55 protein-coding genes, 1 tRNA gene and 3 pseudogenes are annotated in these 57,671 nt (G+C 40.6%); 30 read left to right on the plus strand and 29 right to left on the minus strand.

Annotated elements, in window-relative coordinates; all coding sequences use genetic code 11:
• Nucleotides 1–289 precede the first annotated feature (289 nt).
• From PSE83_RS13565 to PSE83_RS13585, 5 genes are all read left to right on the plus strand, one after another.
• Nucleotides 290–1,261, plus strand: coding sequence for an HlyD family secretion protein (locus PSE83_RS13565; RefSeq protein WP_272660916.1), 972 nt, complete (start codon nt 290–292; stop codon nt 1,259–1,261).
• Nucleotides 1,262–1,272: 11 nt separating this feature from the next.
• The gene (locus PSE83_RS13570) at nt 1,273–2,418 is read left to right on the plus strand and encodes an ABC transporter permease (RefSeq protein ID WP_004905879.1); all 1,146 of its coding nucleotides are present in this window, start codon (nt 1,273–1,275) and stop codon (nt 2,416–2,418) included.
• Nucleotides 2,418–3,572, plus strand: a complete 1,155-nt coding sequence (locus tag PSE83_RS13575; protein ID WP_004905877.1) for an ABC transporter permease — start codon at nt 2,418–2,420, stop codon at nt 3,570–3,572. Before PSE83_RS13570 ends, PSE83_RS13575 begins: the two co-directional genes overlap by 1 nt.
• Before the next feature lie 130 nt (nt 3,573–3,702).
• Entirely contained in the window at nt 3,703–3,990 is a 288-nt protein-coding gene (locus PSE83_RS13580) for a type II toxin-antitoxin system RelB/DinJ family antitoxin (protein ID WP_172767478.1), read from the plus strand.
• Complete coding sequence (locus tag PSE83_RS13585; RefSeq protein ID WP_110591061.1) at nt 3,971–4,288, plus strand: type II toxin-antitoxin system YafQ family toxin; 318 nt, start codon at nt 3,971–3,973, stop codon at nt 4,286–4,288. Before PSE83_RS13580 ends, PSE83_RS13585 begins: the two co-directional genes overlap by 20 nt.
• A 39-nt stretch (nt 4,289–4,327) precedes the next feature.
• Here the strand turns inward: PSE83_RS13585 and PSE83_RS13590 are convergent, their stop codons facing one another.
• Nucleotides 4,328–5,203: a U32 family peptidase gene (locus tag PSE83_RS13590; RefSeq protein WP_164565609.1), complete on the minus strand. Its 876-nt coding sequence runs from the start codon at nt 5,201–5,203 to the stop codon at nt 4,328–4,330.
• Nucleotides 5,204–5,220: 17 nt separating this feature from the next.
• Nucleotides 5,221–6,216, minus strand: coding sequence for a ubiquinone anaerobic biosynthesis protein UbiU (gene ubiU, locus PSE83_RS13595; RefSeq protein WP_094961644.1), 996 nt, complete (start codon nt 6,214–6,216; stop codon nt 5,221–5,223).
• A 514-nt stretch (nt 6,217–6,730) separates the two neighbouring features.
• Here ubiU and ubiT point away from each other — a divergent pair.
• Nucleotides 6,731–7,255, plus strand: coding sequence for a ubiquinone anaerobic biosynthesis accessory factor UbiT (gene ubiT, locus PSE83_RS13600; protein ID WP_004905868.1), 525 nt, complete (start codon nt 6,731–6,733; stop codon nt 7,253–7,255).
• Nucleotides 7,249–7,752: a GNAT family N-acetyltransferase gene (locus PSE83_RS13605; protein ID WP_004905865.1), complete on the plus strand. Its 504-nt coding sequence runs from the start codon at nt 7,249–7,251 to the stop codon at nt 7,750–7,752. The genes ubiT and PSE83_RS13605 overlap by 7 nt, the downstream gene beginning before the upstream one ends.
• Here PSE83_RS13605 and PSE83_RS13610 read toward each other — a convergent pair.
• The gene (locus tag PSE83_RS13610) at nt 7,725–8,063 is read right to left on the minus strand and encodes a GIY-YIG nuclease family protein (protein WP_004905864.1); all 339 of its coding nucleotides are present in this window, start codon (nt 8,061–8,063) and stop codon (nt 7,725–7,727) included. The two genes, PSE83_RS13605 and PSE83_RS13610, sit on opposite strands and share 28 nt — an antisense overlap.
• Before the next feature lie 270 nt (nt 8,064–8,333).
• On the opposite strand from PSE83_RS13610, the gene bhsA reads away from it, so the two are divergent.
• Together bhsA and PSE83_RS13620 are read left to right on the plus strand one after the other, a co-directional pair.
• Entirely contained in the window at nt 8,334–8,585 is a 252-nt protein-coding gene (bhsA, locus tag PSE83_RS13615) for a multiple stress resistance protein BhsA (protein ID WP_172767476.1), read from the plus strand.
• 319 nt (nt 8,586–8,904) lie between these two features.
• Nucleotides 8,905–9,342: a YhbP family protein gene (locus PSE83_RS13620; RefSeq protein ID WP_232806430.1), complete on the plus strand. Its 438-nt coding sequence runs from the start codon at nt 8,905–8,907 to the stop codon at nt 9,340–9,342.
• Here the strand turns inward: PSE83_RS13620 and nrdG are convergent.
• From nrdG to pyrB, 5 genes are all read right to left on the minus strand, one after another.
• Nucleotides 9,339–9,803 (minus strand): anaerobic ribonucleoside-triphosphate reductase-activating protein, encoded by a 465-nt coding sequence (gene nrdG, locus PSE83_RS13625; protein ID WP_164565608.1) that lies wholly within the window; start codon nt 9,801–9,803, stop codon nt 9,339–9,341. The genes PSE83_RS13620 and nrdG overlap by 4 nt on opposite strands.
• Before the next feature lie 4 nt (nt 9,804–9,807).
• Nucleotides 9,808–11,946 (minus strand): anaerobic ribonucleoside-triphosphate reductase, encoded by a 2,139-nt coding sequence (gene nrdD / locus PSE83_RS13630; protein ID WP_272660917.1) that lies wholly within the window; start codon nt 11,944–11,946, stop codon nt 9,808–9,810.
• Between the two features lie 401 nt (nt 11,947–12,347).
• Entirely contained in the window at nt 12,348–12,734 is a 387-nt protein-coding gene (ridA, locus tag PSE83_RS13635; protein WP_004905855.1) for a 2-iminobutanoate/2-iminopropanoate deaminase, read from the minus strand.
• Nucleotides 12,735–12,896: 162 nt separating this feature from the next.
• The gene (gene pyrI / locus PSE83_RS13640) at nt 12,897–13,361 is read right to left on the minus strand and encodes an aspartate carbamoyltransferase regulatory subunit (RefSeq protein ID WP_004905852.1); all 465 of its coding nucleotides are present in this window, start codon (nt 13,359–13,361) and stop codon (nt 12,897–12,899) included.
• A 12-nt stretch (nt 13,362–13,373) separates the two neighbouring features.
• On the minus strand, nt 13,374–14,309 hold the full coding sequence (gene pyrB / locus PSE83_RS13645; protein WP_004905850.1) for an aspartate carbamoyltransferase: 936 nt from the start codon (nt 14,307–14,309) through the stop codon (nt 13,374–13,376).
• A gap of 443 nt (nt 14,310–14,752) precedes the next feature.
• Between pyrB and PSE83_RS13650 the strand changes: the two genes are divergently transcribed.
• Nucleotides 14,753–15,109: a hypothetical protein gene (locus tag PSE83_RS13650; protein ID WP_036958764.1), complete on the plus strand. Its 357-nt coding sequence runs from the start codon at nt 14,753–14,755 to the stop codon at nt 15,107–15,109.
• Between the two features lie 61 nt (nt 15,110–15,170).
• On the opposite strand, the gene phnV is transcribed toward PSE83_RS13650, so the two are convergent.
• The 5 genes from phnV to phnR form a co-directional block, all read right to left on the minus strand.
• Entirely contained in the window at nt 15,171–15,968 is a 798-nt protein-coding gene (gene phnV, locus PSE83_RS13655) for a 2-aminoethylphosphonate ABC transport system, membrane component PhnV (protein ID WP_094961639.1), read from the minus strand.
• Nucleotides 15,969–15,970: 2 nt separating this feature from the next.
• The gene (gene phnU, locus PSE83_RS13660; protein WP_004905842.1) at nt 15,971–16,831 is read right to left on the minus strand and encodes a 2-aminoethylphosphonate ABC transporter permease subunit; all 861 of its coding nucleotides are present in this window, start codon (nt 16,829–16,831) and stop codon (nt 15,971–15,973) included.
• 1 nt (nt 16,832) lies between these two features.
• Nucleotides 16,833–17,942, minus strand: a complete 1,110-nt coding sequence (gene phnT / locus PSE83_RS13665; RefSeq protein ID WP_036958761.1) for a 2-aminoethylphosphonate ABC transport system ATP-binding subunit PhnT — start codon at nt 17,940–17,942, stop codon at nt 16,833–16,835.
• A gap of 6 nt (nt 17,943–17,948) precedes the next feature.
• The gene (locus tag PSE83_RS13670; protein WP_004905840.1) at nt 17,949–18,962 is read right to left on the minus strand and encodes a 2-aminoethylphosphonate ABC transporter substrate-binding protein; all 1,014 of its coding nucleotides are present in this window, start codon (nt 18,960–18,962) and stop codon (nt 17,949–17,951) included.
• A 127-nt stretch (nt 18,963–19,089) separates the two neighbouring features.
• Nucleotides 19,090–19,809 carry a phosphonate utilization transcriptional regulator PhnR gene (gene phnR, locus PSE83_RS13675; RefSeq protein ID WP_004905839.1) on the minus strand — a complete coding sequence of 240 codons (720 nt, stop codon included), beginning with the start codon at nt 19,807–19,809 and terminating at the stop codon, nt 19,090–19,092.
• 139 nt (nt 19,810–19,948) lie between these two features.
• Here phnR and phnW point away from each other — a divergent pair, with 139 nt between their 5' ends.
• Together phnW and phnX are read left to right on the plus strand one after the other, a co-directional pair.
• Complete coding sequence (gene phnW, locus PSE83_RS13680) at nt 19,949–21,052, plus strand: 2-aminoethylphosphonate--pyruvate transaminase (RefSeq protein WP_272660918.1); 1,104 nt, start codon at nt 19,949–19,951, stop codon at nt 21,050–21,052.
• A gap of 9 nt (nt 21,053–21,061) precedes the next feature.
• A complete protein-coding gene (phnX, locus tag PSE83_RS13685) occupies nt 21,062–21,871 on the plus strand; it encodes a phosphonoacetaldehyde hydrolase (RefSeq protein ID WP_004264342.1) in 810 nt (269 codons plus the stop codon).
• Between the two features lie 44 nt (nt 21,872–21,915).
• Here phnX and argF read toward each other — a convergent pair whose 3' ends face one another.
• Nucleotides 21,916–22,941, minus strand: coding sequence for an ornithine carbamoyltransferase (gene argF, locus PSE83_RS13690; RefSeq protein ID WP_004264341.1), 1,026 nt, complete (start codon nt 22,939–22,941; stop codon nt 21,916–21,918).
• Nucleotides 22,942–23,110: 169 nt separating this feature from the next.
• On the opposite strand from argF, the gene rraB reads away from it, so the two are divergent.
• Nucleotides 23,111–23,524, plus strand: coding sequence for a ribonuclease E inhibitor RraB (gene rraB, locus PSE83_RS13695; RefSeq protein ID WP_004907524.1), 414 nt, complete (start codon nt 23,111–23,113; stop codon nt 23,522–23,524).
• Between the two features lie 68 nt (nt 23,525–23,592).
• On the opposite strand, the gene PSE83_RS13700 is transcribed toward rraB, so the two are convergent.
• The 4 genes from PSE83_RS13700 to pepA all read right to left on the minus strand — a co-directional run bounded on the left by PSE83_RS13700 (nt 23,593) and on the right by pepA (nt 29,585).
• Complete coding sequence (locus PSE83_RS13700; protein ID WP_164565606.1) at nt 23,593–24,087, minus strand: GNAT family N-acetyltransferase; 495 nt, start codon at nt 24,085–24,087, stop codon at nt 23,593–23,595.
• A gap of 158 nt (nt 24,088–24,245) precedes the next feature.
• Complete coding sequence (locus PSE83_RS13705; RefSeq protein ID WP_197932690.1) at nt 24,246–27,116, minus strand: valine--tRNA ligase; 2,871 nt, start codon at nt 27,114–27,116, stop codon at nt 24,246–24,248.
• A 37-nt stretch (nt 27,117–27,153) separates the two neighbouring features.
• A complete protein-coding gene (locus PSE83_RS13710; RefSeq protein ID WP_036958827.1) occupies nt 27,154–27,603 on the minus strand; it encodes a DNA polymerase III subunit chi in 450 nt (149 codons plus the stop codon).
• Nucleotides 27,604–28,073: 470 nt separating this feature from the next.
• Complete coding sequence (gene pepA / locus PSE83_RS13715) at nt 28,074–29,585, minus strand: leucyl aminopeptidase (protein WP_004264329.1); 1,512 nt, start codon at nt 29,583–29,585, stop codon at nt 28,074–28,076.
• A gap of 339 nt (nt 29,586–29,924) precedes the next feature.
• Here pepA and lptF point away from each other — a divergent pair, with 339 nt between their 5' ends.
• Nucleotides 29,925–31,022, plus strand: a complete 1,098-nt coding sequence (gene lptF / locus PSE83_RS13720) for an LPS export ABC transporter permease LptF (RefSeq protein WP_036958756.1) — start codon at nt 29,925–29,927, stop codon at nt 31,020–31,022.
• The gene (gene lptG, locus PSE83_RS13725) at nt 31,022–32,098 is read left to right on the plus strand and encodes an LPS export ABC transporter permease LptG (protein WP_004264322.1); all 1,077 of its coding nucleotides are present in this window, start codon (nt 31,022–31,024) and stop codon (nt 32,096–32,098) included. The genes lptF and lptG overlap by 1 nt, the downstream gene beginning before the upstream one ends.
• A 56-nt stretch (nt 32,099–32,154) precedes the next feature.
• On the opposite strand, the gene PSE83_RS13730 is transcribed toward lptG, so the two are convergent.
• The 3 genes from PSE83_RS13730 to ampH all read right to left on the minus strand — a co-directional run bounded on the left by PSE83_RS13730 (nt 32,155) and on the right by ampH (nt 34,711).
• The gene (locus tag PSE83_RS13730) at nt 32,155–32,658 is read right to left on the minus strand and encodes a hypothetical protein (protein ID WP_004264319.1); all 504 of its coding nucleotides are present in this window, start codon (nt 32,656–32,658) and stop codon (nt 32,155–32,157) included.
• 182 nt (nt 32,659–32,840) lie between these two features.
• Nucleotides 32,841–33,284: a hypothetical protein gene (locus tag PSE83_RS13735; protein ID WP_272660919.1), complete on the minus strand. Its 444-nt coding sequence runs from the start codon at nt 33,282–33,284 to the stop codon at nt 32,841–32,843.
• Nucleotides 33,285–33,487: 203 nt separating this feature from the next.
• Nucleotides 33,488–34,711 (minus strand): D-alanyl-D-alanine-carboxypeptidase/endopeptidase AmpH, encoded by a 1,224-nt coding sequence (gene ampH, locus PSE83_RS13740; protein ID WP_272660920.1) that lies wholly within the window; start codon nt 34,709–34,711, stop codon nt 33,488–33,490.
• A 414-nt stretch (nt 34,712–35,125) separates the two neighbouring features.
• On the opposite strand from ampH, the gene PSE83_RS13745 reads away from it, so the two are divergent.
• Nucleotides 35,126–35,210, plus strand: a tRNA-Leu gene (locus PSE83_RS13745).
• A 316-nt stretch (nt 35,211–35,526) separates the two neighbouring features.
• The gene (locus PSE83_RS13750; RefSeq protein ID WP_272660921.1) at nt 35,527–36,786 is read left to right on the plus strand and encodes a tyrosine-type recombinase/integrase; all 1,260 of its coding nucleotides are present in this window, start codon (nt 35,527–35,529) and stop codon (nt 36,784–36,786) included.
• Between the two features lie 68 nt (nt 36,787–36,854).
• Here the strand turns inward: PSE83_RS13750 and PSE83_RS13755 are convergent.
• Nucleotides 36,855–38,072, minus strand: a pseudogene (locus PSE83_RS13755) (IS3 family transposase).
• A 372-nt stretch (nt 38,073–38,444) separates the two neighbouring features.
• On the opposite strand from PSE83_RS13755, the gene PSE83_RS13760 reads away from it, so the two are divergent.
• Together PSE83_RS13760 and PSE83_RS13765 are read left to right on the plus strand one after the other, a co-directional pair.
• A complete protein-coding gene (locus PSE83_RS13760; RefSeq protein WP_272660922.1) occupies nt 38,445–40,526 on the plus strand; it encodes a DNA sulfur modification protein DndB in 2,082 nt (693 codons plus the stop codon).
• A 10-nt stretch (nt 40,527–40,536) separates the two neighbouring features.
• On the plus strand, nt 40,537–41,757 hold the full coding sequence (locus tag PSE83_RS13765) for a hypothetical protein (RefSeq protein ID WP_272660923.1): 1,221 nt from the start codon (nt 40,537–40,539) through the stop codon (nt 41,755–41,757).
• Nucleotides 41,758–41,800: 43 nt separating this feature from the next.
• Here PSE83_RS13765 and dndE read toward each other — a convergent pair whose 3' ends face one another.
• The 6 genes from dndE to PSE83_RS13795 form a co-directional block, all read right to left on the minus strand.
• Nucleotides 41,801–42,154, minus strand: coding sequence for a DNA sulfur modification protein DndE (gene dndE / locus PSE83_RS13770; RefSeq protein ID WP_272660924.1), 354 nt, complete (start codon nt 42,152–42,154; stop codon nt 41,801–41,803).
• Nucleotides 42,141–44,141 (minus strand): DNA sulfur modification protein DndD, encoded by a 2,001-nt coding sequence (gene dndD / locus PSE83_RS13775; RefSeq protein WP_272660936.1) that lies wholly within the window; start codon nt 44,139–44,141, stop codon nt 42,141–42,143. The genes dndE and dndD overlap by 14 nt, the downstream gene beginning before the upstream one ends.
• Nucleotides 44,131–45,765 (minus strand): DNA phosphorothioation system sulfurtransferase DndC, encoded by a 1,635-nt coding sequence (dndC, locus tag PSE83_RS13780; RefSeq protein ID WP_272660925.1) that lies wholly within the window; start codon nt 45,763–45,765, stop codon nt 44,131–44,133. Before dndC ends, dndD begins: the two co-directional genes overlap by 11 nt.
• Complete coding sequence (gene dndB / locus PSE83_RS13785; protein ID WP_272660926.1) at nt 45,762–46,847, minus strand: DNA sulfur modification protein DndB; 1,086 nt, start codon at nt 46,845–46,847, stop codon at nt 45,762–45,764. Before dndB ends, dndC begins: the two co-directional genes overlap by 4 nt.
• A 572-nt stretch (nt 46,848–47,419) precedes the next feature.
• The gene (locus tag PSE83_RS13790) at nt 47,420–47,635 is read right to left on the minus strand and encodes a helix-turn-helix transcriptional regulator (protein WP_442960080.1); all 216 of its coding nucleotides are present in this window, start codon (nt 47,633–47,635) and stop codon (nt 47,420–47,422) included.
• Between the two features lie 199 nt (nt 47,636–47,834).
• Nucleotides 47,835–48,404: an inovirus-type Gp2 protein gene (locus tag PSE83_RS13795; RefSeq protein WP_272660927.1), complete on the minus strand. Its 570-nt coding sequence runs from the start codon at nt 48,402–48,404 to the stop codon at nt 47,835–47,837.
• A gap of 85 nt (nt 48,405–48,489) precedes the next feature.
• On the opposite strand from PSE83_RS13795, the gene PSE83_RS13800 reads away from it, so the two are divergent.
• The 7 genes from PSE83_RS13800 to PSE83_RS13830 all read left to right on the plus strand — a co-directional run bounded on the left by PSE83_RS13800 (nt 48,490) and on the right by PSE83_RS13830 (nt 53,834).
• Nucleotides 48,490–48,732, plus strand: coding sequence for a hypothetical protein (locus PSE83_RS13800; protein ID WP_272660928.1), 243 nt, complete (start codon nt 48,490–48,492; stop codon nt 48,730–48,732).
• A gap of 502 nt (nt 48,733–49,234) precedes the next feature.
• Nucleotides 49,235–50,155: a hypothetical protein gene (locus tag PSE83_RS13805; protein WP_272660929.1), complete on the plus strand. Its 921-nt coding sequence runs from the start codon at nt 49,235–49,237 to the stop codon at nt 50,153–50,155.
• A 95-nt stretch (nt 50,156–50,250) separates the two neighbouring features.
• Nucleotides 50,251–51,138, plus strand: coding sequence for a GTPase family protein (locus PSE83_RS13810; RefSeq protein ID WP_272660930.1), 888 nt, complete (start codon nt 50,251–50,253; stop codon nt 51,136–51,138).
• 303 nt (nt 51,139–51,441) lie between these two features.
• Nucleotides 51,442–51,906 (plus strand): hypothetical protein, encoded by a 465-nt coding sequence (locus tag PSE83_RS13815; RefSeq protein WP_154638035.1) that lies wholly within the window; start codon nt 51,442–51,444, stop codon nt 51,904–51,906.
• Nucleotides 51,907–51,935: 29 nt separating this feature from the next.
• Nucleotides 51,936–52,340, plus strand: coding sequence for a hypothetical protein (locus tag PSE83_RS13820; RefSeq protein WP_272660931.1), 405 nt, complete (start codon nt 51,936–51,938; stop codon nt 52,338–52,340).
• Nucleotides 52,341–52,511: 171 nt separating this feature from the next.
• Nucleotides 52,512–52,952: an antirestriction protein gene (locus PSE83_RS13825; protein WP_272660932.1), complete on the plus strand. Its 441-nt coding sequence runs from the start codon at nt 52,512–52,514 to the stop codon at nt 52,950–52,952.
• 60 nt (nt 52,953–53,012) lie between these two features.
• Nucleotides 53,013–53,834: a DUF932 domain-containing protein gene (locus PSE83_RS13830; RefSeq protein WP_272660933.1), complete on the plus strand. Its 822-nt coding sequence runs from the start codon at nt 53,013–53,015 to the stop codon at nt 53,832–53,834.
• 101 nt (nt 53,835–53,935) lie between these two features.
• On the opposite strand, the gene PSE83_RS13835 is transcribed toward PSE83_RS13830, so the two are convergent.
• Complete coding sequence (locus PSE83_RS13835) at nt 53,936–55,285, minus strand: phospholipase D family protein (protein WP_272660934.1); 1,350 nt, start codon at nt 55,283–55,285, stop codon at nt 53,936–53,938.
• Nucleotides 55,286–55,688: 403 nt separating this feature from the next.
• Here PSE83_RS13835 and PSE83_RS13840 point away from each other — a divergent pair.
• From PSE83_RS13840 to PSE83_RS13855, 4 genes and pseudogenes are all read left to right on the plus strand, one after another.
• A pseudogene (locus tag PSE83_RS13840) lies at nt 55,689–55,910 on the plus strand (Arm DNA-binding domain-containing protein); the annotation flags it as partial.
• Nucleotides 55,897–56,118 (plus strand): annotated as a pseudogene (locus tag PSE83_RS13845) (DUF932 domain-containing protein); the annotation flags it as partial. The pseudogenes PSE83_RS13840 and PSE83_RS13845, both read left to right, overlap by 14 nt.
• A gap of 142 nt (nt 56,119–56,260) precedes the next feature.
• On the plus strand, nt 56,261–56,734 hold the full coding sequence (locus tag PSE83_RS13850) for an Hcp family type VI secretion system effector (RefSeq protein ID WP_004264233.1): 474 nt from the start codon (nt 56,261–56,263) through the stop codon (nt 56,732–56,734).
• A 14-nt stretch (nt 56,735–56,748) separates the two neighbouring features.
• Complete coding sequence (locus tag PSE83_RS13855) at nt 56,749–57,342, plus strand: hypothetical protein (RefSeq protein ID WP_004264232.1); 594 nt, start codon at nt 56,749–56,751, stop codon at nt 57,340–57,342.
• Nucleotides 57,343–57,671 lie beyond the last annotated feature (329 nt).

Here is a 57,671-nt window from a genome sequence, read left to right on the forward strand (position 1 = left end):
CATGATACGTTGTGGGATTTTTATTTTGTGGCGGAATTATTTATTCTTGCTATCTATTCGTGGTCTTTATTCGGCTTGAAATTATATCGTAAGTCACTGGTTAAGTAATCGACATTTGAGAAAAGTACACTCATCAATATTTGACATAAGGCTGAAACCGCTTCAATATTAGTCAATGACCTACCTTTTCGTGATCTTGCGCACGAATTTATTAACGCTGTATTTAACTTTCTTGTCATACTCTAGGGATGGTAGTTTCCCCCGTTATTATTTAAGGTTCACATAAATAATGAAAAAAAGAACAATAGCACTGATTTTGCTGATGCTTATCTTAATAGCAGCAGCGGCACTTTTTCATTCCCATAACCAATACTTATTGTTACAGGGGGAAGTCGATGCACCTGAAGTTATCGTAACCTCGAAAGCAAAAGGGCGGGTGATTGGGCGCCATATTGAGCGTGGTGATGATGTAAAACAAGGGCAACTTCTCTTAACATTAGAAAGCCCTGAGCTACAGGCGCAGTATGCAGCATCAAAAGCGGCAAGAGACCAAGCAAAGGCGCAGCTAGAACTCTCTATTAATGGTACTCGCGAAGAAACTATTCGTGATCTTCAAGCCACCTTGGCACAAGCCAACTCTCAATATCAAAATGCCTCTCGTGAATATGCTCGTTTAAGTAATTTAAAAAACAAAGGGTATGTTTCAGCGAATGAGTTAGATAACGCACGTAAGGCCAAAGAAGTGGCATTTTCGCAAGTTCAAGGGGCAAAAGCACGGTTAGAAGAAGGTTTACATGGTGACCGTATTGAATTACGTCAGCAATATGAGGCGGCGCTTGACCAAGCAGAACAAAAATTGGCTGAATTGCAAGTTCAGGTGGATGATTTGCAAGTTAAAGCCCCGGTTGATGGGGAAGTAGGACCTATCCCCGCTGAAATTGGCGAACTATTTAATGCAGGAAGCCCTTTGGTCTCATTAATACGCCTGCCGCAAGCTTATTTTGTCTATAACTTGCGTGAAGATATTTTAGTTGATGTGAAAAAAGGCGATAAAGTACAGCTGGATATCCCAGCGTTGGGTAATAAGGTGGTTGAAGCTGAAATTCGTTATATTGCACCAAAAGGTGACTATGCTACTAAGCGAGCAACACGTGCAACGGGTGACTTCGATTTAAAAACATTTGAAATTCGCTTATATCCTGTAGAGCCGATCGAAGGGTTAAGGCCTGGCATGAGTGTGTTATGGCACTGGGATAAGTAAAAGGTGTTGCCATGAAATTTAAGTTCGCTTGGCACGGTTTTGAGCACGCCTTTAGCCGTGAAACCCAAATGGCTATTCGTAGCCCTGTTTTTCATTGGTTAAGTTGGCTGTTTCCATTAATGCTGTTTACGTTAGTTAGCGCTAACTTTTCAGAGGGGACATTAATGGATTTACCCGTTTCTGTGGTGGATGACAACCATAGCCCCGTGTCTCGGCAAATTATTCGTGACCTTAACGCAGGCCCGCACGCTGATGTAAAAACGATTGATGATAATTTGAGTACGTCATTAAAAAGACTCGGTAGTTCAAAAGATTACGCGTTATTGTATATTCCTCATAACTTTGAAGAAGATGTCTTACGGGGGCGTCAGCCTGAGCTGCGGATGTATTATAATGCGCTCTTTTATGCATCAGGTAGTTATGCGATTCAAGATTTTAGTGGGCTAGTGGCAGAGCTGAATGCGAAGTATCGCCAAGAAATGGCTAAGTCCATGGGAAAGGCATTGCCGCCATTAGCTCAAGTCACACTTTCTTATGACAGTTTGTTCAACCCGAGCGGTAGTTATATTTATTATCAACAGTTTGCTGCAACTATTCATATGCTACAGCTATTTGTTGTTACCGCAACAATCTACACCATGTCACGAGGTTCTACCTTACAAAGTGTTAAACCGTTTGTCATGGCGTTACTTGGGAAGTTAGCTCCTTACACCTTATTTTTCAGTATATTGCTCGCCGTAGAGATTGCGGCGCTAGTCACTATTTTTGATGCTAAAGTGGTAGGGAACCCGTTATATATGATTGTATTAGGGTTTTTCTATGTGATAGCAGCGCAAAGTATCGGTTTATTGCTGTTTAGTTTTACCTCAAGTGCCATCATGGCGTATAGCTTGATAGGGATGCTGGTGAGTATCGCCTTAGCCTTTTCGGGTATGGCTGTGCCTGAGCTATCAATGATATTGCCTGCACAGATTATTTCTAATATTGAACCACTTACACATACATTGAATGCTATGTTTGATATTTTCTTGCGGGAGATTTCTTTTACTCGCATCGTTCAAGTGTGTCTATTTTTATTGATTTACCCATTTGTGATTGGCTTTTTAATCCGTAAGCGACTAGTAAAACGGTTAGAAAACCAAGGAGGGGTTGTCTAATGGCTATCTATTTTGCAACCTTTCGTAAAGTGCTGCTGGGGATGTTGGAAAAACCGATGTGGCTGTTATTATTGGTTTCTCTGTGCGTTATGAGCTTAGTTTATGCCAAGCCTGTTCTTTGGGACTTACCTGTTGCCGTTATTGATATGGACCACAGCACAGCAAGTCGTGAGTTAATCCGTGATCTTGATGCGACGCCGAAGGTGCAATTGCAGAGTTATGATAACCTTGCTCAAGCTCGTCAGGATATGATTGCGAGAAAGTTATTTGCGATAATTATCATTCCAACAGATTTTCAACAACACTTATTGAGTGGTAAAAATATCACTGTGCCAGTGTATGGTGATGGCACCAACCGGCTAGCAAGTGGGCAAATTCAGCAAGAGTTATCAAAAGCCTACCAAACACTGCTCAATGCCTATAACACCCAGTTACTCACTAAAGCAGGCTATAGCCAAGAGCAAGCGAAAGTGATTATTACCCCTATTCGCAGTGAAACTGAGCCACTGTATAACCCAGGGATCAGCTTCGCAGCAATCGTTTTTCCTGGCTTGTTAGTGATGTTATTACAGCACTCCCTGTTGATTGCCTGTGTGCGAGTCAGTATCGCGGTCCGTTCTACGCCGAAAGGAAAACCGCCATTAGCCGTTTATTTAGGGGCGCTATCTGCTTTAATTCCGATTTGGTTATTTTTATCTACCGTATTTTTTGCCCTTTGGCCGTGGGTATTGGGTTACCGGCAAGAAGCGCCATTGTATGTGATTTGGATGTTCACGTTCCCATTCCTCTTGGCTGTTCTGGGGCTTGGCAAGTTAGTGACGGAATGTTTGCGCAGTGTCGAAATGATTTATTTAACTTTGGCATTTATTACGACCCCTGTGTTTTATATGTCAGGTACGATTTGGCCACTGCAAGCGATGCCTGATTGGGTTCGTATGATTGCATCAGCACTACCATCAACATGGGCCACAAACGCTATGGCAGGTCTTAACCAAATGGGACTACCGTTTAGCGATGTCCTGATGGATATCGTGATGATGCTGATTTTAGGGGTTATTTATACGGTCATTGGGGTATTTATTGGTATGCTCCGAGATGGCGAACTGCGTCATATTAGCCATATGTTTAACCGCTGGCGCAGGCATCGGCATTAATATTTAATCGTGTTTATGGTCTATTAGAAAAGGCGGCCTAAAGAAATAATGACTAATTAATCGACAAATGCTAAACTCAACCACAATGTAGTCACAATGTAGCTACGTTTGATATGTGTAGGGGGATGATATGTCAACACTATTGAAAACAACAGATGTTCGTAGTCGAATTGATGAACAATTAAAAGCGGAAGCCACGAGTGTATTACAAGATTGTGGTTTGACTATTAGCGCAGCTATTCGTTTGTTTTTAGAACAAGTAGTTCAAGAGCAAAGAGTTCCCTTTGAAATCAAACGTAAGCAACCTTCGCTGAAAACTACACTAGCGTTGAAAGAAGCTAAAGCTATTGAGCAGTACTACGATTCAATTAACGAAATGATGGTGGAGTTAAGCAAAGTTGACTCAGAAGCCAAGTAATAAGCGAGCTAAGCAACCAAGGCAGGTTGCTTATACACCAACGTTTAAGGAGTCATGGGAACGATATAACCGAGCGGGCCGTAGGGATATGAATGCGGCTGTTCTCGTTATGGAAATACTGTTTTCTCAAAAAATAATACCAAAAGAATATCTTGACCATGAATTAGAAGGTCATGAATGGCAAGGAGCTAGGGAGCTTCATATTGGTGGTGATTTCTTACTGGTTTATCGCTTGTCAGATAAAGGTAATTTAATCACTTTCGTTGATATTGGTTCGCACAGTGAATTATTTGGTTAAGGTAATGAGCTATAGTTCGAGCTCATTACCTATTGTATATCAAGGCACTAGCAACAACCCTGCAATTTGCCGCCAATAGCCATTGCAGTTTTGATTTACGATATTTAGCGGAATATCCCCACTTTCATTGGCTTTAAACTGTTTTATTATCTCAAGGGATTCTATACTTTCAGGGGAAATGCGTACAATATCTACAAGGTCATGCATTGAATGCAGGTCATTGCCAAGGTTATAGCAAGCACCACTGAGCGTTTGAATGCCATTCAATGTAAACACCTGTTGATGTTCTTGGGAAAGCACCTTGCGCCCTTGTGGGTAGTTTATACAGCAAGTTTCACACTCGTCTTTTTGCTTATTTTCAGAGCGCGCAGTAAAACAGCGTGCGGAATAGGCAAGTGGTAAGTGACCGTAGCTCATCACTTCAACATCAAATTTGCCACGAATACCGATATCATCACATTGGTGAAGTAAATTGACTAGCCAATCACGAGAAAGCTCTACAGGCATACACCAGCGCACCATGCCTTGGCGTAAGAGAATATTTAAGGTTTGTGCGTTATAGCAATTCAAACCGTGGCCCGCGACAAAAGGAAGTCCTCTCTCGGCTAACATGTTGACCACACCAAAATCATGCGCTTCAACGAGAAACTCGCCATTATCAACTAACTTGCTGATCTCTTTAAGTTCTGAAGGTGCTTGAAGGAGAGCAAGGGTGCTCAGCACAATCTGTTTACCACTTTTCGCGAGTTGTTGTGCGAGTTCTATCCAATCATTGGGCTTCATTTCTCGACGTTTACTGCACACAGTCTCACCGAGATAGATAATATCGGCGTCACTTTGAACGGCGTGTTGATAAAAATCTTCCAGCGTTTGCTTTGGCCAGTAATAAAGAATAGATCCTAACGAGTACTGCATGATATTTACCTTTTAAATTACTGCCATTTACGATGATAGGCACCCAATGTAGTTTGGCTTCCTTCAGAAAGCCCACCTAATGCTTTTAGCCATTTAGGATCGGTGACAAAGTTATTCGGGTTGGATTTGTAACGGTCGATGGCTTGGCGCCAAATACGGGTCACTTCAGTCACGTAAGCAGGGCTGCGCTGGCGGCCTTCAATTTTGACAGAGGCAATATTCGCTGCCATTAATTCAGGTAATAATTCAATGGTGTTGAGGCTGGTGGGCTCTTCAAGGACATGATATTTCTGTTCATCGACAAGATAACGTCCTTTACATAGTGTTGGGTAACCGGCATTTTCATCTTTTTGGTAACGGTCTATCAACACATTATTAAGGCGTGATTCCATTCCTTCCTCAGTTTGTTGCCAACGAACAAAACGGGCTGGAGAGCAGGCTCCTACGGTATTTGGCGACTCACCCGTGAGATAAGAAGACAGATAGCAGCGGCCTTCAGCCATGATGCATAAACTACCAAAAGCAAACACTTCAAGCGGTACAGGGCTATTTTTGGCTAATTGTTTCACTTGGTGAATAGATAGCACGCGCGGCAGGACGACACGATGGACTTGAAAATTACGTTCATAGAAGCGTATGGCTTCAGTATTGGTCGCAGAGGCTTGAACAGAAACATGCCTTTCAATATGCGGGTATTTATTTGCCGCGTACTCTAACATTGCGATATCGGCTAAGATCAAGGCATCGGCACCGAGATCCGCAGCAAGATCGACAGAGTTTTGCCAACGTTCGTAACCGTTAGGGTGCGCAAATGTATTAATCGCAATATGTAATTTTCGTTTACGGTTATGGATATAGCGCTCAGCTTCGTGCAGTTTTTTTTCAGTAAAATTGAGTCCTGCGAAATGGCGCGCATTGGTATCATTTTTTAATCCAATATAAACGGCATCAGCACCGTTATCGACAGCCGCTTTTAACGCGGGCAAATTCCCTGCGGGGCAGAGTAATTCCATTGTCCTATCCCTGTATAAAATTTAATAGCTGCCATTCTAGTCAACAGAACTGTTATAGATTTTGATTTAGAGCAGAGAAATTGTTAATGGATATCAGTATTCGTTAATTAAGGTTGTTAGGGAAATAAGGGGACTGGTGGGTAATAAAGAAACTGTATCAAATAGTAGAGAATAAGTTTATTAAATAGGGAAAATAAATCATTTTTGACTAAATTTTGAACGTTAATTGGATAGTATCGGTAATTAGAGATAGTTTTTTATCAATGGAAAGTGAGAAATAAATATTGGCGGGATGGGCAAAAATTGATATAGGATCAAACCAATAATGTCATTTTTTGGCAAGATAACTTATCGTGAGTCAAATGTTAGGTTAATGACTTCAATAAATGGGGTTATTAGCGTTGAAAATTTAATCATCTAAATATGCAATATGTTACCCTAAATAATTCGAGCTGCTACTGCGGTTAAGTAGTTACACGAAAACGGGCAGACAATTACTACGGGAGTCAGTACTGTGTTAGGTAAAATTCGTTCTCAACTCATCACAAAAGGCCCTTCATTTTTGAAACTGCCTTTAAAAGTGACCCCATTCGCATTACAGCGTCAGGTTCTCGAGCAGTTGCTAAGTTGGCAATTTCGTGAATCAGTAAAAGAAGGGGAACTTGATTTTCTCGAAGACAAATGGCTAAAAGTTGAAGTTCGTGACTTAGCATTAGTCTGGTTTATCAGTTTGCAAGATGGTCAATTGTCTGTAAAACAGCATGCCGAGGCTGATGTTAGTGTGAGTGGTAATGCGAATGATCTAGTACTGATCGCCGCGCGCAAAGAAGACCCCGATACGCTCTTTTTCCAACGTAGATTGGTGATTGAAGGGGACACTGAGCTCGGACTCTATGTGAAGAATTTAATGGATGCTTTCGAACTCGAAAACATGCCAGCACCGCTGCGTTTTGCTCTATTACAATTAGCCGATGTGATTAAAACCGTGCATGAAGCTGAGGACGCAGAGCATAAATCGCCTGCGTTAACTTCATGCTAATTCGAGTTGAAATCCCTGTCGATGCAATGGGTATTGATAAATTATTGCGTGAAACGTTTCCAACTGAAGCGGAAGCTAACCTTGTTCAACATTTGCGTGAGGATGGTTTGTTAACTCTCGGGGTTGTGGCAACAAATGATGATGGTGAAGTGATTGGCTATGTTGGCTTCACACCCGTTGATGTTAACGACGAAGACGTACAATGGGTAGGTCTTGCGCCATTAGCGGTAAGTAAAGCGCATCAAGGCCAAGGGATCGCAGAAAAACTGGTCTACGAAGGGTTAGATAGCCTTAATGAGTTTGGTTATGGTGCTGTCGTTGTACTGGGAGATGAACGCTACTATTCGCGTTTTGGTTTTGAACCGGCTTCAAGCCACGGCGTAAGCTGCCAATGGCCTGAACAACAGGCTCATTTTTTGGTTTGTGGCTTAGAAAATGGCGAAATCGGGGAACACCAAGGTTTGGTGACTTACTCTTCACACTTCAATAATTTATAGTTAGCTAAGTAGTCAGTTAAATCATCAGGCTGGTCAATGACCAGCCTTTCTTTTATCTTTTTATTCAGTTGCTTAACTTGATATTCTATTTTTGACGCGGCTGAGCGAGAACCAATAAAACAAGAAAATACCAGTTCTAGTGGCATTTTTCCTTTCAATGCTTTTGCCCCTGTTCCTGCCTTATGTTGCTCAAAACGACGTTGTACATCGGTGGTGATACCACAATACAAGGCGTTATTTTTCTCTCTTACTAAGTAAAGATACCAATCACTTTGTTTTGATTGTTTTTTTTCTAGGGTTGTTTTTATCATTCTGTGCTGATTTATAAGAAGAAAACATTAGGTTAACAACGAATATATTCGTTAAGTAAGATATTTATAACACATTAAAATTTAAATAAAAAATGATATAAAACTGTCACAAAGTTGTAACCTCAACCTAAGTTAATATTCAAATTATTTGAATAACTATAGCAAAATTAGCTAATTTTCTTTTCAAAATAAAGCGCATAATATGATCCATATCACAGAGGGACAGTAAAAATCCCAACTAAAAATCAATTTTACAAGAAGGTATATACAATGAAAAAATCAACATTATTAGCTGCTGCTTTAACTTTAGGTGCCGTTTCATTTGGCTCAATGGCTGCTGAAGAAGTTCAACATACTAGTCAGCCAGCAGCTGGTTATGTCTCAGTAACGGGTGCTGTGAGTGTAAATGACCTGACCGCACAATTGGCCAAAAAAGCTGATGAAGCTGGCGCAACCTCATTCCGTGTGATTTCTGCTGGCGGTGAGAATAGCATGAGTGGTACTGCGGCTATTTATAAGTAACTCTATTCGTCATATTTACTCGTCATACTTCGAGCCGTAGCGTTGTTGGCCGCGTTCATTCGCACTAGTCACATACTTATGTATGCTCCTAGCGTCTCGTTCACTTGCCGCCTAGCTACAACTCGAATTATTTAGAGTAAAGGCTTGGGGGATATAGTGTAAAAACCCAAGTTAATTAGAGTGATAAAACTAATTAGAACCATTTTTTAATTAGTTAGGCTATAGTAATAGCGAATTTTATGCCTACGTTCAGAACAGTTTAAGCAAGCTTAGGGGTAACCCGAAAGCTTGTTCTGAACGGGTTTATATGGAAACCGCTATGACGCCTGAACAAACTTTAAAACACATCCAACGCTATATTGCTCGCCAACACGTTTTTTCCCTTTTTGCTCATCACAACAATGATATCTGGCCTGCCAGTTGTTACTATGCATTTGATGCGAAAAAGATGTGCCTGATTTTAATGACTGATTCAAGCTCAAAACATGGGCAGCTAATGGTGGCTAACCCGCACGTGGCTGGCACAATATCGGCGCAAACCAAAGCCGTGAATACAATACAAGGCATTCAATTTACAGGTGAAATTAAAATATTAGAAAGTGAGGAAGCACAGTTCGCTCGCAGTTTCTACTGCCGCCGTTTCCCTGTGGCAATAGTAGCGAAACTGCCTGTTTGGCAGCTTCACTTGCAGAATATCAAAATGGTGGATAATAAATTAGGTTTTGGCACCAAGCTATATTGGGAATGCCAAATTTAACGAAGCCTATGGATCACCTGATTTGAGCTACCGCGCCAAATTAAGCGCGGGTCATGTAAATCCTGCTCAAATTTACCGTCAATCACGGTATTGACAAAACTCACCACTTTTTGCTGTTCAAGCGTAAAATCACCCAATGTGTATCCTGTCCATAACCAGATGTCTTTATCTGGGCAAACGGCTTTAACGCGTTTTACCAACTTGAGCACCGCAGGTAAATTGGCTGGGTGTAGCGGATCTCCGCCAGAGAGGGAAAGCCCTTGCCGACGAATACGCGTATCCTGCAAATCTTGGATAATCTGGTCTTCCATTTCTTGGGTGAATGGTATGCCTGAATCCACTCGCCATGTACTTTGGTTGTAGCAACCACGGCATTGATGAACGCAGCCTGCGACAAACAGCGTACAGCGAGTTCCTGGACCATTGACCACATCAACAGGATAATATTGGTGATAATTCATGGCATTAACCTATTTGGCCGTTACCTAAATGTTTAATACGACGTTTGACTTCCTCTTGTTTTCCTGCATTAAATGGCCTTGCATCTGGGCTGCCTAAATAGCCACAGACACGGCGGATAACTGAAACTCGGTTAGTGTCATGATTACCACAAGCCGGGCAGGTAAAACCTTTGCTGGTGCAGGAAAATTCACCGGAGAAACCGCATTCATAACACTCATCAATGGGGGTGTTAGTCCCATAATAAGGCACATGTTGATAGCTGTAGTCCCACACGTCTTCTAAGGCTCTAACATTATGTTGTAAGTTTGGGTATTCGCCATAACAGATAAAACCGCCATTCGCGAGCGCAGGGTAAGGCGCTTCAAAATCAATTTTATCGTAAGGATTCACCTGTTTTTCAACATCTAAGTGGAAGCTGTTTGTGTAGTAGCCTTTGTCGGTAACACCTTGTATCACACCAAATTCAGCGGTGTCGATACGGCAAAAACGGTCACACAAGTTTTCACTTGGTGTGCTGTATAAACTGAAACCATAGCCTGTTTGGGCTTTCCACACATCAGTGGCTTGGCGTAAGTGGCTGACAATTTCGACGGCTTTTTCACGCAATTTTTCATTATCATAGACATGAGTCTGTGTGCCAAAAAGTGCATTGATGGTTTCATGCAACCCAATGTAACCTAAAGAAATAGATGCACGACCATTTTTGAAGATCTCAGCGACGTTATCATCCGCTTTTAAGCGAACTCCACAAGCGCCTTCCATATATAAAATTGGCGCAACGCGAGCTTTTACGGTTTCTAAACGGGCAATGCGAGTCATTAAGGCTTTTTTGGCAATAGCTAAGCGATCATCCAGTAATGCCCAAAATGCATCTTCATTGCCTTGAGCTTCGATAGCAATACGAGGCAAATTGAGGCTGATAACCCCTAAATTGTTGCGCCCATCATGAATTTGTTGCCCATTTTCTTCATAGGTACCAAGGAAACTGCGGCAGCCCATTGGCGTTTTAAATGACCCAGTAACATCAACGACGCGGTCGTAATTAAGAATGTCAGGATACATACGCTTACTGGCACACTCTAAAGCGAGTTGTTTGATATCGTAATTAGGGTCGCCTAGCTTATGGTTTAGGCCATCTTTAATTGCAAATACGAGCTTAGGGAAAACGGCCGTTTTACGGTTTTTACCAAGTCCCGCAATGCGGTTTTTCAGAATAGATTGCTGAATTAATCGTGCTTCTTTAGAGGTTCCGAGACCAAAACCAAAGGTGACAAACGGGGTTTGGCCATTTGCGGTGTGAAGCGTATTGACTTCATACTCTAAGGATTGAAAGGCGTCGTAACACTCTTTATCGGTGCGGCTGTGTGCATAACCTTCTGCGTCTGCTATTCCCCATTCTTTGGCGACTTTTAGGTGCTTTTCGTAGCTGATAGCGACATATGGCGCTAAAATTTCGTCAATACGGTTAATGGTTGTGCCTCCATAAATATGGCTCGCAACCTGTGCAATAATTTGTGCTGTAACAGCTGTTGCGGTTGAAATAGACTTTGGTGGCTCTATTTCTGCATTTCCCATTTTAAACCCGTTAGTTAACATGCCTTCAAGGTCAATTAACATACAGTTAAACATCGGGAAGAACGGCGCATAGTCGAGATCATGATAGTGAATTTCACCACGTTCGTGTGCGATAACGACATCTCTCGGCAAAATATGTTGTTTTGCATAGTGTTTAGCGACAATACCAGCGAGTAAATCGCGTTGTGTCGGGATCACTTTACTGTCTTTATTGGCATTTTCATTGAGTAAAGAGACATTACTTTGTTCGATTAGCCCACGAATGTCATGTGTCAATTGGCTGCGTTTTTCACGTTCGCTGTCTCTGTCGTGGCGATATTCAATATAAGCACGGGCTAAGTCTTTATAAGGCCCTGCCATCAATTGGTTTTCGACAGCATCTTGAATGTCAGCGATATCCACTCGGTCACGGCTGCAAAGTTGCTCTGTAACAACAGAAGCAACCTGAAGACAATAATCGTCATCCTTAACATTCACAGCAGCCGCTGCACGTTTAACGGCTTCCTGAATTCGTGGAAGGTCAAAACCGACCTGACAACCATCTCTTTTTATAACAACCGTTACCACGGGCATTCTCCTTGTTAAGTTATCCACAATACGACCTCAGCTATTCGCCATGTTTACTACGGGGACTAATCTGTGGATAAAATGTGAATAAATACTATATGTTGTGTTGGTTGGTGTAATTAAAGCACAATATGTGGGGTTTTGCTTTTATTTAGATCGCCAACATTTGATTTAAAACAAAGAAAAAAATAATTTGTATGAAGATCAAAAGCGCAGAGGAAATAAATCTTTTCAGTTGCCAGTATTCATTTCAGTGAGCTAAATAAAAAAAGAGATGTGATTTTCTTTATTTGTAAACCATGAAAATGACCATTGTGGCGGGGAGTTTATTCTGTATCGGAGGTAGACAGTAATGAAAGACACCCCACCCAAAGCATGGGGTGTTTGGCTCGAATTAATCGTTATTTACGTACTGCGATTGCTTCGATTTCAATTTTCACGTCTTTTGGCAGACGAGCAACCTCAACGCAAGAGCGCGCTGGGAATGGTGCATTATGTTGTTTGAAAAATTCTTCGTAGGTTGCATTCACTGTCGCAAAGTCATTTAAATCTTTTACAAATACCGTTGTTTTCACGATATTAGCCGCACTTAAGCCAGCTTTTTCTAAAATTGCTTTTACGTTAGCCAGTGATTGGCGAGTTTGTGCTGCGATATCTTCAGGCACTTCACCCGTTTTAGGGTTAACAGGGATTTGCCCTGATGTGATAACCATACTACCCAAATCTACGCCTTGAACGTAAGGACCGATCGCTGCTGGTGCGTTTTCTGTATTGATTTCGTATGACATAACTACTCCGTTTCATCACGTAAAGAAAAAATACTCGTCATATGGTAAGCCACAGCGGTGTTTGTGGCTTAGTGTGACTTTGAGTATAACTTTATGGGGTGTTAGGCGCCATTATAAACATGGATTGCACCTACACAACACCGCAGTCTACGCAAAAACAACCTATTGGTTATTGATCACAGCGTCTCTATCGAACTCTTTTTCGCAGAATTTGCACGTCAGTGCGACTTCTTTGCCGATTTTTTTCACACGGAAACTGCTTGATACAGGTTCATTATGGCTAATACAGTTGCTGTTTGGGCAAATTAACACATTGTCGATATACTGAGGCAGTGTGAGTTCAAGCTTTTCTACCACCTGGTAATCTTCAATACGGTTAACGGTGGCTTCAGGGGCATACATGGCTAATTGGTTAGCTTGCTCTGGGGTTAAAAAGGTATTTTCGATTTTGATAATGTCTTTTTTACCTAGATTGCTTGATGGCAAATTTAAACCAATTGTGATGCGTTCATCTGTTTTTGTTAGTTTAAATAACTTTAGTAATTTGAAACCAATTTGAGCAGGAATGTGGTCAATAACGGTACCGTGGCTGATTGCTTCAACTTGTAATTTATGATCTTGTGTCATGGTATGTCCTCCTCAGATAGCTAATTCTTTATTTAAAACTAGAGATAACAATGCCTGCCTTGCATAAATCCCATTTCCTGCTTGTTGGAAATAGTAAGCATAAGGTGTGCTATCCACATCAACTGCGATTTCATCAACCCGTGGTAGTGGGTGTAAGACTTTTAAATTTGGTTTTGCACAATGCAGGTCAGCCGCACTTAAAATAAATTGTGCTTTCACATTCGCGTATTCAGAGGGGTCGAGGCGCTCTTTTTGTACACGGGTCATATACAGAATGTCGAGTTCTGGCATCACTTCATCAATATTATTATGCAGGCTGTAGGTTGCGCCTTTTTCTTCTAAGATGTGCAGAATATGGTTTGGCATTGAAAGCGCTTCAGGGGCAATAAAGTAGAAGTGATTGCCAACAAATTTAGACAGTGCTTGGGTTAAGGAATGTACGGTTCTGCCATATTTTAGGTCACCGACCATGGCAATTTGTAGGTTTTCTAAACGGTCTTGGGTCTCTTGGATAGTAAACAAGTCGAGTAATGTTTGTGTGGGATGTTGGTTTGAACCATCGCCTGCATTAATGACAGGAATGTGGCCTGCAAACTGGCTTGCAAGGCGAGCGGCACCTTCTTGCGGATGGCGCATGACAATAGCATCGACATATTGGCTGATGACAGAAATGGTATCGGCCAATGTTTCCCCTTTTTTACCAAGAGATGTGTTGGTGCTATCAGAGAAACCAACAACGGAAGCGCCTAAACGATGAATAGCTGTTTCAAATGACAAGCGTGTGCGTGTAGAGGCCTCAAAAAAACAACTTGCGATGACTTTATGTTTTAGAAACTCAGGTTGCGGCTGTTTTTTTAATGAAGCAGCGACATTAAGTACGAGTTCAAGGTCTGAACGATCTAAATCATTAATCGAGATGATATCGCGGTGGTATAAAGGGTTCGGCATTGTTGTTCTCCTGTGTCAGCAAGACATGTTAGGTCTATAGGCCAAAAAAAAGCCCCTCAATTGAGGGGCTTTTCTGTAAATAAGAAGGGGAAAAACAGGCTGTCCAGACCGCCAGAAGGCAGTGCAGTGGAGGTGTTCTCTGTAAAAAATAGAGCAGCAGCGTTCATGGTTTCTCCCGGCAAATTGTGGCGCATTATACGCATCTCATTCCATGACGCAAGCGTTTGCATAAAGAAAAATACATTTTTTTTATTTTTGCGTTTTGGTGAATATTTGAACTAACTGAAAAATGGGAGAAATAGTATCTCTCAATAGGGAATGTGCTGAGCATTGGTGTTTTTTAAACCAAAATTAAATCACATGATTGAATATACAGTACATTTATTTACACACATTTTATGTACGAGTAAGATATTTTTTCTTTTTAATTAAATATGATCATTATGAAATCACGACTTTTTATTCTATTGGCATTCCTTCTTTCTGGCTGTTCATCTGTTTGGGTACCTGTTTCCGGTGGCTCAAAATTCACTCAAGCTGAGGCGAATGCAGTTTGTAAACCTGAAGCCCTTCATTTGTACCCAATCAAAAATGAAGTTGCGCAGCGCTCTGTTATGTCTTATGTCGAAAAAAAATGCAAAAAAGATGATGATTGTGGCAAAGACAAAACTTATAAAGAACAAACACCAGTTATGGAAAGCTATGTGATTGATGTCAATGAAGATACCCGTAATAATTATTACTTGGAATGTATGGTATCCAAAGGCTGGACAAAAAAAGATAAGTATATGTGGGAATAGTATACAGGCCGCTAAATAGCCCAGTAGGTAGAGGTTACTTGGCTATTTAGCGTGATAACTTTTATTTTTGCCCAAGCCTTTTTGCTACTTTCTCTAATTTCATCATTAGTAATAATGTAATCGAAACTAATACAATCGTTAGTGCCGAACCATCAGCAATATTGCCTCTATCGGTTAAACTGAAAATGGAAACAGGTAATGTCGCCCAGCCCGGGGGATATAACATCATCGTGGCGCCAAGTTCCCCTAAGGACAGTGATAGGCTTAATGCTAATGCTGAAATCATCCATGGCATCAATAGTGGTAGGGTGACATGGCATAAACGATACCAAGGAGAAGCGCCTAAGCTAAAAGCTACATTTTCAATATCGGGAGAAATACGGGTTAACCCAGTGGAAACATTGCTAAACGTAAAAGCAGAAATCAACACAAAATGAGCACTAAATACAATCCAAAAAGTGCCGTTCATCTGTAAATAGCCTTGGCTGAATGCTACAAGGATCCCAAGCCCAATAGACACAGAAGGAATAGCGCTGGGGAGATAAAATGCAATACTCAGCCACTTTTGTATTTTCCCACTGTGTCTTCTTAGTGCTAACGCAGCCCAAAGCCCACAAAACAGCGCAAATAGACTGGCACTAAAACCAACCACTAGGCTGGATAAAATGGCATCCCAAGCTGGCCCACTAAACGCATTCACAAAATGTTCAAAAGTAAAGCCTGAAGGTAAAATGCCATTCCATTGGCGGCTGAAACTCGACATTAAAATCATTACTAAAGGCAGTAAAAACAATAAACCAAATAAGCTGATGGCAATGATAGTGGCAGTGGCTCGTCCTTTTTTAGACCAAATCAACATAATTAATTCCTTACCCCAAGGCGAGTGGTCGCCATTCTGTATAGGAAAAATAACCCGAGTGAAAGCAAGATGTTAATTAAGGCAATCATGCATGCCACGGTATAATCTGACTCTAATATTGCCTTGCTGTATACCATCATCGGCAAGGTATTGACGCCTTTCGCCCCGATAAACAGTACGATGCCAAATTCATTGGTGGTTAACAGCAGGCACAGGCTACCCCCTGCTAATAAAGCGGGAAGCGCCGCAGGGAAAATAACTTGCGCGATAACCCGTGCAGGGTGTGCGCCTAAAATACTTGCCGCTTCTAACTGGCTTTTGTCGATTTGCCGCAGTGCCGCCATAAGGGGACGCATGACTAACGGGGTAAAAACGGTAATTTCTGCCAAAATCACCCCATGGATAGAATAAAGAAACTCAACGGGGGGGAATTCTAAATCAAACAATGCCATCAAGGTGCCATTGAGTAGCCCTGCAGAACCATAAATGAAGGTAAAAGCTAGGGTAATCAAAAAGGTCGGTAGAGCAATAAAAGTATCAATCACTTGCGTGATAAAACGGCTTCCCGGAAAAGGAATAAACACTAAGATCAGTGACAATACACTGCCTATCACAAGGCAACCTAAGGTGGCCAAAATGGCAATGTAGAGTGTATTCCATAACCCATTAATAAAGCGTTTTGACTCAATAAGTTGCCAAAATGCATCCAACCCCCATCTACCCGCCTCATTTTGTAGTGCTTGTTGGGCTATCAACAATAAGGGATAAAAAAACAACGTAACTAACACCAGTAGTGGCGGCAATATCCAATAAATGGGCTTTATCGTTATTGATGAACCTTTTGGCACGCTAATATGTGACATGTTATTCCTCAATTAAAACGGTATCCGCAGGTGAAAACCATAAAGTGAGTTTGTCGCCTATTTTAGGCGGTGAGGCCAAATGGGTGATGGCAACACTCACGGTTTCACCAGCAACATCACAAATTAAATGCGTTAAATCCCCCTGCCAGCGAATAGACGTCAATGTGGCCTGTAATTGATTGGTGGCATTGGAATTTGGTACTAGCGTGATGTGCTGTGGGCGGATACACACCCATTTGTGAGTGCCTGCTCGCATGCCTAATGTATGAGCCTCCAACAATGTTCCACCACAACTGACATTCACTTTTCCAGGGCTTGTTGAAAAACCAAGCGCAGTAGCGGCTAGAATATTGGCTCGGCCTAAAAACTCAGCAGCAAAACGGTTGGGTGGGCGGTGATATAAGGCATTTTTCTCACCATGTGCGACTAAGTAGCCATCTTTCATAATGCCAATTTTATCACCAAGTGCGAGAGCTTCAGTTTGGTCATGAGTCACATAAAGAATAGTTAAATCGGGCAGTTCGCGGTGTAAACGGGCAATTTCTTCAACCATATTATGACGAATTTGCGCATCTAGTGCGGAAAGCGGTTCGTCGAGTAACAGAACACGAGGCCTTACGGCTATCGCTCTAGCAATCGCAACTCGCTGTTGCTGCCCCCCTGAAAGTTGGTGAGGGTAGCGGGTTGCGTAATCCGTCATTCCGACGATTTTAAGGGCTTCAATGACTCGCTCGTTAATGAGTGTTTTAGGTTGTTTCTGAGCTCGTAAGCCAAATGCGACATTCTCTTCCACTTTCATATGGGGAAATAGCGCATAATTTTGTACAACCATACCGAGTCCGCGTTGGTATGGGGGAAGGTGGGTGATATCCATATCACCTAATAAGATGCGCCCGCTGTCAGGTTGAGCAAACCCCGCAATGGCTCGCAATACCGTGGTTTTTCCTGAACCAGACGGGCCAATCAACACCAATATTTCCCCAGAGTCGATGGTTAAATCTAAAGGTTTTAGCACGACATTATTATGATATGAGACACGTAAAGACTCTAATGTGATCCCAGAGTGCTCGGTTTGCTGCATTGCAGTAGTGGCTTTTCGTTTCATCAACATCACAAGTTACTCACCATCAGTGACTTTTTGCCAACGGGAAATATCATCGGATAGGGAAACTTCAACTTCATCCCAATTAGGCTGCCAAGTTTTCACACCTTCTAACATTTGGACAGCGCTCTGGTATTGCTTATCAGATGGTGTGATATCTGAACGAACAGGCATACCCCATGAAAGCTCACTAACACGGCTTTGTGATGGTTTATCCAGCAGGAAATTAATGAGTTTTTTACCGTTTTCGGTTTCAGGGGCATTGTTAACTAAGCCGACAACATAAGGTAAAACCAGTGTACTACGTTCCCCATTGGCATCTTTTGGCCAGAAAATTTGGACATTAGGGTTACGTACCATTTGGGATAAATTCATTTGTAAGTCGCCATTAGCGACATAGAGCTCCCCTTTATTCACGAGGGCGGTAAGCTTACCTGTCGAGGCGGATGGGCCAACGTTATTAGCCTGCAACTTACCGAGATAATCAAACCCTGCGTCTTTGCCATTAAAACTGTGGAAAACTTGTAACATCACTGCAGTACCATCCCCAGCTTGTCCCGGTGTTGAATATTGAAGTTTATTTTTAAAGCGAGAATCGAGTAGGGAGTCCCAATTTTCAGGAGGAGACTTAAGCAGCTTAGCGTTATAGATAAAGGTCAGGTAATTATTGACCAACGGCGTGTAAAAGTGATTTGAATTAGGAATATTTGCTGCATTTTCTGGCGTAAATTCAGCTAATAACTGGTTTTTTGCGGCACGTTGGATAAAAGGCGGAACGGTAATAAGCACATCGGCTTGTGGATTGGTGCGTTCTTTAGCGAGCCTTTCAACGATCGCCCCTGAGCCACTTTCGACATATTGTACTTTAATGCCTGTTTGTTTGGTAAACGCCTCGAACTGATTTTTATACCAACTGTTGTTGCCATCGTGCAGGCCATCAGCGGAGTAAACAGTCACAACATCAGCGGCAAAAACAGAGGTAGAGCAAAGGGTTGCCATTAATAGACCAGCTAAGTAGGTGCGTTTCATGGTTATCTCCTGTTAAGGTAAAATGTATTCTGGTATATACCAGATGTTTTTTACGCTAACGGGTTTATATGACAGAAAGATGAAATGCAGCTAAATAGATAAAATTATTTTCTATAAATAGAAATAATCACAAAGTATCGACTTCGATGCGCAAGCTATCGTGGCGCCAGTATTCAACATCATAATCTAAAATTCGCCCATGTTGGTCATAGTTTAAGCGTTGCAACAATAAGGCTGGACGGCCAACCGTAACCCCCAGTGCTTGTGCTGCTTGGGCAGGCATTGCCGTTGGGTAGAAAGACAAATGCATACTGGTATAGATTAAATTGAAATGAGCTTCGTACACTTCCGTTAAACTGCCGTTGAGGTCGTGGCGTAGCAGTTCAGGAACGCGAGCAGGTAAACAATGGTTCTCACAGTAACAAACGGGCCTGTCATCAGCAAAACGTAGGCGGGTGAGTAAATAAATTTGTTCAAATGATTGAAGTTTTAACGGCTCCATAGCTTCGAGAGGAACGGTAATAACTTTTCCATCCAGTAAAACTGTCTTCGGTTGGCGACCTTGTTCGAGGCAAAGTTTATGGAAATTAGTATTTTGGGTTGGGTCTAACCAAAGGCGCTCAGGTGTGACAAACCAACCACGACGTTCAGACCGGTAAATTGCCCCACTGGATTCTAGCTGTGCCAAACTTTCGCGAATAGTGACACGAGTGGTATTGAAAATGGCACAAAGTTCGCGTTCCGAGGGGAGTTTATCACCACATTTTAGCGAGCCATTTTGAATCTTTTCCTGTAATTGGGCTTTGATAAGCAGATATTGCGGGGCTTCATCCGCTGATAATTTCATGGTTATTTCCTGTCATTGTTTCAGTCATATTATACATAGTTATATGAATTTTTTGTTTCACGAGCACTTTTCCTTTGACCTTTTGAGCAGCCTACGACCATTATAATGGAAATCTGGTATAGACCAATAGGTAAATTGAATGACAAACAATAATTATTTGCTATTAACACCGGGGCCGCTTACGACGTCTAAAACGGTGAAAGAAGCCATGCTGTTTGATAGCTGTACATGGGATGATGATTATAATTTAGGCGTTGTACAAAATATTCGTCAACAATTAGTGGCACTGGCAACGGCCAAAGCAGGGTGTTCTTCGGTCCTGCTTCAAGGAAGTGGAAGCTATGCGGTTGAAGCGGTTTTAGGTAGTGCAATCGGTGATAAAGAGAAAGTTTTGATTATCAGTAATGGCGCTTACGGTGCTCGAATGGCTGAAATGGCTCAGCGATTGGGTGTGGCTCATTGTGTTTATGATTGCGGTGAAGTGTCGTTGCCAGATGTGCAACAGATTGAACAGTTATTGCGACAAGATAGCCAAATCACTCATATTGCGGTGGTGCACTGTGAAACTACGACAGGGATTTTAAACCCGATAGAAAAAGTCGCGAAATTAGCGAAGCAGTATCAAAAACGCTATATCGTGGATGCAATGAGCAGTTTTGGTGGGGTCCCTATGGATGTTGCTGAGCTTAACATTGATTTTTTAATTAGTTCTGCGAATAAATGTATTCAAGGGGTTCCGGGGTTTGCTTTTGTTATCGCCCGTACCGAGGCGCTTGAACGTTGTAAGGGGCGCTCTCGTTCATTATCGCTAGATTTATACGCACAGTGGCGCTGTATGGAAGATTTCCAAGGTAAATGGCGATTTACTTCTCCAACTCATACTGTATTAGCATTTGCCCAAGCACTCAAGGAGTTAGCTAAAGAAGGTGGCGTAGCCGCTCGCTTTCAACGTTATCAAGGGAATCAATACAAGTTGGTGTCCGGTATGCGTAAATTAGGTTTTACCACGTTGTTAGAAGATAGCCTTCATTCGCCAATTATCACCGCATTTTACTCACCAAATTCATCTGATTACCAATTTAAGCAATTTTATCAGAGTTTAAAATCTCAGGGTTTTGTCATTTATCCGGGCAAGGTCTCGCAAAGTGATTGTTTCCGTATTGGAAATATTGGTGAAGTTTATGAAAAAGACATTGATGCATTGTTGTTAGCAATAAAAAAAGCCATTTATTGGGAAAAATAAGGAAAAGAAATGGACCGTATTGAAGCCGTTATTCTTGACTGGGCGGGTACTACTGTAGATTTTGGCTCTTTTGCCCCTACTCAGATTTTCATCGAAGCATTTAAATCTGTGTTTGATATAAATATTACATTGGCTCAAGCGCGCATTCCTATGGGACTAGGAAAATGGCAACATATTGAAGCACTGGGTAAATTGCCTGAAGTAGACGCTTTATGGAACGCAAAGTTTGGCCGCTCAATGAGTAGTGAGGATATCGATAAAATCTACGCGGCCTTTATGCCATTGCAAATTGCTAAAGTTGTCGATTTTGCTGCGCCAATCACCGGAGTTGTCGACACAATCGCTACATTACGCAACCAAAATATTAAAATTGGCTCTTGTTCAGGTTACCCTCGTGCCGTGATGGAAAAGTTAGTTCCAGCAGCAAAGGCATTGGGCTACCAACCCGACTACTGGATAGCAAGTGATGATCTACTTGCTGGTGGGCGTCCGGGACCTTGGATGGCATTACAGAACGTCATTGAGCTAGGTGTTGGTTCCGTATCCGCTTGTATCAAAGTGGATGATGCCGTTCCCGGAATTGAAGAAGGGCGCAATGCGGGAATGTGGAGCGTTGGGTTAGCGGTTTCGGGTAATGAATTTGGTAAAACATGGGATGAATATCAAGGGATGCCAATTGATGAAGTTAACGCGTTGAAACAACAAGCCACAGAGAAGCTATATGCTGCTGGCGCTCATTATGTGATTGATACTTTAGCTGATTTGCCATCAGTTATTGATTGTATCAATGAGCGTTTGGTAAAAGGTGAATGTCCATAATGATAGGTTCCCTCAACTCATTTGCTTGAGTTGAGGGGGGCAATCTAAAATATATTAACAGGCAATTCTGGCGCTAATGTCGCCACCATCACCGCTTTGATAGTATGTAAACGGTTTTCTGCTTGGTCAAAGACAATGCTATAAGGCGATTCAAAGACTTCTTCCGTGACTTCTAAGCCACCAAACATATTGAATTCTTTAGCTAATTGTGCGCCCAATGTGGTGTCTTCATTATGAAAGGCAGGCAAACAATGTAGGAACTTCACATTTGGGTTGCCAGTGAGCTTAATCACATTCATATTCACTTGGTATGGTTTTAATAAATTAATGCGCTGTGCCCATACTTCTTTGGCTTCTCCCATCGATACCCACACATCGGTATAGATAAAATCAGCATCTTTAACGCCTTCGGCGACATCTTCCGTGAGCGTGATTTTCGCACCCGTTTTTTGAGCTAGTGCTTGGCAAGTGTTCACTAAGTCTTCCTCCGGCCAGCAACTTTTTGGCGCAACAAGGCGTAAATCTAAACCTGTGAGAGCAGCAGCTTCTAACATCGAGTTGCCCATGTTGTTACGCGCATCGCCTAAATAGGCAAATTTAATTTCTGAGAATGGCGTATTTGGTCGGTGCTCTTGAATGGTCAGCAGATCGGCTAATAACTGTGTGGGATGGAATTCGTTAGTTAATCCATTCCATACAGGCACTCCCGAATGCGCGGCTAAGAGTTCTACCGTGTTTTGGGCGAATCCACGGTACTGGATACCGTCATACATCCGACCCAACACTCTAGCGGTGTCTTTCATGGTTTCTTTATGGCCGATTTGGCTACCAGAAGGCCCTAAATAAGTGACTCTAGCACCTTGGTCAAATGCTCCAACTTCAAATGCACAGCGTGTCCGTGTTGAGTCTTTCTCAAAAATAAGGGCAAAGTTTTTCCCTGAAAGGAGGGGCTGCTCTGTGCCCGCTTTTTTTTCTGATTTTAACCAAGAAGAGAGTTTTAAAAGTGAATGAATTTCGCTAGAAGTAAAATCAAGTAACCTTAAAAAAGGTTTATTATATAGGGGATTCATAATTGGTAGCCTTTTTGATTTGAATTAATATTCAATTTATATTCATAAAAATTCAAAATCAACCCCCAATGTAAAAGAAATTATCTTTAAATATATGGTTTCACTGTCAACCGTGTGGGAGAATGGCGCAAAGAAAGATGAGCGACAAAGAAACAAAAGGGGTGTGGATATGGTAGATAAAGCTGAACTCGATGCGCAGTATGAAGAAACTCGCTTGATCATCGAGGAATTACTGGAAGATGGTAGCGATCCTGATGCATTGTATGCGATTGAGCATCACTTCTCTGCGGACAACTTTGCTCTGTTAGAGAAAGCAGCCGTTGAAGCTTTTAAACTAGGCTATGAAGTCACGGATGCAGAAGAGCTCGAAATTGAAACGGGTGAAACCCTGATGTGTTGCGATGTAATCAGTGAAAGTGCTTTAAATGCAGAGCTGATTGACGCACAGGTTGAGCAATTAATGAAGTTGGCTGAAAAAATGGGCATCAACTATGATGGTTGGGGCACGTATTTTGAAGACCCAGATGCAGAGTATGACGACGAAGATGGTGATGATATAGACCCTGAAGATCGCGTGCATTAATTATTAGTCGCATCATATAATTACTTAAAAGGATAGCTAAAAACTATCCTTTTTCGTTTAGCGTAGAATTATAATGCCTTTAACATACGAATTTCACAGTCACTATGACCCGTATTTCCTAACGGTTCATCAATAAATTCAAACCCTAATTTTTCATATAACTTAATAGCAGCTTGAAGTTCTTTGGTCGTTTCTAAATAGCAACGAGTGTAGCCTTGCGCTTTAGCAAATTCCAGTGACATCAGTACGATTTGTTTTGCTAAGCCTTTGCCACGTAGCACGGAAGATAAATACATTTTCTGTAATTCTGCCGTATCGTTATCACCTCCCGCGACTTGTGAAACACCGCCACCGCCAACAATTTCGCCATCCATTTCCACCACCCAGTAAGCACTGCGCGGTTTGCTATAAACCTCAAATAAGGTATCTAAAATAGGGTCAGCAACAGCAAAGCCTTTGTCTGCGGTTAAGCCATGCTCAGCAGAAACTTCGCGGATCACCACGGCAATACCTGCGTTATCTTGTTGTTCGATAGGACGAATTTTGTAGTTTTGTGTTGTCATGTGAAACTCTTGATTATTATTATGTACAACTCAGTGTAGAGAGAACCAGAAGGGAACTTCAATCTGAGAACTGCGAACGCAGTCATTTGATGATACTCGAATAAAAAGCCCTTATCAACGAATCGATAAGGGCTTAAAAATGATTAGCTAATTAATAATTACAAAGAGGCGATGGTCACTTTTTGCGCTTCAATTTTAGCTTTTGCTTCAATATTGGCAGTTAAGCGTTCACGTTCTTTTTCAACAACGGCAGCAGGCGCACGGCTCACAAAACCTTCGTTAGCTAATTTACTTTCAATAGTTTCGATTTCTTTCACCACTTTTTCCAGCTCTTTATCTAAACGAGCCAGTTCTGCGTCTTTATCGACTAAGCCAGCCATTGGGATCAGCAGCTCTGCACCGCCAACGAGTTTAGTGACGGAAACCGGTGCTTCTTCACCATCAGCCAGTACGCGAATGCTTTCTAAACGTGCCATTGATTTGATAAAGCTTTGGTTTTCTTCAACGCGACGTTTAGCATCAGCAGAAGCGCCACGCAGCATCACATCCAGTGGCTTACCTGGGGAGATGTTCATTTCTGCACGAATATTACGTACAGCAATAATGGCTTCTTTGATCCACTCAAGGTCGCTCAGCGCAAGTTCATCCACTTTAGCCGCATCGAACTCAGGGAACGCTTGCAACATAATGGTATCGGCATCAATACCTTTAACCACTTTGACGCGCTGCCAGATGGTTTCAGTGATAAATGGAATGATTGGGTGAGCAAGGCGCAGTAAGCCTTCTAAGACCTCAATTAAGGTGAAGCGAGCCGCACGTACTTGTGCTTCGTTACCTTTATGAACAGCAGGTTTAGACAGCTCTAAGTACCAGTCACAGAATTCATTCCATGTGAAGTCATACAAAATACCCGCTGCGATATCGTAACGGTGAGTATCTAACGCTTCACGGTAAGCTTTCACGGTCTGATTAAATTGCGCCATGATCCAGCGGTCAGCCAATGAGAAGCTCATTTCGCCGCCGTTTTGACCACAATCTTGGCCTTCAGTATTCATCAGAACGAAACGGCTCGCATTCCATAATTTATTACAGAAGTTGCGATAGCCGGACAGGCGTTTCATATCCCAGTTGATATCACGGCCTGTTGACGCTAATGCCGCCAAAGTGAAGCGTAGTGCATCAGTACCATGGGCTTCGATCCCTTCTGGATACTCTTTACGAGTACGTTTAGCAATTTTTTCAGCCAATTGTGGCTGCATCATGTTGCCAGTACGTTTTTCAAGTAAATCTTCCAAAGAGATACCGTCAATCATATCTAATGGGTCGATAACGTTCCCTTTGGATTTTGACATTTTTTGGCCTTCTTCATCACGGATCAGGCCTGTCATATAAACGGTTTTGAATGGCACTTGTGGCTCGCCGTTTTCATCTTTGATGAAATGCATGGTCATCATGATCATACGGGCAATCCAGAAGAAAATAATATCGAAGCCACTGACTAATACATCTGTTGGATGGAATGTTTTCAGTGCGTCGGTATTTTCAGGCCAGCCGAGAGTAGAGAATGTCCACAGACCGGAAGAGAACCACGTATCCAGTACGTCGTCGTCTTGGCGCAGAGCAATATCCGCACCTAAGTTGTTTTCACGACGAACTTCGTCTTCATCGCGACCCACGTAGACATTGCCTTTTTCGTCATACCATGCAGGAATGCGGTGGCCCCACCACAGTTGGCGAGAAATACACCAGTCTTGAATATCACGCATCCAAGAGAAATACATGTTTTCGTACTGACGAGGAACGAACTGAATACGGCCATCTTCAACGGCTTTAATGGCATCACGAGCTAAAGGCTCGGTACGCACGTACCATTGGTCGGTTAGCATAGGCTCAATAACCACACCACCACGGTCACCGTAAGGCACCGTCAGGTCATGGGGTTTCACTTCAACTAACAGGCCAAGTTGTTCGAATTCTGCGACGATAGCTTTACGCGCTGCAAAACGTTCCATTCCACGGTAAGCTTCTGGGATTTCGCAGCTATAAGCGGTAGATGGGTTACCGTTGGTATCGAAAATTTCCGCTTCGTTACGAACGTTGCCGTCTAAGTCCATCATGTTAATCATTGTTAACTGATGGCGTTTACCGACTTCATAGTCATTAAAGTCATGAGCTGGAGTGATTTTCACACAGCCAGTACCTTTTTCCATGTCAGCGTGTTCATCACCAACAATTGGAATACGGCGGTTAACGATTGGCAAAATAATTTCTTTACCAATTAAATCTTTATAACGTGGATCTTCAGGGTTAACGGCGACACCGGTATCCCCTAACATGGTCTCAGGACGGGTAGTCGCGACCACTAAATAGTCTTTGCCTTCAGCCGTTTTTACGCCATCAGCCAATGGATAACGCAGGTGCCACATAGACCCTTTGATTTCACGGTTTTCAACTTCTAAGTCAGAAATTGCCGTGTGAAGTTTTGGGTCCCAGTTAACTAAGCGCTTACCACGATAAATCAAGTTTTCTTTATAAAGGCGAACGAACGCTTCTTTAACGGCTTTAGATAAGCCTTCATCCATAGTAAAACGCTCGCGATCCCAATCAACAGAGTCGCCTAAACGGCGCATTTGTTGTGAAATTGTACCGCCGGATTCCGCTTTCCACTCCCAGATTTTGTCAATGAACGCATCGCGGCCGTAGTCGTGACGGTTTTTACCTTCTTCTGCTGCAATTTTACGCTCAACAACCATCTGAGTTGCGATACCTGCATGGTCAGTTCCCGTTTGCCATAAGGTATTTTTACCTTGCATACGTTGATAGCGGATCATCGTATCCATGATGGTTTGTTGGAAGGCATGCCCCATGTGCAGGCTACCAGTGACATTCGGCGGTGGAATGACAACACAGAAGCTGTCTTGGGTGGTATCCCCATTAGGTTTAAAATAACCGCTTTTCTCCCAGTGAGCATATAGAGATTGCTCAATTTCTGCGGGGTTATACGTTTTATCGAGCGAAGGCTCATTCATTGGGCTATCTGGTTTCTTTTCCATTATCTTTTTGTATTCAGTAAGTTGGCGGCGCCGCCATAGTCAAATTGAAGCCGACGCTACGGTAAGTTTTATACCGCTCACGCGCCAACTGTTTTAAAGTTTCATCAATAGGTACGAAGTCTACCACTTCATGGAAAGCCGTGGCAAAATCTGCGAACTGATTTTGTAAATTAATCAGGACATCGCGTGGGGTATTTCCCCGTTTAGCAGGCCAACAAATTTCAATCGGTGCACCATAACGCGGCCCTTCACCCGCCAAATTATGCGGGACAAACTGGTGTGGATCGCGTTGCCACAAGGCCTCATCAATCTTTTCAGCTTGTTGCTGTGTTTCGCAAGCAACTAAAACACGCTTTCCACTGCGCCACATTTGTGCGGCAAGCTCACAAGCTAGCCATTCATGGGCTTCAAGTTCAGGATGTGGTGATGCCTGTTTTAGTTGGTAAAATGTACCTTTTTTCATATACCCGTCATACTTCAATTTGTAGGGGTGTTGGCTGCGCACTTTCGCCTTAGTCACATACTTTTGTATGCTCCTAAGGTCTCAATTGCTTGCCGCCTACCTACAAACTGAATTATTTAGGGTATAGCGTAAATTGCCATCCTTCAATTTGTAGGGGTGTTGGCTACGCACTTTCGCCTTAGTCACATACTTTTGTATGCTCCTAAGGTCTCAATTGCTTGCCGCCTACCTACAAACTGAATTATTTAGGGTATAGCTTAAATTGCCATCCTTCAATTTGTAGGGGGGTTGGCTACACGTTTTTGGTAACTAAGCGCAGAATTATGTCTATGTTGAATTATAACCTTTTTTATAGCTGCCTCAAAATGGCTTTCTTGGTGTATCAAAAAACCAAAAATAATATCCCGAGTCGCATAAATGCTCATCGGGATATTTTTACGAGTGATGTACAGCTAAAGCGTTAAATGAGATTACTCATCACCATTAAGGCCTGCACGGTTCAATAAGAACTGCGCTAGCATGGAGACAGGGCGACCAGTAGCGCCTTTTGCTGCACCTGAACGCCAAGCAGTCCCTGCGATATCAAGGTGTGCCCAGTTATATTTCGTCGCAAAACGAGACAAGAAACAACCCGCGGTGATAGCACCAGCAGGACGGCCACCCGTATTGGCTAAATCAGCAAAATTAGGCGTGATTTGGTCAAAATACTCATCAGCTAGAGGTAGACGCCATGCACGGTCACCCGCTTGCTCTGACGCGTTTAATAACTCATGAGCCAATGGGTTGTGGTTTGACATCAACCCAGTGTAGTGACTGCCTAATGCAATGACACAAGCCCCTGTTAAGGTCGCGATATCAATAACCAGCTCAGGTTCAAAACGCTCAACATAGGTGAGTGCATCACACAGAACTAAACGGCCTTCGGCATCCGTATTGAGGACTTCAACGGTTTGCCCAGACATGGTAGTAAGAATATCACCCGGACGATAAGCTCGCCCACCAGGCATGTTTTCACAGCCGGCTAATACCCCAATGACATTAATTGGCAACTGCAATTCAGTGATGAAGCGCATTACACCGTAAACAGAAGCGGCGCCGCACATATCGTATTTCATTTCATCCATGCCTTCGGATGGTTTGATTGAAATACCGCCAGAGTCAAAGGTTAACCCTTTACCTACGAGTACGATAGGTTTGCAGTCGGGATCTGGATTGCCTTTATATTCCATGATGGACATCAGCGATTCATTTTGTGAACCTTGACCCACCGCGAGATAGGCGTTCATTCCTAACTCTTTCATTTGCTCTTCACCAATGACTCGAGTGGTGAGTTTGCTGTCTGAAATATCTGCTAATTGACGTGCTTGAGACGCTAAATAACCTGCGTTACAGATATTTGGTGGCATATTACTTAAATCTTTTGCTGCTTTAACACCTGAAGCAATCGCTAAACCATGGGAAATAGCACGTTCACCACTGGTCAATTCACGGCGAGTTGGCACGTTGAAAACCAGTTTACGCAGTGGACGACGATGTTCTGTTTTATTACTTTTCAGTTGATCAAACACATACAGTGATTCTTTGGCTGTTTCGACAGCTTGGCGCACTTTCCAGTAATTATTGCGGCCTTTAACGTGTAATTCAGTTAAGAAGCAGACGGCTTCCATTGAACCAGTTTCATTTAACGTGCTGATTGTTTTCTGAATAATTTGTTTAAATTGGCGCTCATCTAATTCGCGTTCTTTACCGCAACCGATAAGTAGAATGCGTTCAGACAGAACGTTGGGTACATGATGGAGTAGCAGGGATTGCCCCACTTTACCCTCAAGTTCGCCGCGGCGCAGCAGGGCGCTGATATATCCGTCACTGATTTTGTCCAGTTGTTCAGCAATTGGGGACAGACGGCGTGGTTCAAAGACTCCGACAACAATACAAGCGCTGCGTTGTTTTTCCGGGCTACCACTTTTTACACTAAACTCCATGCGTTCTCCTGAATCTTAAAGACAAAGGCCGATGCTCCCGCTAAAATTAGCGTTTCGCATGATCTACCTCATAGAGAATGAACTCTTTATGTTAAACTAACCATCTATACGCGAAATAGCTCACGTTGTATGCTGCTAATTGCGATACACCATGAAGTATGGCGGGTATATCTGGTTTCTCGAATATTAAGCATGTTCTGATATTTCAACCAGTATAGAGAATGCTTTTATATCATTGTAGCCATACAATAAACTAGAGTATATGTTAGTAAATGGCAGACATCGAACGAACTTAGCCATTTTCTTCCCAAAAGACAAGTTTTCACAGGCGTAATAAGCGTGATCATTATTAGATATTTGGTACGGGAAACCCTGAAAAGTCAGTTAGCCATACTTTTTGTATTGATGCTAATCTTTTTTAGCCAGAAGTCGATAGATATTCTTGGCGCTGCGGTTCAGGGCAACATTCCCTCAAACTTAGTACTTCCTTTACTGGGGTTAGGTGTGCCTGAAATGGCGCAGCTTATCTTACCTTTGAGCCTATTCCTTGGGCTTTTGATGACCTACAGTAAACTTTACACTGAAAGTGAAATCACGGTAATGCATGCCTGCGGTTTAGGTAAAAGTGTTTTAGTAAAAGCCGCGTTAGTCCTAGCGGTCATTACCGCGATGGTTGCGGTGGCTAATATCACGTGGATGTTGCCGTGGTCATCTCAATATCAAGAGCAAGTATTGGCTGATGCGAAAGCGAACCCTGGGCTAGCAGCGATGGTGGAAGGGCAATTTAAAACCACTAAAGATGGCAATTATGTCCTGTACATTGGTGATGTAAAAGGTAGTAACTTCAAGAACGTATTTCTTGCACAGCTACGCGCTGCAAATGAACAACGGCCTTCAGTTGTAGTGGCTGATAGCGGTTATATGAAAGAAGACCCCGATGGCCGACAAGTCGTTGTTTTAAACGAAGGTACTCGCTATGAAGGAACCGCGTTACTGCGAGATTTTCGAATAACTGACTTTGTTAATTACCAAGCTATTGTTGACCACCAAACCGCAGAAACGCGTAGTGACCGAGTCGAGCAAAAAAATATGCTACAACTGTGGTCTGAAAATACTCCTGAAGTGAACGCGGAGTTCCATTGGCGTTTAACGATTGTATTCTCCGTTGTCGTTATGGCCTTGATGGTCGTGCCATTAAGCGAGGTTAATCCACGTCAAGGACGGGTATTAAGTATGCTTCCAGCGATGCTGCTATACCTCATTTTCTTTTTATTACAAAGTACATTGCGTAATAGTGCCGATAAGGGTGACCTTGACCCAAGGTATACTATGTGGGCGGTGAATGTGGGGTATTTGATATTAGCGATAGTCCTAAATGCGTGGAATACCGTCCCAATGCGACGTATGCGTCTTAAATTGAGTAAAGGGGTTGCCTGATGTTTGGTGTTTTAGATAGGTATATCGGTCGGACCATTTTAAATTCGATTTTAGTGACGCTATTTCTGCTCGTTTCACTGGCAGGGATCATTAAATTTGTCGAGCAGCTTCGCAAAGTGGGGGATGGTGACTATACGGCATTGAGCGCAGGTGTATTCACTTTATTAACTGTCCCAAAAGATATTGATATCTTCTTTCCAATGGCAGCATTGTTGGGAGCACTCATGGGGTTAGGGGCACTGGCTTCACGTAGTGAGCTAGTCGTCATGCAAGCTTCCGGTTTTACCCGCTTACAAATCGCATTATCGGTGATGAAAACAGCAGTTCCATTGGTCATTGTCGCAATGTTTATTGGTGAGTGGATCGCACCTGCGGGAGAACAGTGGGCAAGAAATTATCGCGCAGAAAAAATCGTGGGTAACTCATTAGTTGTGACAGATGAAGGTATGTGGGCAAAAGATGCCAATGATTTTATTCATATTCAGCGGATTAATAATGCGACATCGATTCAAGATGTGTCGATTTATCGTTTTGATGACCAACGTAAATTGAAGTCGGTGATGTTTGCTGCGAATGGTGAGTACGACTCGACAAATCAGCTTTGGGTGTTATCTCAAGTGGATGAGTCAATTCTAAGTAGCGAGAAAAAAATCACAGGTTCACAGCGATTGACGGTGGATTGGAAGACCAACCTAACCCCGGAAAAACTAGGAATAGTTTCACTGAATGCTGATTCGCTATCAATCCGCGGCCTGTATCAATATGTCTCATATTTAAAAGAAAGTGGCCAAGTGGCTGCGGTTTATGAGCTGAGCATGTGGAAAAAAATCCTCGCACCACTTTCTGCGGCAGTTATGATGCTAATGGCAGTTTCATTTATTTTTGGGCCGTTACGTACCGTTCCTATGGGCGTTCGTGTTATTTCAGGTATTGTGGGGGGATTCCTCTTTTACGTACTTAACCAAGGGTTCGGTAATTGGAGCTTAGTGTATTCGGTGCCACCGATTATTGCAGCAGCATTGCCAAGCGTCCTATTCCTGATAGTAAGTATCACATTGTTAGTTAAACGAAAATAACCGTTTATAGGCAAATAAAGGGCTGTGAGTCTTCGGGGTTCACAGCCCTTTTCTTTTTAGCATTGCTGACTTAGCAGGACATTACCTAAGTGACTAATAATCCCTAACAGTTTGTTTTGAGGGCGAAACATAATATATTGCAGCTTGTTTCCCTCTAATGCAGGGACATATTCACCTTTAACACCAATGACATTGCAACGGCTTTTGTTAGCTAATTGTTGGGCGTAAGAAAACATTCCACCGTTAGCGGTATATGACTGACGAAGAGGGTAGGCGTAATTCCATACTTTTTCGGTAAATTCATTTTGTGCTTTTTGGCGAGTGTTATCGACTAACTGTTTATATTCAGCGGTTTTTTCTAACTCTTTTTGATTGTTTCCCAGTTTGAGATAATTAAGCTGGCTAAGATCGATTTCTATCTGAGTAGGCTGCTGGGGAGTGGGGTAAGCTGTGTGGTGATTATAGATTTTTCTGAGCTGTAAAACTAATTCAGATGCTCTACCTTGTTTAATCGTGGAAGGGCGCAGTATATGGTGTGAGAAAAGTGAAGATATGTTCATCTGACTTCCTATTTTAACAAAATGAGAGAGAAAATAATCCTAGCTTTTCGGCAGGTAAAAACATTGTATAAAGCGACATTGAGGGTGAAATAATAGCTTGAAGGGCCAAGCTATTATATTTATCAGGTAACGACATGGTTTCGCTAACTATTTTGGCGTTTATAACTCAGCGTTTTTTACTGTTAGCTAAAAAGTGTATAACCGAGTGCGCTGATAAAGGCGATAAATGGCGGTTGTGGCCGAAATAATTTTCTTTTGGGGAGGGCTGCGTGAGGCTGGGGATCCATCGCTAAAATATTTTCACCGCTTTTATTAGCCAGTTGTTGAGCTAAAGAAAAAATGCCTCGTTTCATCCCATTAGGTGTTTTGAATTTGAAAGCAGCAGAACATTCTTCTCGATAAATACGCCGCTCTTCTTGTCGACAGGCTTTAATCGCTAGCATTTCAAGATCACCAGAATAGCTTTTGGGGATTGAGATAGTTATCGATCTTGCTTTTAACTCTTTTGGGCTGCTAATACAGTGGTTTTTAATATCATTCAGAATGTTATTAAACTCGATTGGGCTAATTTTACGTTGTGGTTCGGAATGATAGTTCAATATTGTTGAGGAGTTCTTGGTTCTCATTATGGACTCTTATAAGTAAATGACATTACTAAAATATTATCGAGAACCTAATAAAATTGATTATAAAAAAGGCTAAGAAAATTATCAAAAACAGCCTGAATATCTCAGGCTGTTGTCGCAATTAATGTAATAACGCGGGTAAATCCACGTTTTAAGGTTGGGGTGTAACTCGCCATTGCTTGTAACGCTTCGGCGGTACTCCTTCAATGTTTCCCATACGCATGGTTAGCAGACAGTGAAGCGAGCAGTTCGTTAACTCCAATTGTTAATTTACTGAATTTACTGTTATCTTTGCGGGTCATCACCACAAATACCCCAATATTTTGCTGTGGGATCATCGCCATATAGGTATTAAACCCACCGCCACCGCCAGTTTTTTGATAAATTCCCGGAGTGCCGTTTTTAGGCTTCATATACACCCACCCAAGGCCGAGTCCATCAGCATGCCCTGCAACATCCATCCCTTTAATTTCCAAAAGCTTTTCACGTGGAAAATAGATGCCTTGTTCACGGGCAGCGGTGACTTTTCTTAAGTTACTGTCTGTCGATAAAAATTGCTGCATCCATTTTTGCATATCTGCAGGGGTAGAATACACGCCACCACTTCCTGCTGCCGCGAGTGTGTTATGGCAAGGGCTTGGTTTTGTTCCTTCCATTAACCGTGCGCACTGCGCATTGTTAGGGGTATAAGTGGTATTCGTCATTTTGGCGGGAGATGCCACATAGTGGTTAAATAATTGGGGATAAGAGACTCCCGAAGCTTTAACCATCGCATCAGCCAATAAGTCATATGCTAAGTTGGAATAAGAAGCTTCTGTGCCTGGTGTAGCATCTAACTTACCTGTTTTTAGCCATGTCCAACGGTTATCTTGAGTTGGCCAAATAAAAACAGGGCGGCCCCATTTTCCACCGGGTTGTTCTCGAGGTAATCCACTGGTATGGCTCGCTAAATGATATAAGCGAATAGGCTGCCCGCTGGCATTATCAGGCACATTAACGCCGTGGTAGGCATACTGCTGTAACGGATCAGTAATTAACAGCTTCTTATCCTGTTCGAGCTTAATTAATATTTCGCTTGTCATTAATTTGGTAATTGATGCAATGCGAATTAATGAATTTGGACCGGGTTTTTTACCATTGCCAGGTGCGGTTTCACCATAATAGCGTGATAACGCCTGATTATTATCGATAACAATGATTGCCATGCCCCGTGCATTGCTTTCATTAAAAATGCGGTTAGCATACAAATCGACAATCTTAGCGACGCGCTCGTAAGTCCTTCTATCTCCCTCAAAAACCTGCCAATCTGAGGATTCAATATCATTACTTTGCAGAAACTTTGGTGCTTTTTCTGTCTTACTTGAGCACGCCATTAACACCAAAGACAATGCAGATACAGACAGAATTTTTAGAAATGATTTCTTCATGTTGGAAGCCAGCCGATATGATTGTTTGCAAATGACCTTTCAGCCAATATTATTTTTTCTTAGCGAAAATCTTCATTACGACACCAATTAAGATGCCAATAAAGATACCTGTTGCTATCCACCCAACAAAACCCATGATTAAACCTTAAATATTGACATTAGATTGCAGATAAACTAACAAAAATAATGACCTGCCGCCAGCCACAGAGCCTTGCGATAAGAAAAATAATTTGGGAGAAGTTAACATACTCATTAATAGATATATAAACAAAAGAAGCTTTCCCAGTGATTTAATCAGATCTAAGGAATATGCTTTTTTTTTAATCGAACAAACTGTAACTTCACGAATAAGTGTTGCCAGTAGACACAAGGCAAGTATAATGGCAGCGTTTTCCAAGAAACACATCACTTCGTGCCGGAGTGGCGGAATTGGTAGACGCAGTTGATTCAAAATCAACCGCCTTCGGGTGTGCCGGTTCGAGTCCGGCCTTCGGCACCATAAGAACATCAAGAGACGTCAACCGACGTCTTTTTTTGTATCTAAAATCCAGTGTTTGCAAGGCTTCCCCCGCGTTTTCAGTCAATGCATGTCAACTTAACTCAACCCACATCAACCTCCGAGTGAGTATACATCTGAGTATATCTTCGCTTCGATAATGTTTGTATACTCATTGTATCTCGAATTACCGATGCTAAAGCAATGCAGGCGCAGCCTGTGGCGTAGACACTTAGTTGGCTATGTAACTTGAAATCATCAACAGTAATCTGAGATATCTCGTTTATATACTCACTCTGGGGTGAAGAGGACAAAGAATATGGCATTAACCGATACGAAAGTTCGTGCAGCTAAACCAGACGAGAAAGCTTATACACTGACAGATAGTGATGGCTTGTTTCTTTATATTCACCCCAATGGCTCTAAATATTGGCGTTTCCGTTTTCGCTTTGGCGGTAAACAACATTTGATGGCTTTCGGTGTATACCCTGAAATCTCCTTAGCGGATGCAAGAGAAAGAAGGGACGCTGCCAGAAAGCAAGTTGCTTTAGGTATCGATCCTCGTGAGCTCAAGAAAGAATTAAAGGAAGAACAGCAAAAGGAATTTAATACCTTTGAGAAGGTAGCTCGCGATTGGCACGCAACCAATAAAAAGTGGTCAGAAGTCCATAGCCATCGAGTCCTCAAAAGCCTTGAGGACAATATCTTTGCCGCTATTGGTAAACGTAATATTGCTGAACTAAAAACTCGGGATCTTCTTGAACCCATTAAAGCCGTAGAGATGTCTGGACGTCTTGAAGTGGCGGCACGTTTACAACAGCGTGTAACTGGCATTATGCGTTATGCGGTACAAAGTGGTTTAATCGACTATAACCCAGCACAAGATATGGCAGGTGCTGTTGCTACAGGTAAACGAGTCCATAGAGCGGCATTAGAGCTCAAACGTCTACCCGAGTTATTACAACGTATAGATGATTATAAGGGAAGACCTTTAACTAAACTTGCAGTCAAACTTATCTTGTTAGTTTTCATTCGTTCCAGTGAACTGCGTTTCGCCCGTTGGGATGAAATCGATTTTGAAAATGCCATGTGGACGATCCCTGCTGAACGCGAAGCGATAGAAGGGGTTAAACACTCACATCGTGGATCAAAAATGCGTACCCCTCATTTAGTTCCATTAAGCCGACAAGCTATTGAGATCTTAAAACAGATCTATCAGTTCAGCGGCAACCACGAACTGATCTTTATCGGCGATCATAATCCTAGAAAACCAATGAGTGAGAACACGGTTAACAACGCATTACGTGTAATGGGCTATGACACTAAGACAGAAGTGTGTGGTCATGGTTTTAGAACAATGGCATGTAGCTCGTTGATTGAGTCAGGGCTATGGTCGAAGGATGCAGTAGAAAGGCAAATGAGCCATCAAGAGCGTAACTCAGTAAGGGCTGCTTATATTCATAAGGCAGAACATATTGAGGAAAGGCGTCTGATGGTGCAGTGGTGGGCGGATTATTTGGATGCGAATAGGGAGACAATCATATCTTCTTTTGATTTTGCTAAGAATGAATATTCCTAAGAGTAGTTTTGGTAAAACTTCTCAAAAATGATTTTATTTTGTTGAGTACTTAGGTCTATTTGTAGTGGTCAACAAAAATTGGTCACAGTTTTAGAGCTTTCCCAATATAATCGTTCTGATTCATTGGGCGTTAAGCCACCGTTATATTGATGCGGTCTAATCTGGCTATAATACCCAATGATATATCGTGTTATTTCTTGTTGTGCTTCTATAAAATTACAGTAACCTAAAATGGGTACCCATTCTGTCTTTAAACTTCGAAAAAACCGCTCCATAGGCGCATTATCCCAGCAATTACCTCGTCGAGATAAACTTTGCTTTATCTGATAACGCTATAGTAATTGGCGATATTGACGGCTTGTATAATGACTTCCTTGATCTGAATGAAACAGCATATTTCTTGGCTTACCTCTTGATTCAAAAGCCATTGATAATGCTTTTCCCGTTAGTTGGCTATCGGGTGAAAATAACATCGCCCAACCAACGGGCTTTCGAGCAAATAAATCCATCACAACCGCAAGATACATCCAACGATTACCTGACCAAATATACGTTACGTCACCTACCCAAACTTGGTTTGGCTCCGTGACCGCAAATTGTCGCCCAAGATGATTTGGTATTTCAACGTGCTCTTGAGTTGATTTTGTATATCGATGCTTTGGTGTTTGGCAACTCACCAAGCCAAGTGATTTCATAATCTGAGTTGCACGATAGCGCGTTAAAGGAACCTGTTTTGTCTTCGATACAATATCAGCAATAGTACGAGCACCCGCAGAACCGTGACTGCTTTCATGAGCTTCTCGAACAAGAGCCCGAAGCCGAATTTGTTCCGCTGATAGTGTTTTTGCGCGATGACGCCAGTATTGATAGCTACTGCGATGAACACTGAACACGTTACACAGTTGTTTAATACTAAAGCGCCGACTGAGTTTCTCGATCAGCGAGAATTGTTCAGAGAGTCCGACATCACCAGCGCTGTAGTCTTTTTTAAGATCTCATTATGCTCTTCAAGTTGCGCGATTTTCTTTTTCAATTCACGTATTTCAACCTGTTCAGGCGTCATGGGTGACGCTTTCGGAGAAATACCTTTGCGTTCTAGTTTGAGTTGCCGAACCCATTTGTCCATGGTTGATTTACCGACCCCCATTGCGTTGGCAGCCTCGACCACGGAATAGTTTTGGTCAAGCACCAATTGAGCCGCTTCAAGTTTGAATTAAGCACTGAAAAGCCGTCTTATACGTTTCGCCATAATTGTCACCTATCTGTTTGTGAGGTGATGATATCACCTCTGAGTTGGTGACCAAATTAACTATGCCACTACAATTAGAAGTAAATGAAGAGTATTATACAAAATATTTTCTGTAGTTATGTGATGGAATCTCTCTATAGTATTAGGGGCGGAGCTATAATTTTACGGGCTACATTAAATTGTATTATTTCTTAATTATCGGTTCAAAGAGAGTAAATAGAAAGTGAAGTTTCCTATCATTATCTACGCTCTAGTAGATAGTAGATAGTAGATAGTAGATAGTAGATTTATTTTCTAGTTATCAAATAAATAATGTTGCTAGTGTAAGTTGAGTATATCGAGAAAAGGGGGATTGATGGTACAATTATAAGTAGCTAGCCTCGATACGGCTAAAAATGGCTATCTTAATATGAAAATTGGTTTTTCTAAATATTTAATAGGAGTAGATATGATTAGGCGAGTAGAGTCAACTGGATATAAATATGATTTCAAGAAAAGTGGTTCTTTTGGAGTTTTTCAATCTAATGGCTCAACACCAATAGAATACCTTATGACGTCATTTAATTATGATGAATTACTAAACTTGTCTTATGCAAAGGATGTAACAACAGATTTAAATTTTGATTATTTAATTCAACGGGATATAGATGTTGAAAGAGCGACTAAAGAAATAAGTCAATATTTAGCCGCTCAAAAAGGACACATACAAAAAGAAATTGTTTTTCTTCCACCAATATTAGTAGCTATTGTAGCTGCTGACCGGACTGATAATTTAGAAAAATATTATCCAGAGTGTGAAGCTTCTAAGCCGAGTGATTCTGTTGGTGAATATATATTAAGAGAATGGAAAAATATTTTTCAAATTAGAAACTATCCAGTTAATGTTGGGCAGAAAATTAATATTAGACTTGAGGAGAAAATTGAAACTATAGATATTGATATTAATCAAGCAATGTTATTGGCCAATGTGACCCCAAAAATGGTAGCAGGTGCTAGATTAGTTGTTATTGATGGCCAGCATAGGTTGTATGCATTAAATTCATTAAGGAGATGTGATCCAAATCCTCTTTTAAATATAAATATACCCGTTTGTATTGTATTTCCTCCAGATTCAACAATAGAAAAAGCTAGTGATAATTCAACACCTTCAGTTCCTGAAGTGTTACGTAGTTTATTTGTTGATGTTAATTCAAAGGTTGAGAGGGTTAGTGGGCATTTCCTTACTCTTTTATCAGATCAAACTTTGAGCTCGATTATATGTCGTGAATTATGTAAGAAAATACTAAATACAGATTTAAAATATGGGTTAGGATTGATTGAATGGAATATAAAAAAACATAAAGAGTCAATGGAAATATCAAGAGAGCATACGATAACTAGTATAGGCGTTATTAATAATGCATTAGAGGAAGTATTTAAAACAAAAAATGGAGTAAGGATTATATCTGAAATCATCGGAGTAAATACTTGTAAAGATGATTTTGATTTTGGTGAGGATGAATATGGTGATAGTAATCCATGGCCTGAGTATTTTCCTTGGAGAGATTTTTCATCTAGGCATAAAGACAAGTTGACCGAATTAGTGAATGACACAATAGTTCCTGAACTCTATTATATATTTTTTGAAATCGAATTTCAGAAAAAATATATTGAAGAATATGAAATGTTTTTATTGGGGGCAATGGAGAAAGCTAAAGAAGATGATAGAAGTGATGCAAATATAATAGATGAAGCAATAGATCACATTGTTTTTAATAGCCCTTTATTGAAACCAGCAAAAGGAAAAACATTGGAAATGATGGGGGAATTAAAGGAAAAAATAAAAATTATTCCTTCATTCTTACGTACGGTTATTTTTCAAAAAGCAATAATTGATATGTGGGCAAATATCACATCAAAAATGTTAATATTAGGATTTGATAAAAGTAAGGCTAAATATATAGTTAAGGCTTATGTTGAATCTGCTTTTTCTAATACAAATAACATATTTGATTCTAGAAATGCACTCCTTCAAGACACTATTCTTAGTGGTAATAATATTAAAGTAACGAAGCAATCTAAAAATCAAATTGTTAGGCTTCTCCTATCTCAAGGTATTATCCCCGGTACAATATTAAATATTAGAAAGTTAGTGGATATTGATTCTAACGAAGAGGCTTTTTTGAAAGAATATGCTGAGTCTGAGCTTTCTTCATATATAGAAACCATGATATTAGATAAAAGAAAAAGTTTTGAAAGAGGATATCTGACTAGTAACAGACTGACCACATTTGAAAAGGAAAAATTAATTACCTTAGAGGAAAAAAAACAAAAAGAATTGAGTATTAATAATATTAAAAACTATGAATTAGAAACTAGTTTTGACAAAAAAATAAATGAATACATCAATGATGATGTTAGTGCATCTATCACAGAAATAATAAAAATTATGGGAGTGAAAGTTATTGATTTAAAACCTAAAGTTGATGATCTTGATGAAGAAATAATTTAGGATTTCTTGTATGAGTAAATTATATTTTTCTATAATTGGTCAGTACGATGACAAATTAGTCCAAAATGTATTTATGCTTTCTTCAGAATATGAGAATTATATGATTATTTCAAATGATTCTGCGAATATAGAAATATGGAAGAAGAATATTAAGGCGAGTCATGGTAAAGATATAGATTCACTTGTGTTAGATTCAAGTGTTTATATGCCATGTGTAGAGTTTTTTCTGGGGGAAATGGAATGTTTTAAAAATAAAACCTTGTTGAATGTAGATATAAAAAGCTTTGATGTTTTTGAGCAAGTCTCTATTTCTTGTATATTAGATGATGTTTTTTTGGATGATGGTATGACTATAGAAAGGAGTAGTCTAAGTTCTATTGATAGTATTATAAGAAATGAAATTGATTCTTTAAATGGTATTTATCAAAACATATTTGATATAATCCATGATATTTTTGTTGGTAAAAGTGAAGCGAGCCTAACAGAAAATATAAATAACATCTCATTATTCACTGATTTTTCATCATTGTCTTTAAGTGAAGTTAAAAAGAAATTTTTTAAGTTATCAAATTTAAAGGAATCTAATTATTCTTATGTTAATGATTTTATAAGAAACGTTAGGAGATATTTTAACTACTCATTCTTAACTATACCACAAAGTCCAGTGAATATAAGCTCGCTTTCTGCAACTAATAAATATTGTCAAGATGGTTTTCCTTTAGTGTTTAAAGTGATTTCAGTTATTCACTATTATTCAGCGGCATTATGTGAAATGAAAAAAGACTATAGTTTATCATTCTTACACATGGTCAGGGCTGTTGAGTGCTATATAGATGGATTGCTTTTAATGAATAATAATGCTAGCTATACTGCCTCAAACGAATATGCTGTTAATGGAAAATTAAGAAAAGGAGCTACATATAAACTCTCTCTAGCCTCACAATCAAATAATAATGGTCAGATGCTTCAGCAAGCATGTTACAAAAATGTACTGAAGTATATGGAAATGAGGAATAAATTTTTTCTCACTCATGGTGATATACGAGTGTGTGAGAATATTATTTCTGATTTTAGTTCAAATGTGTCTGATTTGATTTCTTATATAGAAAATCACACTATGCAAATAAATTTTCGATGGGTTAAAGCATATTCTGATTTGAGTAGCTTAATAAATATAAGTAAAAAAGACTTTATAATGAAATCTTTATTAGAAAAATATCATATAAATTGATATTCATACATACGCCAATACAAATTGTATTGGCATAATTTAATTACAATGCAAATGAGAAATCTATTAAGCTTCTATGATTTCTTAGTGCTGCAATCCCATCATCAATATGAGCAGCCCATGCTTTGTGCATTTCTTTTTGCTCTATCTGTGGATAAAGCATATTTAGTACCAACTCTGTTGATTGAAGCGTTTCACCTAGCCATGTGATTTTATCTAATACTAAAGAACCATCCAGTTTTTTATGGTCTTGCTCAGGTAAATAACGAAAGCCACTTTCTACTGAGCGAAAAAATGCTAGGCGGGCAGCAATATTAGGAGTGATACCAGTATATCCCTTTAGCTTTTTTAGTTGTTCTTCAGTTTGGCGGCTAAGCTGCATTCTATTTGGGAGCATTAGAGACCTCCTTAGTTAATTCCCAGAAATAACCTGGTGTCAGTTTTGATGACTTAGTCTGTGGATCAAAGACAATCTCATAAGTATGGGAAATATCATCACGTAGTTGATCAACAAAATAACTCTTATCCACTTCTGTGTCAGTAGATAATAACACTACCTGATGACTGGCAAATGGGAAGTAGTGGTTAATTAGTTTATCTCTGTGCTGAGAGTCTAAACGGCCTAATGGCGTATCAATAATTACTGGCAAATCACGTCCAGAGGTTTTTGCCAGAGCTTCAAGAATTGCAATCGCATAAATTTGCTTTTCCCCTGCAGAAAGGAGCTTGCGATTAATTATTGTGCCTTTTTCATCCATTAATTCCACATCAAACGTTTCAGGATGGATGTGTGCATTTAGTTGTAAGTCTTCTTTACGGGCTAATTTACGGTAAGCCGTTTCAAAGTTTACTGAAAGTGTTTTCACTCTCGCTTGAGTTAAAAGTTCACTGTAACGGTCAAGAAGATTGATTGTTTCTTGGGCATTATTAAATGCACTATCAGAGTTATGTTTATTACGCACCAAGTCGTGTATTCTTTGTATCTGCCGGGAATGGTCTAATTGCTGCTGCTTAGTGCGTTTGGCTTCTTCCAGTAAAGAACGATAATCCTGCCGTACACTCTCGCGTTTACGATCAAGCTCTCTGAGTTTTTCAAATAGCTCGAGAAGCTGATCGTCTTCAGGTGCCCGAGCAATATTTGTTGCTGCTTGCTCAAGTTGCTCTTCCACTTCTGCTAATTGACTACGATAAAGTTCAAAGCGCTGCCAGGATTTCTTACTGTCCTGCTCGATAGATAGTTGGAGCATTCCTGCTTCACGCTCGGAGATGTCAAATAACACTTCATCCTTGGGCTTCCCGGCAAGGTAATCTTTCAGATTATCTTCGATTGCTTCAGCAGCGATTCTCCCCGTTGTTCCTGAACGGAATGAAATATCATTTTTAAGTTGTATAAGGAATTGAGTTAATTCTTTTTCAAAACTGTTTGCTTGTTTTATTTGTATCTCAGTGTTAATTTTCTCGAGTAAACGCCCCAGAGTTTTAGGAGCTAGAGCGTAGGGAAGCGAGCTGTCACATTCATTACGTAGTGCTTTTTCTAGACGACCTTTTTCTTTTAACAGAGTATCAACTTTCTGTTTTTCTTGTGCTTTTGTCTGAGCAAATATACCGCCTTGTGCATTCAGAAGGTTTTCATATCGGTTGATTTCTTTTGATAGTAAGTCAATTCGTATTTTTGCAAAATCAGCTTGCTCTAAAATCTTTTCTGTTTGGAAAGCAAGCTGTTTAACCTGTTCTTCAATTTCAGTGAGTTTTTGCTGTTCAGAATCAACTAACTTGCTGGATTGCTGACGTTTAACGAAGATCATCAAATCACTACGAAGTTTATCTATAAGATCTAACCCCAATAAGCGACGTACTGCTGTGCGTAGAATATTTCCAGTATCGTCTTCCGCAAGTTCTGCAATTTTCTCACCATCAAAAAAGAATAAGTCCGCAATTCCATGTGGAATCAATTCATTCAAGAACCCCTGGCATTGATCATAATCGAGCTCTTCAAGAAGTTGACCATCTTGCTGAAGTGATAGTTGATCTTTTTTTCCTTTTTTCCATGTACGCGTTACAGTAAATTCAGCTTCGTGGCCACCTTTGTTGTAGGTAAAAATAAGTTTAACCGATGCTTCATCTGTCGCTGAGCCATTGTGAATTAAGGTACTGAGTTCTTTAACATAGTCTTGTTGCTGAGTTGATGAGCCAAACGCTAGTCGACCATATAATGTCAGGCGGATTGCTGATAGGATAGATGTTTTTCCTGCTCCATTAAGTCCACCGAGTAGAACTATCGGACGCTGCTTATCATCATTTTGATGTGTTCGCGGAGCTAAATCTATAACATGAGTACCATTAAATACACGAAAATTACGTAATACCAGTTGCTTAATTAACATGTGTCTTTTCCTCACTGGTAAACATATTTGCCCCACTTACATCGTCAATTCTATGCTGTAATACCCGCAGCTCGATTTCTAATTTTGTAATTTCTTCTTGATGAACATCTCGGTCATTACGTTTTTGTAAGGTTTCTTGTTGCTGTTTTATTTCTTCTAGACTGCCCCAGTCTTGCTTCAATATATTACCTAGTTTATCAAAGATACCTTGACGGCGGCTTAACCCTTCCATAGAAACCTCTAGTTCAATCAGTTTCATTACCATTTCAGGAGTAACGTCAAATTCTTGAGCAATCTGCTCAAGAAGTTCTGCATCACTAGCATTGAAACGAGATTGGTCGTCGATTACCCAGTCGAGGTTTTTTCCATAAACGTCGTGATAGATTCCTGGCAAAGTGTCGTACCAATCCGGTTCGTTTGGATCTTTAAGCCACTCTTGGCGAATAGCGTGTAACTCAGGCTGAGTAATTAATGTAATTTTATGACCTTGAACATTCATATCGCGTTCAATGGAAAGTAATTCCTTTAACCATTTCTGCCTATATTTAAGCCAGTATGGGCCAGGGACATGTTTACGTTCAGCGGTAAGGTCTTCACCATCTTTGGCATATTGATAGCTTACTTTACCTGAGCGCCGTTTGTAGTTACGGAAAGTATTTTTATTTACTGGATCAGTAGTAAATGCTAATAAATCACGATATCTCAGTAATGGAGACATCCATTCCTCACCATTTTTGATCAAGCTTTCCATCGCTTTATCTTTAGTGACAACTGTACAGGTCCAGCAACCAAAACGTGAATTACCACATGATGGAGTGCTATCATCAATGACTAAAGGGCATTCACCTTGAGCAGATGAATCCATATATAAAGTCCAAAGAGGTCGATTATTACCTCCCCATGGAGATTCCCATTCCTCTATATCTTCAGGTGCATAACGGAACGCACCTCTAAGTAATTTCCAAACATCTTCTACATCCCATGTATCGATGGGAGTGTAAATAAAAGCATTGGCTAAGGTCGTATGCCTGGCAAGCCGAGAACCATCGATCTTATGTTTTGCTATAACTTGAGCACGAGAGGCACTTTCACTACTACGTGAGCCTAAAACTACAATAACTTCTTCAAACTGTGACACTTTATCTTTAATAAATTCGCTAACAGGGTTAATTTTCATTCGCTCAGTACACCAGCGGAAACTCCTAGTCGGAGCGGGATACCCTTTACCTAAAAGATTTACCCAAAATGTTTCTTGAGTTTTTGGTGTAACTGCATGTTGAGTAATTGGTAATCCGTCACGTTTGGCCCCAGATTCGATTTGTAACATTGTTTTTTTTATCAAATCTACGACAACAGGAGTCTCAACCAATGTATCTGAGGAAACTACAAATATATCTTTAGTACGCATTTCTGGGGGAAGACCCAATAAGGCTAAATATATAAGAGTGATAACGGCAGAGGAGTCTTTTCCTCCACTATATCCAATAACCCAAGGACGGCTATCTGCGCAATATATACGCTGCACTTCAGATACATATGTTGCTAATGAATTACCAGCAAATTGCTCGGTATTTATATACTCTTCATAATCAGCTAAATCATAAGCTTGTACTAATTTATTCATAATGTTACCAACTGGTTTTCAATTTCTTGTTCTTCAACGGTAAGAGGAAGTAATAAAGCTAATTTTAGTGCATTACAAGTTAACTGAATCGCAGTATTAGATTTGCTTAACTTACCATGTAACATTGCCCTTTTAATAAGCTCAGGATTGCTTTTTTTCCAGTTAAATGTCTTCAATTCTAAGAGTTTTTCTTGCCATTCATCAGGGTACTCTTTTAATAAGGTATTTCCCAATAGCCCCAAAGCTTGTAAGCCAATACCATGAGCATGTACATATTCCTGACGTAGATGTGCTGGTGAAACTTCCTTTTTTGCTGCGAGTTGCCAGTCAGGCATTGCAAGAAATATTTGTTTCCAATATGAGCTCGAGAGTAGCATGCACTCTTGTATATCTTCTTTTTTAGGATGCCGGCCAAGCAAGGCTTTAGTTGCTTGTTTAATGCTACTTAGAGTAAAAAGCTTATTTGATAAAATACTTATGCTTGATTTTTCTAGCTCGGTTAAATCTACAAATGGTTCTATAGACATAGCTAAATATCTAGCCAAATTTGAGCTAGCATCTCTATGGTCATATAGCGTTGAAAGGGATGGACTAGGGCGAATAGCATATTTATTTAAATCGGCAAACATTTGTTGGCTACGCTTGAGCCCTTCGTCGACAAAGAAAAGCACGGGTATATTATCTTGTCCTAATTCAGGTTTTTCTTCTAGGGCATCTTCTATTGCTTTACGTCGATGTTGCCCATCATTGATTAAGATCTGGGCTTCCATTGGAACACGCAATGTTCCCAAATTATTAGAACCAGAATGTTCTTCAAATTGTACGTCAACTGCTATTGAAGCTGTTAAAGCAGAAAAAACATAATCTTTAGGGTTATCGAGTAAGTACTTCACCATTTCTGGTATACGAGCTTTGTTCAATATTCTCTGTGCTCTTAATTCTGGGGGGACTTCACTTTCGTCAAAACTAAAGATTTTGGGGATGATTCGCATAGGGCATGTTGCGATATAAAAAGCTCGCCCTGCTTGAATTCCTCTTACAGCAGGAAAGGAATAACAATATTCGGTATCAAAATTAGCCATTTGCATTTCTCTTTTACGTTAATAGTTACGTAACTACCGTGATTATAACATTTTTTAACGTAATATCGAGAGGTTGGATAGTAAATGTAACGTGATTTTATACGTTAAAATGCAATGCATAATTATCCATTATCCTCCCTCTGACCTAGTTTATTTATTAGTTTACCAATCTGCTATCTCACCAGTTGTTCTTCAATTTTCATCTTCAGGGCATTCAGCCAATCATCTAACAGAAAAATCAGTATCGAATCATTCCAGAACAGCCACATCAGTTTGTTAGCAAACGAGAGTTGCCCAAGCCAAAGATACTCACTAAGTATAATGTCCTCCAGTATCGGGTGTGCTATTGGTATCGGGGAAGCGAATATTAGCCACCAGCTGAGGGTGTCTATTTCGAATCATCAGCTAACTGATAATTTGGTAAAATCATTTAGCTAGTTTTGAAAATGAGGTAATAAGTTCTTATCACGAGAAGGGAAAGCCTCATTGTGATACTAATTACTATATTTGAACTTTCGCAAGATAGGGGGTTGATATGGGGATAAGCATTGTATTTGGTTAAGCTGAATGGTTTAGCCTCTAGATTCAGCAATACGAGTTTGTAACCATTGTTCAACCTCACTCCGTAACCAACGGGAGCTACGTCCTAGTTTGATAGGCTTAGGAAACTCACCATCTTGGATCAGCTTATAAAACCACTTATCCGTTAACCCCGTTAGTTTAGTGATAAATTTCATATCAATGAATTGGTCGTTCAGTAGTGGGATGTCAGTTGTTTGAATAGTCATTGTTTGTTTCTCCGAGTATTAAAAAGGAGAAGGAGCCGTAAAGGGATAATGGGACTGACGGGGCTCCTTCAAACAATAACGGACTGGCGTAATTTTTGACACGCCCTCAAACAGGGGAGCCGATTGGCGGCGGTATCCGTTTCACATCATGCCGTGCCACGGTGTTTACTGAATCACGGACATCATGCTATTCCTGTGGTTAAAGCGAGTTGACTCGCCGTTTACGACCGCCTTTTTGTTTCTCGGGCACCTCACTGTATTGATATACCCGACGTGGTGTCCGCTGGCTCTCTTTCGCGAGGTATTTCAAGACATGCTGCAGACCTTGACGTCCTCTCACGTCATCGTGCGCAATCACACGCTCTCCCTGAACGCGATAGTGTGCTTGAGGGGTACAGTGATACGCATACCCTTCCCCCTCGGTGACCGCTTTCCATATCGCACGGATATCTTGCCAAAAATTCCACACTCGCTGATAACGTTGACCATTAATGTAAAAAACCGCATGAATGTGAAATCGATGCGCTTTCCCATATTCCAATACCCAAGCAAACCCCACGACACCCACAAGTTCGTTTACCTGCTCAATTAAATGGGTCATGTCGGCCGCGATTTGGTGCATATCAACAAACTCAAACGCATCCCCCTCTTTGAGGTAGGCAAAATCAATACGCAACATCATGAGCTTGGAATACGATGCAAACAGTCTGTCCTGGTGTGCCAATAATTGACGTTGTAATGCGTAGTCTGCTTTATGGTTAAATTTCATGATTAAATTCCTCAGTTGATAATTTGTCTCATGAAATAGCAGGCCTATTTAATTTTTGAATGGATGCAAAAAGAAACGCGAGAAAATGTTAGAAAATGCCTTACCCACAAGCGGCGGTGAATGTCGTCGTCTGTCTCCCCTACCAATAAAATCGTCACCGTCACACAATAGGCAGGAAAAATACACCACAGATTCAATAAGCCCTTCACGTGTTGATACCATGGCCTGTCACGCTAATGACAATGCCTGCGTTTTCATGATGGATTTTATGGTGAGGGTTGAACACGGACTGTCGAATGACACAGCAATGGCAATGACGTATTCATGACTGACTGTCAAATATCATGGTGCGTTAATAATATTAACTAACCTAAACGTTTTATTTTTCACCTTAAAGTCGCCTCCCGATTGTTCTGAGTGAACACACGTTTGTCCACTAATTTTCACGAAGAAATTATTGCATTATTATTAAATTAAAATGCAATAAATATGGTATATTTAAAATCATAACATATTGATTAATCGTTAATATAAGCATTATTTAATATCGTGATATCCCGCTGATATTTTACTAATATCTCCCTTGTATCATAGCATTATCTACTTTGAATACTCGGTGAATATTCTGTATATCACAGGAATGCCCGATAAAAGATTCATCGCAATCCACAGTGACATCATGGTGGAAATCCCCCAGTATCATGATATAAGATGAGTCAACGGCACCGCATGCCGTGCATCTAAAAAAGAACCCCATTGAACGTATCGCGATGATAGGGACTCAATGCTGTCATCACGTTAACTCATCAAATCCGTGGAGAAGAACAAGAATGGAAAAATGCCTTGAAGTGAATTCAATACGCGAAGGGGTGTATTTACTTTGGCGATTAAAATACACGGAAGAAGCTCAACAATTTGCGTTTAACACGACAAAAAACACACAGGACATTAATGACCGAATTAATACCTTAATCGACGAAAAATTAACGCAACAAGACGGGGATGCACAAATTATCCGTGATGCTCTGCGTTTTTTACATTTATTTCGACGACGACAAATTGATGAGTCACAATTAACGTGGCTAAAACGCTCCCCTCAAGCCAGCTTATACGTTTGGCTCGGGCTCATTCAAGAACATATTGTTATTCACGGTCATGAACGATTTTTGCCACGCAGGCGGTACGACCGAAAACGGCGAATACGGTTGGCGTATGACCGGTTAGCCAGCGTCATTCCAAATTGTGCCGAGGACACGTATCACGCCGCTTTATCCCTCTTAGATATTTTACCTTACCGTTTAGAGGAAAAAAATCGGTGGGTTTCCCGCCTTCGTCAAGACTATTTTAACCATCATCTCAAATATCAGGCAGATTTTGCTTGGTTAGACAACACCGAAGCCACCCATATCCACTGGGTGATGGACCAATTTGCCCAACATCGCTATCTGCTTCACCCTTTTAGGGGAATTAACTTACCGCTAGACCTGCAATCCCTGGCAGTGCCGTTATTTTATTCACTTTGGGATGAACACCACGATACCAAAGCACTTTTCCTCACGGCACTGCGTAAACGTTATGCCAACATGAAACACCGTCAAAAAGTGGCGGATAAATCCCCTATCAACATTCGAGTTTCAGAAAATAGTAAAAAAACACTGCTCAAATTAGAGAAACAGTTTAACCGAAGCCGTGCAGAGGTCATTGAATACCTCATCGAAAAAGCGTGGGCTGAGCGGAACACGAAAATCTAAAAAAATCTCAGTTATATATTACCTCAATGAATAACCCTTATCTTATTTCTTATCTCGCCATTCAATTCGAATGGCTTTTTTATTTTGAGGTCAATATGAAAAAAATATCGGGCTATGCCCTTATTCGTCGTCATCTGCGGCGCTACCCTCGTTCATTGCGTCAAACGTTATTAAAAGAGCTCAATCAGCTTGTTACCTATCAGCCTGTGATTGGTATCATTGGCAAGACTGGTGTCGGAAAATCCAGTCTGTGTAATGCCTTATTTCGCAGTCAAATTTGTGCTGTCAATGCTGTTGAAGCTTGTACTCGGCAGCCCCAACAGGTCAAATTGCGCTTTGGACAGTACACACTAACGTTAGTTGATTTACCGGGTGTCGGAGAAAGCCAACAACGTGATGAGGAGTATCGTGAACTCTATCGTGAGTGGATACCTAAACTCGATATGGTGCTTTGGGTTCTGAAAGCCGATGATCGCGCATTTTCTATTGAAGAACAGTTTTATCAAACAGTATTCACGGAGTATAACGGAGAGCTACCGGCTATTACTTGGATTTTGAATCAAGTTGATAAGATAGAGCCTGTAGAGCAGTGGCACTGGGCATCCGCACAGCCTTCAAAACAGCAGCAAGCTCATATCACATTGAAACGACATGCTATCGCCAAACAAATGCATATCTCTGCAGATACCATCATTCCTATATCTGTTAAAGGCCGATATCACCTTCCCCAATTGGTGGAGGTGATTATTACTCGTCTCCCAAAGCAGGCTCGCAGTCCCTTAATCCCGCATCTACAAAATGCCTATCAGACCACAACGGTTATCAATCATGCGCGTAGCTCTTTCGGTGATACGGTCGTAGATATCATTGAGCGCGTGATTGATTTCGCACCACTTCCCCAAATTGCTCGGCACGCCCTCAAATCAACAACGCATCATCTTGCTCAAGCAGCGCGTTCTGTCTGGTCATTTTTCTTTAACTAATTCAATTGCATGATTGTCATATTGAGCCATCGATAAACTATTTTACGTTGTCATGATCGAATTTGTCGATCGAACCGATCGGTATTTTTCATTATCCATACGGAAATGATGGCTATACAATCTCTCAGAGATATCAATAAATTTAATTTATTTATAAAAATCAATGCGATAAATCGCAGGGTTTGTCACGTTATTAAGAATTGAGAGCCATCAGTTGTTTGTTGAGCACTCACTTTTTGTTCGTATTAATGAAGTCTTAGAGCCTTTTATCTGAATAGGCAAAATCACTAACTGGAAAATATCATGAAAACAAAACTTATTGTTTCTGCACTTTTTATTTCGGCTTTAACACCGACATTCAGTCACGCTTTTGGTAACTCACACACTTGGACGAGTAACAAAACACAAGGCGTAACCGAGTTTGTCATTCTGGGTCAGGGCCAATCTCAGCTTTATCTGTCTTGTGATGATAAAGGTGATAAACCTATAAGGATTATTTTTACTGATATCAACGGTCATCAAATCAGTATGGACTCAGGGCAATTTTTGGAGATGAAATTTGATGGGAAGGAACTATCTCAAATCAGCGAAAGCGCAAGCCGAGCCGGCTCAAGTCATCTAGCCTCAGCTTGGTATAATTTACGGACAGCTAAACAAGTTACAGTGTCTAGCGATGAAGGGCAGCCCGCGACTTTTACACTCAATGGAGCGGCATCAATTCTTCCTGAATTTGGTGATGATGGTTGTTTTGCTGAATTTTTCCTTTAGTCATATCTCATGACAGCTAATGAGCCATATTGCATCATTTGCCAGATACGGCTATGGCCTTCTTTTCTATTACTCTTCTATTTGCGACCAATATAATGATTGTGAAAAAACAAATTTGTGCACTCTTATTAGGCCTCAGTGCTTTTTCTGTCTATGCTGAACAAGCACCTATCCAACTTAAATCCGGCCCCAGTAATGCAGGGCGTACATACAGTAAAGTGTATATTACTTCGAATGTCGATAGTGTAATTATCAAGAGAATCATCGTTAATCGAGGCAATTGTAAAGATGCAGAGTACCTCCCTTGGAAGCCTATTAGGCTGAATTTTGGCAACACGTATGAACGTATTTTCACGGGTAAACGTGCAGGAACACCGTGTAATATACTCGAAGTGGTTGTTGATACAAACCAAGGTTCATGGACTTTTAAATGAACGTGTTAATATTATTACTTTAATTCTTATCTTTTATGGCCTGCTCATAATGGCAGGCTACCTGAATTTAATTATTCCTCTCGTACACCTACTGTAAAAACAGATTATCCCTCATCTTTCTCAAGCACCATTTTTATTATTCATTATTGTTTTATTACATGGAGTAATCACATGTCTTCCTCTTATCCTGCGCTAGAATCAAATCTATTTATTCATGCAAATGTCGTTCCGCTTTCTGCTCGTTCAAATTTCTGGCAAACCCACTTTGGCACAGTGAAAGGCTTCGCCACGTTTGAAGTGGTAATTTTCACTATCATGGGCCAGTTCTGCGATGAGTACACTGGCGGCTATTGGGATTACTGCATGTTATCCAATGGTGGCGCGTTTATTTATCCTGATTTGGGCCCCGAAAAGCTCACGCTATTCAATATGCATAATGGCAACGAAGCGGAACTAAGCCCAGAAGCGGCTGGCGTTGCCATCTGTTTGATGCTGTACAGCCAGTGGTCATTTAGAACCGAAAGTGAACTACTGGTCGACCGTTTTTACCAACTTCGTGATTACGCCATTCAACATCCTGAGAGTTCGGCTATTTTCCATCTTATCGATTAAATCTAACTTAATTCACTCTTTTAGTTTTACCTATCTTATTTATATTCAAGGAAATTAACTATGACTCGTTTAGCTTCCCGCTTTGGTGCGGCGAATAGCATTCGTCGAGACCGCCCATTAACTATTGAAGAATTGTTCCGTACTGTGCCGAGTGTTTTCTCTGAAGAGAAACACGAATCCAGAAGCGACCGATACACTTACATTCCAACCATTACCTTATTAGATAGTCTTCAAAAGGAAGGCTTTTACCCGTTCTTTGCCTGTCAGACTCGTGTGCGTGATGCGAGTCGTCGAGAGCATACCAAGCATATGTTAAGACTCAGACGACATGACCAAATCACAGGCATACAAGTTCCTGAAATTATTCTTTTAAATAGCCATGATGGATCTAGTAGCTATCAAATGTTGCCGGGATTATTTAGAGCGGTATGTCAGAATGGTTTAGTTTGCGGAGATACCTTTGGTGAAGTGCGTGTGCCGCACAAAGGTGATGTCGTTGGGAAGGTAATTGAAGGGGCTTATGAGGTGCTAGAAACCTTTGATACGGTAGCTGAAAAACGTGAACAAATGCAATCTCTCATGTTACCTCCACCAGCACAGCAAGCCTTAGCGCATGCGGCTTTGACTTATCGCTTTGGTGAGGAACATCAACCGATTACCGAAGAACAAGTGTTGCAGCCTCGCCGTTGGGAGGATAAGAAAGATGACCTTTGGACGATATATCAACGCTTGCAGGAGAATTTAATTAAAGGGGGATTATCGGGTAGAAATGCGAAAGGTAAGCGAGCTCGCACGCGTTCAGTGAATGGCATTGATGGGGATATTAAATTGAATAAGGCATTGTGGGTGATGACTGAAAAGATGTGTGAATATTTTAGGTAGTATGAATTGTTTATAATAACTCAGTGTTATTAATGTATGCTTCAAATATATTGGCACCGAGTTGGATATTGAGTATCAGTGCCAATTCATTTATCGAAAAATTATATACTAATTTTTACGGGGTATCCTAATGCTCTAAGTGCTTTGTTTGTTCTTCCATTTCTAGGTGGAGTATCTTCAGGTCTAGCCCATCCTGCAACTTCAGCAATAGAGTTAATTCCATAATGAGCAAATTTATAATTCTCATCCTTTCCTGCAAGATATATTCGTTCCCACATGTTTTCAGCTTTGCCGCCATATAAAACAAATTCAAGAAGTTCAAAAATATTTTGACCTTTTTGATTGTGTAGGCTCATCAATAATTTAGTATATAAAGGTAAACGTTCATTTCTTGTCAACGTTTTCTTGTTTGGTTCCCCTAGGGATTCTGAACTCATTTTTATCAAATGATCCATTGTCGCATGGGTAGAATGTATAATATTCAGAAGATCATTTTCTTTCAGGCTTTGAATATTACTACGCTGTAAGCTTTGACGTATTAGTGGCGCCTTGACTTGCAAATTATCATTTTCATTTGATGGTGGGACAGGTAAACTTTTCCACCACGACAACATATTTGTTAGTGCAGTCTGAGGATTCTTACTATTCGTTTGGTAGAGTTCCTCATAAGGATAGGTATTATCTTTTTGTTTTACTTTATTATAATAGTACGCATGTAGAAATTGATCTGTTTGCCAAAAAAACGGGGTGTCTTCTGTAATCCAAATAGGCCGATATTCATCAATCTGGTCTGAAATATTTTTAATTATAGATAGTGAACTTTCCCATTCTTTTTGGAAATTATCTTTCAACCTATCTTTCGATTTTTTCTTATAAATAAAGTCAGGCCCTTCCCAAAACGGTATTTTTCTTTTTGATTTTATTTTTTCATCTTCGTTTTCCTTTTGTTTTTTAAGTTCTAAAAGCTTTTCCTGTTCTTTGACTATATTTTCATTTAATTCAAAACATTTATCCAAAGATTCTAGATTATCAAAAAATTCTGTTAATTGTTCTAACATGTCAGAGGCGATGAGGTCACTTTCGGTAAAGAAAACACCAGCTTCTATATTTGAGTACCATGCACGGTCAGTCAGATTTGCTGAACCTATATAAGCACCATATCCTTTCCACCAAATAATTTTGCTGTGTAATGCATCCGGGACTAGTTTACAAAAGATATTATTTTTTGTATTTCTCAGAAGCTTTGTTAGGAAACTGGGAGCAACTGGTACTGTATGGTCATAACGCATCCAGATATCTAATCGATACTTGTTATCTATACAATGTTGCAATAGTTCTGTTCTATCATCACCATATGCAATTGCTGCAACGACACCATCTAGCTCAGTTCCTGAAGGAGGTAATAATGATTTGAAAAATTTCTTATTTAAGCCATTTGCAACTAATTTCATTTTAACTCTTAATTTTTACTTTGAATAAGCTCATACTGCCATATCTTGCTATAAATACCGAGTCTAAATAAATTATGTCTATGAGTGTCTGAATTTTTTCTTATCACATATAAAACTAATGAGTATACATTTAAGTATACAAAAAATTATCTTTAAATTTATATCAAACAAAAACAATGTATTGCCTATAAAAAGCGAGTCCGGCCTTCGCACCATAAGAACATCAAGAGACGTCAACCGACGTCTTTTTTTGTATCTAAAATCCAGTGTTTGCAAGGCTTTCCCTGCATTTTCAGTCAATGCATGTCAACTTAACTCAACCCACATCAAGTACCTACTGTTGGTATATGTGTTGGTATCTCTCGATTCGATAATAGTTTGTACCAACAGAAGGAGATAAATCATGGCTCTTACTGATGCTAAAGTCAGGGCTGCCAAGCCTTTGGATAAATCGTATAAATTGACCGATGGTGATGGTATGCACTTGATGGTACATATCAACGGCTCAAAATATTGGCGTTTACAGTATCGCTTTAGTGGTAAGCAAAAAATGTTGGCTCTGGGTGTTTATCCTGACATCTCGCTTGCAGAAGCCAGAGAGAAAAGAGATGCCACCTCGCCGTTGGGAAGGTAAAAAAGATGATCTTTGGACGGTATACCAACGTTTGCAGGAGAATTTAATCAAAGGCGGATTATCAGGCAGGAATGCAAAAGGTAAGCGAGCTCGCACTCGTTCAGTGAATGGAATTGATGGGGATATCAAATTGAATAAGGCGCTGTGGGTGATGACTGAAAAGATGCATGAACATTTTTCTGGAAGAGAAAGGATTTAATAATGGCAGCACATTATTTTTCATAAAATGATGTGCTTAGTTTGTTATGTGCCTTATTTCAGATTTTTTCCCAGCAATTTTAATTGCCATAACCTAAATAAAATGTGTTAATTAAGTTAAATTAACATATGGGAAAGGAATTATGGCTGATATCATCTATCTTACTCTCAATGGAAACAAACAGGGTCTTATTTCTGCTGGTTGCTCAACTTATGACTCAATAGGAAATCGATACCAACAAAATCATACAGATGAAATTCTGGTGTATTCCACTGACTATGAGCTTTCACGTAGACAGAATGTATCCCATGCTCACTTTGTTTTTGTTAAAGCGGACGATAAAGCCTCCCCGTTATTACTCTCTAGCATAGCTAATAATGAGTTATTTGAATGTGAATTCAAGTATCACCGTATTGATAAAAGCGGTGGATTACTACATTACAAAACTGTCAAGCTAACTAAGGCGTCAGTTGTTAAAATTGGTAATGTGCATCCTGATTCATTAACTGACAATGAAGCATATCCAAAAGAAACTATCTCATTAAAGTATGAAAGTATTACTGCTAACCATCATGCCGCTAGCACTTCTGGCTACAGCATCAGCGATAATATTTAAATGGGGTCATTTGAGTGAGAAATGATCTTTTTACTACTCGGCGGCCAGTTCCTATTATTAGGGACAATGATCCTAAACTTCAAACCGCAATTGCCAATGGACAAGGTGATTATGTGAGAATTTTTATCATGATCAATAATGTATTTATTGGTCATGCAGGACTTATCCTTGGTGAAGGTGAAGATGCATTTTTGTATGATCCTGCGGGTACATATGAAGGGTGTGAGGAAAAAGAGTGTCGAGGTTCAGTACAAAGCTTTAGAGGGTCAGGGGATTTCTTTGAATATCCAGAATTCGATTGGGATAGTTATCTTAAGTTTCATCTAGATGATGGTGAAGATATAGTTTTGATTGAATTTATTGTGCCTCGTAGTCAAATGGAACATATGCGAGATAATGTTCTTTATTACTCTGATACTGCTGATAATTTCTATTGTGCCTCAAATGTCGCTCGAGTTTTGCGTGAAAGTGGTGGAGTATTTAATAATATTCCAGATGAGTTTTTTGCTCCATGGGGGTTAAAAAAACATTTACTCAATATTCAATCACAGAAAGGTGTCGTTCCGCATGTCTTCATCACTATGCCACCACACAGGCCGTTCCAATAAACATTATTCAGCAGTTATTTCTTATATTTCAATTTGTTTAGGTGTTTTGTTTTATTATCTTGAAACAGTCCATCAACTGTTCTTTACGTTATATAAAAAAGGGGGAAACAACGAGTCAATTTCAATTGCTTTTTATGATGCATTAAGTTTAGGTTTGTTGTTTTATGCAGTCGTATTGGCTCCTGTATATTACTACTACCTTAAAGCACACATAAACTTAGCTTATCGTGTATTGTTGTATTTCCTCATACCTAGCATCATTTCTTTAGTTTTCTGGTATTTTTACGTTTTCGTAAAATTTCCCATCGGTTCGTTCTTAATATGGGACT

The organism is Providencia sp. PROV150, from assembly GCF_028481025.1.
Classification (GTDB): domain Bacteria; phylum Pseudomonadota; class Gammaproteobacteria; order Enterobacterales; family Enterobacteriaceae; genus Providencia; species Providencia hangzhouensis.

What these genes read in the sequence shown, in the direction of transcription:
- PSE83_RS13850 (WP_004264233.1), top strand. Translation starts at nt 56,261, where the DNA reads ATGGCTGATATCATCTATCTTACTCTCAATGGAAACAAACAGGGTCTT.
- PSE83_RS13710 (WP_036958827.1), bottom strand. Translation starts at nt 27,603, where the DNA reads ATGAAAAAAGGTACATTTTACCAACTAAAACAGGCATCACCACATCCT.
- pepA (WP_004264329.1), bottom strand. Translation starts at nt 29,585, where the DNA reads ATGGAGTTTAGTGTAAAAAGTGGTAGCCCGGAAAAACAACGCAGCGCT.
- dndE (WP_272660924.1), bottom strand. Translation starts at nt 42,154, where the DNA reads ATGCTCCCAAATAGAATGCAGCTTAGCCGCCAAACTGAAGAACAACTA.
- ubiU (WP_094961644.1), bottom strand. Translation starts at nt 6,216, where the DNA reads ATGGAATTACTCTGCCCCGCAGGGAATTTGCCCGCGTTAAAAGCGGCT.
- PSE83_RS13730 (WP_004264319.1), bottom strand. Translation starts at nt 32,658, where the DNA reads ATGAACATATCTTCACTTTTCTCACACCATATACTGCGCCCTTCCACG.
- PSE83_RS13750 (WP_272660921.1), top strand. Translation starts at nt 35,527, where the DNA reads ATGGCATTAACCGATACGAAAGTTCGTGCAGCTAAACCAGACGAGAAA.
- PSE83_RS13760 (WP_272660922.1), top strand. Translation starts at nt 38,445, where the DNA reads ATGAAAATTGGTTTTTCTAAATATTTAATAGGAGTAGATATGATTAGG.
- PSE83_RS13790 (WP_442960080.1), bottom strand. Translation starts at nt 47,635, where the DNA reads ATGACTATTCAAACAACTGACATCCCACTACTGAACGACCAATTCATT.
- dndB (WP_272660926.1), bottom strand. Translation starts at nt 46,847, where the DNA reads ATGGCTAATTTTGATACCGAATATTGTTATTCCTTTCCTGCTGTAAGA.
- argF (WP_004264341.1), bottom strand. Translation starts at nt 22,941, where the DNA reads ATGAATCCCCTATATAATAAACCTTTTTTAAGGTTACTTGATTTTACT.
- PSE83_RS13605 (WP_004905865.1), top strand. Translation starts at nt 7,249, where the DNA reads ATGCTAATTCGAGTTGAAATCCCTGTCGATGCAATGGGTATTGATAAA.
- PSE83_RS13805 (WP_272660929.1), top strand. Translation starts at nt 49,235, where the DNA reads ATGGAAAAATGCCTTGAAGTGAATTCAATACGCGAAGGGGTGTATTTA.
- phnV (WP_094961639.1), bottom strand. Translation starts at nt 15,968, where the DNA reads ATGTTGATTTGGTCTAAAAAAGGACGAGCCACTGCCACTATCATTGCC.
- ampH (WP_272660920.1), bottom strand. Translation starts at nt 34,711, where the DNA reads ATGAAGAAATCATTTCTAAAAATTCTGTCTGTATCTGCATTGTCTTTG.
- PSE83_RS13580 (WP_172767478.1), top strand. Translation starts at nt 3,703, where the DNA reads ATGTCAACACTATTGAAAACAACAGATGTTCGTAGTCGAATTGATGAA.
- dndC (WP_272660925.1), bottom strand. Translation starts at nt 45,765, where the DNA reads ATGAATAAATTAGTACAAGCTTATGATTTAGCTGATTATGAAGAGTAT.
- phnW (WP_272660918.1), top strand. Translation starts at nt 19,949, where the DNA reads ATGACAAACAATAATTATTTGCTATTAACACCGGGGCCGCTTACGACG.
- pyrB (WP_004905850.1), bottom strand. Translation starts at nt 14,309, where the DNA reads ATGCCGAACCCTTTATACCACCGCGATATCATCTCGATTAATGATTTA.
- PSE83_RS13620 (WP_232806430.1), top strand. Translation starts at nt 8,905, where the DNA reads ATGACGCCTGAACAAACTTTAAAACACATCCAACGCTATATTGCTCGC.
- nrdG (WP_164565608.1), bottom strand. Translation starts at nt 9,803, where the DNA reads ATGAATTATCACCAATATTATCCTGTTGATGTGGTCAATGGTCCAGGA.
- PSE83_RS13825 (WP_272660932.1), top strand. Translation starts at nt 52,512, where the DNA reads ATGTCTTCCTCTTATCCTGCGCTAGAATCAAATCTATTTATTCATGCA.
- phnU (WP_004905842.1), bottom strand. Translation starts at nt 16,831, where the DNA reads ATGTCACATATTAGCGTGCCAAAAGGTTCATCAATAACGATAAAGCCC.
- PSE83_RS13800 (WP_272660928.1), top strand. Translation starts at nt 48,490, where the DNA reads ATGTTAGAAAATGCCTTACCCACAAGCGGCGGTGAATGTCGTCGTCTG.
- PSE83_RS13795 (WP_272660927.1), bottom strand. Translation starts at nt 48,404, where the DNA reads ATGAAATTTAACCATAAAGCAGACTACGCATTACAACGTCAATTATTG.
- PSE83_RS13705 (WP_197932690.1), bottom strand. Translation starts at nt 27,116, where the DNA reads ATGAATGAGCCTTCGCTCGATAAAACGTATAACCCCGCAGAAATTGAG.
- phnX (WP_004264342.1), top strand. Translation starts at nt 21,062, where the DNA reads ATGGACCGTATTGAAGCCGTTATTCTTGACTGGGCGGGTACTACTGTA.
- dndD (WP_272660936.1), bottom strand. Translation starts at nt 44,141, where the DNA reads ATGTTAATTAAGCAACTGGTATTACGTAATTTTCGTGTATTTAATGGT.
- lptG (WP_004264322.1), top strand. Translation starts at nt 31,022, where the DNA reads ATGTTTGGTGTTTTAGATAGGTATATCGGTCGGACCATTTTAAATTCG.
- PSE83_RS13700 (WP_164565606.1), bottom strand. Translation starts at nt 24,087, where the DNA reads ATGACAACACAAAACTACAAAATTCGTCCTATCGAACAACAAGATAAC.
- PSE83_RS13570 (WP_004905879.1), top strand. Translation starts at nt 1,273, where the DNA reads ATGAAATTTAAGTTCGCTTGGCACGGTTTTGAGCACGCCTTTAGCCGT.
- PSE83_RS13670 (WP_004905840.1), bottom strand. Translation starts at nt 18,962, where the DNA reads ATGAAACGCACCTACTTAGCTGGTCTATTAATGGCAACCCTTTGCTCT.
- PSE83_RS13735 (WP_272660919.1), bottom strand. Translation starts at nt 33,284, where the DNA reads ATGAGAACCAAGAACTCCTCAACAATATTGAACTATCATTCCGAACCA.
- PSE83_RS13575 (WP_004905877.1), top strand. Translation starts at nt 2,418, where the DNA reads ATGGCTATCTATTTTGCAACCTTTCGTAAAGTGCTGCTGGGGATGTTG.
- pyrI (WP_004905852.1), bottom strand. Translation starts at nt 13,361, where the DNA reads ATGACACAAGATCATAAATTACAAGTTGAAGCAATCAGCCACGGTACC.
- PSE83_RS13815 (WP_154638035.1), top strand. Translation starts at nt 51,442, where the DNA reads ATGAAAACAAAACTTATTGTTTCTGCACTTTTTATTTCGGCTTTAACA.
- PSE83_RS13765 (WP_272660923.1), top strand. Translation starts at nt 40,537, where the DNA reads ATGAGTAAATTATATTTTTCTATAATTGGTCAGTACGATGACAAATTA.
- ridA (WP_004905855.1), bottom strand. Translation starts at nt 12,734, where the DNA reads ATGTCATACGAAATCAATACAGAAAACGCACCAGCAGCGATCGGTCCT.
- PSE83_RS13590 (WP_164565609.1), bottom strand. Translation starts at nt 5,203, where the DNA reads ATGCAGTACTCGTTAGGATCTATTCTTTATTACTGGCCAAAGCAAACG.
- phnT (WP_036958761.1), bottom strand. Translation starts at nt 17,942, where the DNA reads ATGTTGATGAAACGAAAAGCCACTACTGCAATGCAGCAAACCGAGCAC.
- bhsA (WP_172767476.1), top strand. Translation starts at nt 8,334, where the DNA reads ATGAAAAAATCAACATTATTAGCTGCTGCTTTAACTTTAGGTGCCGTT.
- PSE83_RS13810 (WP_272660930.1), top strand. Translation starts at nt 50,251, where the DNA reads ATGAAAAAAATATCGGGCTATGCCCTTATTCGTCGTCATCTGCGGCGC.
- PSE83_RS13835 (WP_272660934.1), bottom strand. Translation starts at nt 55,285, where the DNA reads ATGAAATTAGTTGCAAATGGCTTAAATAAGAAATTTTTCAAATCATTA.
- PSE83_RS13565 (WP_272660916.1), top strand. Translation starts at nt 290, where the DNA reads ATGAAAAAAAGAACAATAGCACTGATTTTGCTGATGCTTATCTTAATA.
- PSE83_RS13610 (WP_004905864.1), bottom strand. Translation starts at nt 8,063, where the DNA reads ATGATAAAAACAACCCTAGAAAAAAAACAATCAAAACAAAGTGATTGG.
- PSE83_RS13830 (WP_272660933.1), top strand. Translation starts at nt 53,013, where the DNA reads ATGACTCGTTTAGCTTCCCGCTTTGGTGCGGCGAATAGCATTCGTCGA.
- rraB (WP_004907524.1), top strand. Translation starts at nt 23,111, where the DNA reads ATGGTAGATAAAGCTGAACTCGATGCGCAGTATGAAGAAACTCGCTTG.
- PSE83_RS13650 (WP_036958764.1), top strand. Translation starts at nt 14,753, where the DNA reads ATGAAATCACGACTTTTTATTCTATTGGCATTCCTTCTTTCTGGCTGT.
- phnR (WP_004905839.1), bottom strand. Translation starts at nt 19,809, where the DNA reads ATGAAATTATCAGCGGATGAAGCCCCGCAATATCTGCTTATCAAAGCC.